Origin of the sequence: Foetidibacter luteolus (genome assembly GCF_009650435.1) — a bacterium.
GTDB classification, from domain to species: Bacteria; Bacteroidota; Bacteroidia; order Chitinophagales; family Chitinophagaceae; genus Foetidibacter; species Foetidibacter luteolus.
Window position 1 is genome coordinate 1 of sequence record NZ_VVIP01000008.1, and the last position, 57,671, is coordinate 57,671.

At 45.4% G+C, this 57,671-nt stretch carries 38 protein-coding genes (1 of these 38 running past the window's edge); 24 read left to right on the forward strand and 14 right to left on the reverse strand.

The window, feature by feature from the left end; all coding sequences use genetic code 11:
* Window positions 1-196: 196 nt before the first annotated feature.
* A complete protein-coding gene (locus F0364_RS01975) occupies window positions 197-484 on the reverse strand; it encodes a hypothetical protein (protein ID WP_153796074.1) in 288 nt (95 codons plus the stop codon).
* A 343-nt stretch (window positions 485-827) separates the two neighbouring features.
* Here F0364_RS01975 and F0364_RS01980 point away from each other — a divergent pair, with 343 nt between their 5' ends.
* From F0364_RS01980 to F0364_RS01990, 3 genes are all read left to right on the forward strand, one after another.
* Window positions 828-1,826, forward strand: coding sequence for a bifunctional heptose 7-phosphate kinase/heptose 1-phosphate adenyltransferase (locus tag F0364_RS01980; protein ID WP_153796075.1), 999 nt, complete (start codon window positions 828-830; stop codon window positions 1,824-1,826).
* Window positions 1,827-2,153: 327 nt separating this feature from the next.
* Window positions 2,154-3,413 carry a kynureninase gene (kynU, locus tag F0364_RS01985; RefSeq protein ID WP_153796076.1) on the forward strand — a complete coding sequence of 420 codons (1,260 nt, stop codon included), beginning with the start codon at window positions 2,154-2,156 and terminating at the stop codon, window positions 3,411-3,413.
* Between the two features lie 192 nt (window positions 3,414-3,605).
* Complete coding sequence (locus F0364_RS01990; protein WP_153796077.1) at window positions 3,606-4,223, forward strand: SGNH/GDSL hydrolase family protein; 618 nt, start codon at window positions 3,606-3,608, stop codon at window positions 4,221-4,223.
* A 293-nt stretch (window positions 4,224-4,516) separates the two neighbouring features.
* Here F0364_RS01990 and infC read toward each other — a convergent pair whose 3' ends face one another.
* Together infC and thrS are read right to left on the reverse strand one after the other, a co-directional pair.
* On the reverse strand, window positions 4,517-5,098 hold the full coding sequence (gene infC, locus F0364_RS01995) for a translation initiation factor IF-3 (RefSeq protein ID WP_235920990.1): 582 nt from the start codon (window positions 5,096-5,098) through the stop codon (window positions 4,517-4,519).
* Between the two features lie 96 nt (window positions 5,099-5,194).
* Window positions 5,195-7,138, reverse strand: coding sequence for a threonine--tRNA ligase (thrS, locus tag F0364_RS02000; RefSeq protein WP_153796078.1), 1,944 nt, complete (start codon window positions 7,136-7,138; stop codon window positions 5,195-5,197).
* 596 nt (window positions 7,139-7,734) lie between these two features.
* On the opposite strand from thrS, the gene F0364_RS02005 reads away from it, so the two are divergent.
* Window positions 7,735-8,904: a hypothetical protein gene (locus tag F0364_RS02005; RefSeq protein ID WP_153796079.1), complete on the forward strand. Its 1,170-nt coding sequence runs from the start codon at window positions 7,735-7,737 to the stop codon at window positions 8,902-8,904.
* Between the two features lie 84 nt (window positions 8,905-8,988).
* Here the strand turns inward: F0364_RS02005 and F0364_RS28810 are convergent, their stop codons facing one another.
* Entirely contained in the window at window positions 8,989-9,126 is a 138-nt protein-coding gene (locus tag F0364_RS28810; RefSeq protein ID WP_207632474.1) for a hypothetical protein, read from the reverse strand.
* 641 nt (window positions 9,127-9,767) lie between these two features.
* On the opposite strand from F0364_RS28810, the gene F0364_RS02010 reads away from it, so the two are divergent.
* The gene (locus F0364_RS02010) at window positions 9,768-10,184 is read left to right on the forward strand and encodes a DoxX family protein (protein ID WP_153796080.1); all 417 of its coding nucleotides are present in this window, start codon (window positions 9,768-9,770) and stop codon (window positions 10,182-10,184) included.
* Window positions 10,185-10,345: 161 nt separating this feature from the next.
* Entirely contained in the window at window positions 10,346-11,368 is a 1,023-nt protein-coding gene (locus F0364_RS02015; protein ID WP_153796081.1) for a hypothetical protein, read from the forward strand.
* A gap of 95 nt (window positions 11,369-11,463) precedes the next feature.
* Here the strand turns inward: F0364_RS02015 and F0364_RS02020 are convergent, their stop codons facing one another.
* Window positions 11,464-14,763, reverse strand: coding sequence for a TonB-dependent receptor (locus F0364_RS02020; protein WP_235920991.1), 3,300 nt, complete (start codon window positions 14,761-14,763; stop codon window positions 11,464-11,466).
* A 450-nt stretch (window positions 14,764-15,213) separates the two neighbouring features.
* Between F0364_RS02020 and F0364_RS02025 the strand changes: the two genes are divergently transcribed.
* The 11 genes from F0364_RS02025 to F0364_RS02075 all read left to right on the forward strand — a co-directional run bounded on the left by F0364_RS02025 (window position 15,214) and on the right by F0364_RS02075 (window position 30,693).
* Window positions 15,214-15,825, forward strand: coding sequence for an RNA polymerase sigma factor (locus F0364_RS02025; protein ID WP_153796082.1), 612 nt, complete (start codon window positions 15,214-15,216; stop codon window positions 15,823-15,825).
* Window positions 15,826-16,255: 430 nt separating this feature from the next.
* A complete protein-coding gene (locus F0364_RS02030) occupies window positions 16,256-17,314 on the forward strand; it encodes a FecR family protein (RefSeq protein ID WP_153796083.1) in 1,059 nt (352 codons plus the stop codon).
* A gap of 36 nt (window positions 17,315-17,350) precedes the next feature.
* Window positions 17,351-20,767 (forward strand): SusC/RagA family TonB-linked outer membrane protein, encoded by a 3,417-nt coding sequence (locus F0364_RS02035; RefSeq protein WP_153796084.1) that lies wholly within the window; start codon window positions 17,351-17,353, stop codon window positions 20,765-20,767.
* Between the two features lie 19 nt (window positions 20,768-20,786).
* Window positions 20,787-22,232, forward strand: coding sequence for a SusD/RagB family nutrient-binding outer membrane lipoprotein (locus F0364_RS02040; protein WP_153796085.1), 1,446 nt, complete (start codon window positions 20,787-20,789; stop codon window positions 22,230-22,232).
* A 429-nt stretch (window positions 22,233-22,661) separates the two neighbouring features.
* Window positions 22,662-23,939: an alkaline phosphatase family protein gene (locus F0364_RS02045; RefSeq protein ID WP_153796086.1), complete on the forward strand. Its 1,278-nt coding sequence runs from the start codon at window positions 22,662-22,664 to the stop codon at window positions 23,937-23,939.
* A 171-nt stretch (window positions 23,940-24,110) separates the two neighbouring features.
* Entirely contained in the window at window positions 24,111-25,058 is a 948-nt protein-coding gene (locus F0364_RS02050) for an isoaspartyl peptidase/L-asparaginase family protein (protein ID WP_153796087.1), read from the forward strand.
* A 171-nt stretch (window positions 25,059-25,229) separates the two neighbouring features.
* The gene (locus F0364_RS02055; protein ID WP_153796088.1) at window positions 25,230-26,072 is read left to right on the forward strand and encodes an N-acetylglucosamine kinase; all 843 of its coding nucleotides are present in this window, start codon (window positions 25,230-25,232) and stop codon (window positions 26,070-26,072) included.
* Window positions 26,073-26,163: 91 nt separating this feature from the next.
* Window positions 26,164-26,979 (forward strand): N-acetylmuramic acid 6-phosphate etherase, encoded by an 816-nt coding sequence (gene murQ / locus F0364_RS02060; protein ID WP_153796089.1) that lies wholly within the window; start codon window positions 26,164-26,166, stop codon window positions 26,977-26,979.
* 345 nt (window positions 26,980-27,324) lie between these two features.
* A complete protein-coding gene (locus F0364_RS02065) occupies window positions 27,325-28,560 on the forward strand; it encodes a T9SS type A sorting domain-containing protein (protein ID WP_153796090.1) in 1,236 nt (411 codons plus the stop codon).
* A gap of 246 nt (window positions 28,561-28,806) precedes the next feature.
* Window positions 28,807-29,805, forward strand: a complete 999-nt coding sequence (trpS, locus tag F0364_RS02070) for a tryptophan--tRNA ligase (RefSeq protein WP_153796091.1) — start codon at window positions 28,807-28,809, stop codon at window positions 29,803-29,805.
* Window positions 29,806-30,057: 252 nt separating this feature from the next.
* Entirely contained in the window at window positions 30,058-30,693 is a 636-nt protein-coding gene (locus F0364_RS02075; RefSeq protein ID WP_153796092.1) for a deoxynucleoside kinase, read from the forward strand.
* 285 nt (window positions 30,694-30,978) lie between these two features.
* Here F0364_RS02075 and cydB read toward each other — a convergent pair whose 3' ends face one another.
* The 3 genes from cydB to yidC all read right to left on the reverse strand — a co-directional run bounded on the left by cydB (window position 30,979) and on the right by yidC (window position 36,049).
* Window positions 30,979-32,013, reverse strand: a complete 1,035-nt coding sequence (gene cydB, locus F0364_RS02080; protein ID WP_153796093.1) for a cytochrome d ubiquinol oxidase subunit II — start codon at window positions 32,011-32,013, stop codon at window positions 30,979-30,981.
* A gap of 270 nt (window positions 32,014-32,283) precedes the next feature.
* Window positions 32,284-33,687: a cytochrome ubiquinol oxidase subunit I gene (locus F0364_RS02085; protein WP_153796094.1), complete on the reverse strand. Its 1,404-nt coding sequence runs from the start codon at window positions 33,685-33,687 to the stop codon at window positions 32,284-32,286.
* A 508-nt stretch (window positions 33,688-34,195) separates the two neighbouring features.
* Window positions 34,196-36,049 (reverse strand): membrane protein insertase YidC, encoded by a 1,854-nt coding sequence (gene yidC / locus F0364_RS02090; protein ID WP_235920992.1) that lies wholly within the window; start codon window positions 36,047-36,049, stop codon window positions 34,196-34,198.
* 500 nt (window positions 36,050-36,549) lie between these two features.
* Between yidC and F0364_RS02095 the strand changes: the two genes are divergently transcribed.
* The 3 genes from F0364_RS02095 to F0364_RS02105 all read left to right on the forward strand — a co-directional run bounded on the left by F0364_RS02095 (window position 36,550) and on the right by F0364_RS02105 (window position 38,684).
* A complete protein-coding gene (locus F0364_RS02095) occupies window positions 36,550-37,428 on the forward strand; it encodes a 4a-hydroxytetrahydrobiopterin dehydratase (RefSeq protein ID WP_153796096.1) in 879 nt (292 codons plus the stop codon).
* Between the two features lie 181 nt (window positions 37,429-37,609).
* A complete protein-coding gene (locus F0364_RS02100; protein WP_153796097.1) occupies window positions 37,610-38,218 on the forward strand; it encodes a hypothetical protein in 609 nt (202 codons plus the stop codon).
* 40 nt (window positions 38,219-38,258) lie between these two features.
* Window positions 38,259-38,684, forward strand: coding sequence for an energy transducer TonB (locus F0364_RS02105; protein WP_153796098.1), 426 nt, complete (start codon window positions 38,259-38,261; stop codon window positions 38,682-38,684).
* Between the two features lie 541 nt (window positions 38,685-39,225).
* On the opposite strand, the gene F0364_RS02110 is transcribed toward F0364_RS02105, so the two are convergent.
* Window positions 39,226-42,105 (reverse strand): ELWxxDGT repeat protein, encoded by a 2,880-nt coding sequence (locus F0364_RS02110; protein WP_153796099.1) that lies wholly within the window; start codon window positions 42,103-42,105, stop codon window positions 39,226-39,228.
* A gap of 289 nt (window positions 42,106-42,394) precedes the next feature.
* On the opposite strand from F0364_RS02110, the gene F0364_RS02115 reads away from it, so the two are divergent.
* Window positions 42,395-43,621: an exo-beta-N-acetylmuramidase NamZ family protein gene (locus F0364_RS02115; RefSeq protein ID WP_153796100.1), complete on the forward strand. Its 1,227-nt coding sequence runs from the start codon at window positions 42,395-42,397 to the stop codon at window positions 43,619-43,621.
* 198 nt (window positions 43,622-43,819) lie between these two features.
* Here the strand turns inward: F0364_RS02115 and F0364_RS02120 are convergent, their stop codons facing one another.
* Both F0364_RS02120 and F0364_RS02125 read right to left on the reverse strand, forming a co-directional pair.
* Window positions 43,820-45,625 (reverse strand): RagB/SusD family nutrient uptake outer membrane protein, encoded by a 1,806-nt coding sequence (locus F0364_RS02120; protein ID WP_153796101.1) that lies wholly within the window; start codon window positions 45,623-45,625, stop codon window positions 43,820-43,822.
* Between the two features lie 12 nt (window positions 45,626-45,637).
* Window positions 45,638-48,745, reverse strand: a complete 3,108-nt coding sequence (locus tag F0364_RS02125) for a SusC/RagA family TonB-linked outer membrane protein (RefSeq protein WP_153796102.1) — start codon at window positions 48,743-48,745, stop codon at window positions 45,638-45,640.
* A gap of 337 nt (window positions 48,746-49,082) precedes the next feature.
* On the opposite strand from F0364_RS02125, the gene F0364_RS02130 reads away from it, so the two are divergent.
* From F0364_RS02130 to F0364_RS02140, 3 genes are all read left to right on the forward strand, one after another.
* Window positions 49,083-50,120 carry a LacI family DNA-binding transcriptional regulator gene (locus F0364_RS02130; protein WP_153796103.1) on the forward strand — a complete coding sequence of 346 codons (1,038 nt, stop codon included), beginning with the start codon at window positions 49,083-49,085 and terminating at the stop codon, window positions 50,118-50,120.
* Window positions 50,121-50,918: 798 nt separating this feature from the next.
* Window positions 50,919-53,909, forward strand: coding sequence for a SusC/RagA family TonB-linked outer membrane protein (locus F0364_RS02135; protein ID WP_153796104.1), 2,991 nt, complete (start codon window positions 50,919-50,921; stop codon window positions 53,907-53,909).
* 12 nt (window positions 53,910-53,921) lie between these two features.
* Entirely contained in the window at window positions 53,922-55,598 is a 1,677-nt protein-coding gene (locus tag F0364_RS02140) for a RagB/SusD family nutrient uptake outer membrane protein (RefSeq protein WP_153796105.1), read from the forward strand.
* Between the two features lie 685 nt (window positions 55,599-56,283).
* On the opposite strand, the gene F0364_RS02145 is transcribed toward F0364_RS02140, so the two are convergent.
* The 3 genes in view from F0364_RS02145 to F0364_RS02155 are tightly spaced (at most 12 nt apart) and all read right to left on the reverse strand, a layout consistent with a single transcriptional unit that may run on beyond the window.
* Window positions 56,284-56,505, reverse strand: a complete 222-nt coding sequence (locus tag F0364_RS02145; protein WP_153796106.1) for an AtpZ/AtpI family protein — start codon at window positions 56,503-56,505, stop codon at window positions 56,284-56,286.
* 12 nt (window positions 56,506-56,517) lie between these two features.
* Window positions 56,518-57,315, reverse strand: a complete 798-nt coding sequence (locus F0364_RS02150; protein ID WP_207632475.1) for an anti-sigma factor — start codon at window positions 57,313-57,315, stop codon at window positions 56,518-56,520.
* Window positions 57,312-57,671, reverse strand: partial view of an RNA polymerase sigma factor gene (locus tag F0364_RS02155; protein ID WP_153796108.1) — the 3' portion only. Its footprint extends 141 nt past the window's final position; the window shows 360 of its 501 coding nt (coding positions 142-501); its start codon lies off the right edge, out of view; it ends in the stop codon at window positions 57,312-57,314. The genes F0364_RS02150 and F0364_RS02155 overlap by 4 nt, the downstream gene beginning before the upstream one ends.

Consider the following 57,671-nt stretch of genomic DNA (forward strand, 5'->3'; position numbering starts at 1 on the left):
TAAATCGTACTTGGGGGTGCCCCCAAGCTATCGCAAGGGGTCGGGCTTTCCGCTCATACTCCGCCACAAGGCCCTGCTGCAAAGGCTTCAGCGGGGTATCCGCTTCAATCCCTCACCCAAAGGTGCAACAGGCTGCACTTTGCGCAGGGTTGTCTAGTAACAAACTTCTTTAAAGCGATTGAACATCATTACCATATCACCGTACCGGGTGCATCAGGGGATTAAAGTCAAGGGTTTCTGTAACTGAAAAAATCTGCACAGAATCTTTCACCTGTATAACTTTCAGGGAGGGTTCCTTTAAAGTAGCGTGGTAATATACAGTCTTAATGCGTTGGCTTGTCTTAATATCCGTAACCGTAAAATCAAGAACCAACCTTCTCCTGGTATTTTCTTTCAAAAAAATACTATTCGAAACGTTCTGGTTGCCTTGCTCATGGCATGCGCATAGCATCCACATAATTAGTATCAGCAGTGGGTTCTTCAAAAAGGATATTTGCAGTAAAATTAGCCGCCTTTAAATAACAGCAAAATAAACCAGCTTGTTTTTAAGAAGCATATAAGCTCCTTCAGTTTTTTTCAATGTTTTCTGCTCATTTTTAAGAAATAATAAATCCATTCCTTCCGCATTCTATAACACAATTTGCTTACTGTGCAACACTATAAGGCGCATCGGCAGTATACTTATTGGTAAAGGGGAAATTGTCAATGCTTTAAACCCGCAAGTGGTTATTGCTGGCTTAAAGACTGATATCATAAAATTTTTTGTACAATATTGATTTTACAGGTTCATCTTTACATTTGTCCACTTTCCTGTAACGAGATTGTTTATGGCAGACTTTAAGAAAATATTCAGCGAATTTTCCACGGTTAAAGTGGCGGTTATCGGAGATATAATGCTGGACACCTATTGGTGGGGCAAGGTGGAGCGTATTTCGCCGGAAGCACCTGTGCCGGTAGTGGCGCTAAAAAGTAAGGAACTGAGGGTAGGCGGAGCCGCTAATGTGGCTTTTAACCTGGCTGCCCTGGAAGCCGAAACAACTGTTTTCTCTGTAATTGGCGATGATGCCGACGGGGAAACCCTGATTGGGCTTTTGCAGGATGCCCATATTGACACCAAATACATTGTGAAAAGCAGCGGCAGGATAACCACCAATAAAACACGCATTATGAGCCGTAACCAGCAAATGATGCGGCTGGATGCGGAAGTGACTGACGATATTGGCAAAGAAGATGAAGCTGCATTGTTGAACAGCTTCCAGAGTTTTGTAAAAAGGTACCAGCCGGCTGTAGTTATTTTCGAGGATTACAACAAGGGTGTTATCACCGAAAGCCTGATACAATCCGTAACCGCCATTTGCAAGGCTGCCGGCATTGTAGTGGCTGTTGACCCCAAGCGAAAGAACTTTTTCTCCTACAAATCCGTTGACATATTTAAGCCAAATCTTAAAGAGGTGAAAGAAGGGCTTAACCTGCTGAGTGACGAAGTAAGCCTTGACGCACTGAAGAACATTCATAACGAACTGCATAAAATACTGGAACATAAAATTTCCCTGATTACCCTATCTGAAAAAGGCGTGTTTTACCAGAAAGGTTCCGGGGCAAGAATTGTTCCTTCGCATATACGCAACATTGCTGATGTAAGTGGTGCAGGCGATACCGTGATAGCCGTAGCATCGCTGCTGTATGCGCTAACCAAAAATGTACGCCTGGCCGCTGAGGCAGCCAATATTGCCGGTGGCCTTGTTTGCGAAGAAGTAGGTACTGCAGCTATAAATAAACAGCGATTGCTGGAAGAGTGCGAAGAGTTGTTGAAAGAAGATAATTAGATACAACTTTTTGAGTGAAGGGGGCCTTGCATGTGCTCATATTACTTACATGGTTAAAATAAAATAGTTGCTGGCTCTAAGTAAAATACTACCTGGATTTGTGACTAGAATAGTTGCTATTGAGAGGATCTTACATGTGCTCACATGACTTACATGGTTAAAATAGAATAGTTACTGGCTCTAAGTAAAATATTACCTTGATTTGTCACTAAAAAAGTTGCTATTGAGAGGAGCTTACATGTGCTCACATGGCTTACATGGTTAAAATAAAATAGTTGCTATCCCTAAGTAAAATATACCTTGATTTGTCACTAAAAAAGTTGCTGTATGACGCCCTTTGAACCTATTATATCTTTTGCACAACAGATGGACAGCCTTGATGAACTGGCAGGTTTTAAAGAAGCCTTTCATTTCCCCCAACACGATGGCCGGGATGTAATTTATTTCTGTGGCAATTCGCTTGGCCTGCAGCCCAGGAATGTAGAAGCCGCCATTCAGCAGGAACTGGAATCATGGAAAACTTTAGGCGTGGAGGGCTATTTTCACGGCCCCAATCCCTGGTTATACTACCATGATTATGTTACGGAACCGTTAGCCAAACTGGTGGGCGCTCAAAAGCAGGAAGTAACGGTAATGAATACCCTTACGGTAAACCTGCACCTGCTGATGCTGAGCTTTTACAAACCTAGTGGTAAACGTTACAAGATTATGATGGAAGCCGGGGCTTTTCCATCTGACCAGTACGCCGTGGAAACCTTGCTGCTTCATTATGGCTATAACCCCGGTGAAGCTATTATTGAGGTAACGCCCCGGGAAAATGAAAAGCTATTGAGGGATGAAGACATTCTGCAAGCCATTGCAGAGCATGGGGAACATCTTGCCCTGGTATTGTTTGGCGGAATTAACTACTATACCGGGCAGTTGTTCAATATGGCGGCAATAACCGCCGCAGCCCACCAGGTCGGCGCTATTGCCGGGTTTGACCTGGCACATGTAACAGGCAATGTACCCGTACAACTGCATGACTGGAACGTAGATTTTGCCGTTTGGTGCAGTTACAAATACCTGAATGCCGGCCCTGGCGCCATCGGCGGCCTGTTTGTACATGAACGTCATGCCGTCAATACTGCCACACCAAGACTGGGTGGCTGGTGGGGCAATGATGAAAAAACACGCTTTAAAATGGAGAAAGGCTTTAGGCCAAAGGCTTCTGCCGGCGGCTGGAACATAAGTACGGCACAGGTTTTTAATACGGTGGCTTTAAAAGCCTCCCTGGAGCTTTTTGAGAAAGCTGGTATTGATAAACTAAGGAACAAAAGCATCAATCTTACGAAATATCTTTCTTTTCTTTTACAGCATTTGGCTAACCTGGATTTTGAAATTATTACACCGCCCGAACCTGGCAGGAGAGGGGCGCAGCTTTGCCTGTACTTTAAACAACAAGGAAGGGTTGTGCATGATAAATTAACGGCAAACGGCATAGTGGCAGATTACCGGGAACCGGGCGTAATCCGTGTAGCGCCGGCACCTTTGTACTGTTCCTTTGAAGATTGTTACAGGTTTTATGAAATAGTAAAAACCATATAACCGGATTTTTGCCGGAAGATGCGTTCATTTACAATTCGATGCTGTTTAGTTAAGCATGTCAGCCTGAGTTTAGAAACTTCGGAATCGAAGGCGGGTTCACGAAAGCAAGGTATATAAAAGTGGTTCGACAAGCTCAACCTGGCATTGGTTTCTTAACTAAATGGCATTGATTCACCATTCACCATTCACTACATGACCAAGCATTGCTTTTCTTACCTGGCCTTAGGAGATTCCTATACCGTGGGTGAAGGCGTAAGCCTGTTTGAAAATTTTCCATACCAGGCGGTACAAATGCTGCGGGGCAAGGGCCTGCATTTTCACGCACCGGAAATAGTGGCAAAAACAGGATGGACTACCAGCGAACTGGCTGAACACATATTGCATTCAAAACTAAACGAACAATACGATTTTGTGTCATTACTGGCGGGTGTAAATAACCAATACCGTGGGCTTAACATAGATGATTATGCAGCCGACTTTGAGTTTTTGTTGCGCAAGGCAATACACCTGGCAGGCGAAAATCCGCAACACGTAATAGTGTTGTCCATACCAGACTGGGGCATAACCCCTTTCGCCAAAAGCAAGAACCCACAAAAAATATCCCAGGAAATTGCCGGGTTTAACGCTGTTAACAGTAAACTGTCTGAGCAATATGAAACACAGTACGTAGATATTACCGGCAGTAGCCGCTCAGCAGGTAAAGATGATGAGAGGCTCGTCGCGGATAAACTTCATTATTCCGCGCTTGAGTATGCCCAGTGGGCACGGTTGATTGCTGGTATTATGCAAGAATGTGCCGGAAGAAAGTGAGATTGATCCATAAAGCACAATACAGGGAAAATTTTGCCATTGTTAAACTAACAGCCTGAATATGATAAATAAACAGGTTACACTACGGGTGAGGGATTGAAGCGGATACCCCGCTGAAGATATTGTGTGTTGGCTTTTGTGGCGGAGTAATAGCGAAAAGCCCGACCCCTTGCGATAGCTTGGGGGCACCCCCTATGCTTTAAAAATGGTATCGCTCAAAAACACACCACATCCTAAACAACAAAAGAGGTAAGCCTTCGCCACCTCTTTCCATTTTCGTATAACCGGTAATTTTATTTTTTCTTGTTGCCTTTGGGTGCAAACATAACAAGCATACGTTTACCCTCCATTTTGGGCAAGCCTTCAAGTACGCCTACTTCGCCCAAACGTTCTGCGAATTTCAGTAACAGCAACTGCCCCCTGTCCTGGAACATGATGGCACGGCCTTTAAACTGCACATAGGCTTTCACCTTGTTGCCGTCTTTCAAAAATTTTTCAGCATGTTTGGCTTTAAAATCGAAGTCGTGGTCATCGGTGCCGGGCGTGAAACGAATTTCCTTTACCTCGCTTTGCTTGGCATTGGCCTTCATTTCTTTTTCCTTACGCTTTTTCTCGTAAAGAAACTTTTTATAGTCAATCACCTTGCATACAGGAGGATCGGCATTTGGCGAAATTTCCACCAAATCCATTTCCTGTTGTTGTGCAATGCGCAAAGCTTCTTGCGTGGGGTAAATTCCAACTGTTACATTATCGCCTACCAATCTTACCTGCGGTACCCGTATTCTTTCGTTAATGCGGTGTTCCGGTTCCGGTTGCCTGTTAAATCTGGGGTTGAAGCGACCTCCACCCCCTCCCATTCTTTGTGGTAATGCCATTAAGTGTTGTTTTGTGAATAATTGTTTTTAAAGTTAAAAAGAACAGATTCAAGATTCTGTTATTCTGGCATATTAGTCCATTACGTAAAAATAATATTATTCGCCAGATTTTCGCTCCCTTATTTCATCTACAATTGTACCAATGAACTCGTCAACTGACAAACTGCCGGTATCGCCTTTGCCCTGCCTGCGCACAGAAAGCCTGCCTTCGGCTACCTCCTTTTCACCCAAAACCAGCATATATGGTACCTTACTTAGTTCGGCTTCACGAATTTTCTTGCCTATTTTCTCACTTCGGTCATCCATTTCTACCCTAACGCCAGCCTTGCGAAGTTTAGCTTTTACGTCGTGGGCATAGTCCAGGAATTTATCGCTGATAGGTAAAATCTTTACCTGCACCGGTGACAACCATACCGGTAGTTTGCCGGCATAGTGCTCCAGCAAAAAGCCGATAAAGCGTTCGTGGGTACCCAGCGGCGCACGGTGAATGATCAGCGGAGTGTCAGCCGAATTATCCGCCGTAGTGTACTGCAGTTTAAAGCTGCGGCCCTGCGAAAAATCCACCTGGTTGGTGGCCAGTGTAAATTCCCGGCCTATAACACTGTAAATCTGCACGTCTATTTTAGGCCCGTAAAAGGCCGCTTCGTCCTGCACTTCCACATAAGGAATGTTGGATTCTATCAGCACGTTGCGTACCATTTCTTCGGTTTCTTTCCATAGCTGCGGCTCATTTACGTATTTAACGCCCAGCTTCTCAGGAGAGTGCAGCGAAAGGCGCATCACATATTTGTCAACACCAAAAATCTTAAAGTACTTCAGGTACATTTCATTTACCGCCCTAAACTCGTCGTTAAACTGTTCTTTGGTACAGTAAATATGCGCATCGTTCATGTGCAGGCAACGTACACGCATCAGCCCGAATAATTCACCACTTTGCTCGTAACGGTATACAGTACCATACTCCGCAATCCTGTACGGTAAATCACGGTAACTTTTTGGCTCTGCCGCAAAAATTTTATGGTGGTGCGGGCAGTTCATGCTTTTCAGGTAGTATTTCTCGCCATCCAGTTCCATGGGCGGGTACATACTATCTGCATAGTAAGGCAGGTGGCCACTGGTAAGGTACATGCTTTCTTTGGCTATGTGCGGAGTTACCACACGCTTGTAGCCGCCATCTTCTTCAGTTTCCTTGGCCAGCTTTTCCAGTTCTTCAATAATAACCGTACCGTTGGGCAACCACATAATCAAACCCTGGCCCACATCATCATCCATGGTGTAAATGCCCAGTTCTTTGCCCAGTTTGCGGTGGTCTCTTTTCTTGGCTTCTTCCAGCAATGCCAGGTATTCATCCAGCTCTTTCTGGCTGGGGAAGGTAATACCGTACAGGCGGGTAAGCTGTTTGTTCTTTTCGTCGCCCTTCCAGTAAGCGCCGGCAATATTGGTAAGCTTTATAGCCTTTATAAAACCGGTATTGGGTATATGCGGCCCGCGGCATAAGTCAGTAAAGTTACCCTGGCTGTAAAAAGTAATCTTGCCATCTTCCAGGTTTTGCAGTAAGTCCAGTTTGTATTCATCGCCCTTGCCTGCAAAATATTCTACCGCCTCATTCTTCGGCATTTCCTTGCGCACATAAGCGTTGCTTTGTTTGGCAAGCTCATTCATTTTTTTCTCCAGCTTCGCCAGGTCTTCTTCGGTAAGTTTTTTATCGCCAAAGTCTATGTCGTAGTAAAAGCCGGGCGGGTTTACGGTAGCCGGGCCAACCCAGAATTTTACGCCGGGAAAAAGGCTCTCCACCGCTTCAGCCATCAGGTGCGCTGAAGAATGCCAGAATGTAGATTTACCCTCCGTATCGTTCCAGGTAAGCAGTTTAAGCGTTGCGTCTTCGTTCAGGGGGCGTGTTGCGTCCCAAACCTGTCCGTTAACGTTTGCCGCCAATACTTTTCTTGCCAATCCCTCGCTGATGGATTTGGCTACGTCAAGCGCAGTAACTCCTTTTTCAAACTGCTTAACCGCGCCATCGGGAAGTGTAATGTTAATCATACAATCAAATCCTTATCTTAGATTTTAGTAATGCTGCCCGCCAAACATTGGGGCGTTTTGCGGAACAGGGCTGCAAAAGTAGTAAATGCACCGCAGAGAACAGCAAAACATTCAATGCTGAAAATTTCATTTTTATATTTGAAATCAGGCGGACAAATGTGGTGGTCGGCGACATAGCCCTGTGGCGACTTCGTTGCGTCGCACTACTTTCATCGTTCTGTTTTTCATGGCATCTTTTCAGCCCGGGCGTAGAGATGCGACGCATCGCATCTCTACTGTAACCGCCTTGCAAAAAAAGCGTGCCGCACTTTCGGGTGAGGGATTGCAGCGGCTACCCCGGTGAGGCCATAGCAGCAGGGCTTTTGTGCCGGAGTAATAGCACAACCGAGGGAAAGCAACTAAATGTTGCTTTAACGAAGGTTGCGAACGCAGTTCTGCCCGGCCCGAGGTACGAGGGACACCCCAAAAAATTCTATTAAAGCAATGAAAGGTGATTGAGAACGACGGTATGTACGAAAAACATTAAACGACAATCTTCGTAAAACCTTAACTGTTTACGATTATTTTAAACTTTTACCATCAGCTACATTTGTACTATGAAGAGACTGGTATCCCTTATTATACTCTTTACTTTATCATTTAACCTTAATGCCCAGGAAATTACAGGCATCTGGCGGGGATATTTTATGTCGGGCCAGGGGTTATACCGGCAGAAATACAAATACGAAATACAGATTGAGCAATTGGAGAATAATGCACTTAATGGTGTAACCTATTCTTACCGTACTACCATTTTTTATGGCAAAGCCACCATGCGGGGCATTTACATGAAAACCGCAAAAAACATTTTAATACAGGAACTTAAACTGGTAGAACTTAAGATAGCTGACAAAAGCGAACCCTGTGTTATGACCTGTTACCTTGACTATGCCAGGGAGGGCGATTTGGAGATACTGGAAGGTACTTTTACCAGTGTAAATGCGAACACTAAAGCAGATTGTGGGGCAGGTACGGTATATCTTGAGAAGGTACCGGAATCTGATTTTCAGAAAGAAGACTTTTTGGTAAAGTATGAAAACAAGAAAAAGGAGGATGAGTTAGCTGCTAAAAAGAAGGCCGTTACGCCCAAAAGCAAAAAGCCTGCAGCAAGCGCCACCCTTGCCGGAAAAAGCAAGCCAAAAACCACGCAAAAACCTGTGGCAAAAGCCGGCAGTAATACCTCTACCCCTAAAAAACCGCCTGTAGCCAAAAGCAAAACAACACCAAAGAAACAGAGTACAACACCACCTGCAGGCCTGGCCAAAAAAGATACGGCGGCCCCGCTGGTAATAGTGCCGGAACAAAAGCAGCCTGAGCCGGAAGAGTTACCTAAACCTAAAATTAAAGTACCCGTACCGGCCATTATTAAAGAAAGGGAAAATACCCTGGTTAAAACTATAGCAACAACATCGGGCAACATTAAAATACAGTTGTATGATAACGGGGAAATAGATGGCGATACCATTACGGTGTATCATAATAACGAGGTAGTGGCATACAAAAAAGGCCTTAGTTACCAACCGGTAACGCTTAATATAAAAGCCACTGTTGACGACCCGGTACATGAATTTATCATGGTGGCCGATAACCTGGGAAAAATTCCCCCTAATACAGCGCTCATGGTAATAACCACCGGTGGCAAACGTTACGAACTCTTTATAACATCCACCGAACAAAAGAATGCCAAAGTAGTGATACAGTTTAAAGTACCGGGCAGCGATACATAACAGTCCACAAACAAGTTGTAAATACTCTACAATAAAAAAAGCCCTGTACGGGCTTTTTTTATTGTGTGTGGTTAACCGGTTTGCTTAAGATTTACAGATGCTTAAGTATTCCTTCATGGTTATCCTGCCACTAAGAAGATGCGTATATAAGATTGCCTGGTTAATTTCAGTTTCTTTCAGGGTGTTCACAACTTCTTTGTCATAAAATAGATCTTTAATCATTGCTTTCATAATTCATCATTTAAAATGTTACATGCATGTGTAAAGCCGTTACAGTGCGGCAATTACGTTTTGCTTAAATTTTTTGTAACAATCAATCGCGGAGATTCATATTGTGCAGGCCATCGGGTGGAATGTGTTCAGTTTGTCGGGCTGGCTGAATGTGTGCCTTTTACACTTTAATACCGGTTGTGAAGAAAGGTAACCTGCGTTAACAATTAATTATCAAACGAACGGGTATTAGTATAATAGTGAAGCTTGAATGTATTTTGCTTGAGGGTAGAATTGATTGCCAGGATTTGTGCATACAAAACCTGCATACAAAAATAGCGACGTGCAGCGCTTTTGGGTGAGGGATTGAAGCGGTTACCCCGGTGAAGCCATCGCAGCCCGGCTTTTGGGCCGCAGTAATAGCGCAAGTGAGGAAAAGCAACTGAATGTTGCTTTGCCGAGGGTTGCGAACAAAGTTCTGCCCGGCCCCAGGCACACCCCCTGAAAATGTAAGATGTTTCATGTGGGATATACGATGAAAAATCTACACACATGCCCCCAACGATACAAAACCTGTTTAGCTTTGAGCCAAACTTTTAAATGCTATATTTATATAGTATCTCTTTAACCAAAAAACAAATCTTTATCCTTTTATGAAAAAACTTGTTTCGCCGCATGGATTTTTTGAAAAAGAAGGCATAGCTGTTGTAAGAATTGTTACCGGCGTTTTTATGGCTTATCATGGTTTTGAAGTGTTTGACAGCACTAAAATGAATGATTACCGCCAATGGCTTACCGACCTTAAATTTCCGGCGCCCGTGTTTATGGCTTACCTGGGCAAGGGTACAGAGTTTGTGTGTGGCGTGTTGTTGGCTGTTGGACTGTTTACGAGGCTGGCAACCATACCGCTGATGATAACCATGTGCATCATAGCATTCGGTATGGGGCACGGTAAAATTTTTATGGAAGACCAGCATCCGTTTTTGTTTGTGCTGCTTTTAGCGGTTTTCTTTTTTGCGGGCCCGGGCAAATGGAGCATGGACCACTTATTCTTTAAATACAAAAGATAACACTACTGTGGTTAAACAGCCCAATAGATTTTCTGTGGAAAGCCATTAACTTCTGATTAAACCAGCTAACCATGTTACAACAATTTTGCCGGTTAATGGCAATTGCATCATTTTTGTTGGTGTATTCATGTTCATCAACCAAAAACCCAAATGATACAACTATGCAAATGAATGAAGAGCTGCATGTAATTGATTCGTTACTTAGAGACACGTCCTATGCCCTGGAAATAGCGAAAGCGCAGGAAGCATCTTATTATGAAGGCACAGGACAAACGGCGCCACCCTTTCTTGGTCCCGGCGAAGACACCGCGACAGTTACCAAAAGCGTAAAGGAGGAAAAAATAGCCATCAATCTTGCGGGCTTTTACGCATTGGAATGTGGTATTGGTATTTTAAGCGAACAGCAGAATACTACGCCTTATGCCATTCTTGACAAAATGGTTACAGGAAAAGCCGATAGCGGCGATGTATTCTTGCTTAACCGTTTTGCCAATGCTTCCTGGAAAGCCGGGCAGCCATTCCGCAGCCTGGAGCGGATACAGCGGCCCATTTTTATGGTTTTCAACTTTTTAAGCAAGCCTGAAGTTGACAAAGATTATAACCAGATAGTTACCGCGGGTAAAAAATTGCATGCAGCCATGCAGCCGGTAAGCAATGCCGGGTTAGAGGAGCAACTGCAATTACTTAAAAAACTTCTGCAGGATACAAGCTTCGCATTGTCTATGGCGGGTTATCTTGATTCATCCTACTACGTATCTCAAAACCAGCAGGCGCCGCCTTTTTTAACCCCGGAAGATGCAACAGCAACTGTTGCCAAGCCGGTTAAAGACCAAAAGATAGCTACTAATGTAGCCGGCTTTTATGCCTTGGAATGCGGGCTTAGTTTTTATGCGGCCAAAGAAAAGATATTGCCTTCGGTATTGCTGCAATCTATTCTCAAAGACAGCATCAGCAGTGATAAGAAACTTGTTTTCCTGCGCTTTGCCAACCTTACCTGGAAAGCGGGGCAGCCTTTCCGCGGCCTGGAAAGGATAACGAGGGACATTTTTATGCCCGCCCGGCTGCTGCCGGAAGATGAGGTGGAGAAGGATTGGGTACAGGTTAAAACGGCTGCCAAAATGTTATTGAATACCCTTAAAGCGGAAATGCAGGAGAAAGCGGTGGTTGAAGTTGCCACTAACTGATGTGGTATCAGCTTTTAGTATTGGCATACAACAAGTAAAGTAAATAAAAAAGTCACGGCCTAGGCCGTGACTTTTTTATTGTAAGAATGACGCTGTTAGTTAAAAAGATAACGTAGGCCTATCTGCATTTGCCAGCGGGAAAGGATGCCTGTATCATCCCTGAAACTGTTTACATAAGGAATTTGGTTGGTAGCATCCGCGTAAGGGAAAGAGTAGCGGGGTTTGCCTGCATTATCCTGTCCGGCAGGTACGATGCCTTCATACTTAAGAAAGCTGGCCGACTGAGAGCTGATATTGTATGGCGTATTCCAGGTTTTGTACACGCCCCAGTTTTTGTTGAGCAGGTTGCCCACATTAACAATATCCACAGACAGGCGCAAGGTGTGCTTTGTTTTTTCCTTTCCTGAAGTAAAGTAGAAATCCTGTGTAACATTCAGGTCAAGCCTTTTGTACCAGGGCATTACTACGCCGTTACGCTCTACGATTTTGCCTTTGTTGGCGCTCAGGTACGGATCCTGGTTAATAAAGTTGTTCAGTTGCGCCCATATCTGTGCGGCTGTCCTGGTATCGGTAATAGTGCCGCCACCCGTGTTAACCGGTACAAGTACAATGTCATCCTGGGCTTTGGGAATGTAGATAAGGTCGTTATTGCCACCGGTGCCGTCATTGTTAATATCGCCATTGTAGGTGTAAGAACCAACCCCTGCAGGCGCTGCTTCATAAATAAGGCCAATAGAAGTAGCGAAATGCTTGGCATATTCAAACCTGTAAGAAGCTGAAGCTATTACACGGTGTGGCAGGTAAAAGTTGGCATAACCAAGGTCTTCAGCATTGGGGTCGCCGGAAACTGGCCTGTCACGCCACATGCTGGCAGCGATAGAACCACCGTCATTCAGTGATTTTGATTTACTGTAAGTGTAAGCAGCGCTCAGGTACAGGTTGCGCATGCTTTTTTGCAACTGCAATGTTACATTATAAGCGTAACCCTTGTTGGAGTTGGTCATTAAGATGGCATTGCTGATGTTGGGGTTAGTAACAGTCGCTACCGGTTTGCCGCCCCATATTCTCGTGCTGTCATAACGGACCCTGGTATCAGAACCGGCGAATGCAACGCCAGTAGAGGGCAGGTTAACGTTTTGGAAGTAAACAGCATTGATATCTTTTGAATAGGTAAATTCCAAAGTGCCCACAATATCTCCCGGCAGCTTTTTATCTATCGCCAGGCTGGCTTTTAACACCTGGGGAAATTTAAAGTCTTTATCTGTAAATACCAGGTTGTAAGAAGTATTGGGTGCGGTTGCGGCAGGGCGGTAAGCGTCCATATCCGGGTTAAACGCCACGCCGGATGTGGTTGTAAAAGAACCAAACTGCACGCCGTTATTGCTGGCCTGGTTGCTTATCCATACAAAAGGAGGGGGGCCTGCAAATAGGCCAAGGCCACCACGTACCTGGGTTGATTTATCCCCGGTAACATCCCAGTTAAAACCAACACGGGGAGAGAACAGCAGGTTAGTGCCGGGTTTGGCGCCAACATCATACTTCTGCCCAAACCTGAAAGCAAGGTCCTTGGAATATTCGTTGCTCTCGAATTTGTTGTCAAAAATCGGAACATCTATACGTATGCCGTAAGTAAGGGTGAAGTTGTTCCTGATCCTCCATTTGTCCTGTGCAAAAACACCCAGCTCTTTAGAGCCCACATTGGCAAAAGGAAAAGAACCATCCTTGGTTACCGCGTATTGCAGGGTATAGCTAACAGCATTGGCAGCACCATTGATTGCACTGTTGTAAAAGTCTGCCAGCGTGTTAAAGCGGTACATGCCTACATAGTTAGGTGCAAAACCGTTCTTAAAGGTCTTAATGTAGTTCTGTGTACCGAAAGTTAACTCGTGAGCGCCTTTGAACAGCGTTACAATATCTGATACCTGGAAGATATTGGTGTTAAGCAGGTTGTTATAAGTAAAAGGCTCATAACCAAACGAAGTGTAAGTCTGGCCGATGCCGTTCATGATGTCTACCAGCGGAAAATTGCCGCCGGCCAGGCTTGAGCGGTAATCTCTCAAAGCTGTATAACCTACCTGGAACTTGTTGGATACCCTATTGCTGAACCTTGTGTTAAGTTCCGCTATAAAAATGTTGAAGTTGTTGTTGATGGTATAGCCATTACCGCTAAAACCCAGGCCGGTAGCGCTGCCACCACGCCCGTTGGTAGGTGCGCCGCTGGAACTGGCCGACTGATCCCTGAATGATTTAAGGTAGTTGTACTTAATGGTAAAAGTGTTGCTGTTATTAATATTCCAGTCAAGCTTAACGGTAACCTTATCGCTTTGTGTGCGGTAAGTGTAATCCTGGTATTGGCCGGGGTCGTAGCCGTATTTATCCACCAGGAACTGTCTTAGCGAATCCAGTGAACTGGCAGTAGCCTGCGATACGGTTATGCCATTGGCCTGCATATTGGGTGTTGCGGCCAGCCATGGTGTTGCCGGCTGCTTAAGCCTTTCCTGCTCGGCGCTTACAAAGAAGAATAGTTTGTTTTTAATGATGGGGCCGCCCAGGGAAAAGCCGCGGAGGTTATAGCTGAAATCCTGTTTGGGTACTTCAACGGTTCTTATTTTGTAACCCTGGGTACCAGGTCCTTTAAGATAGGTGTAAACAGATCCTTTAAACTGGTTGGTACCGCTGCGGGTAACAGAGTTGATACCGGTGCCTGAGAAACCGCCCTGGCGAACATCATAAGGAGAAATGTTTACCTGTATCTGCTCAATGGCGTCAAGGCTTATTGGTTGAGAGTTGGTTTGTCCACCCAATGTTGAAGAAAGCCCAAACGCATTGTTGAAGTTGGCGCCATCAACCGTAACATTGTTGTATAGGTTGTTACGGCCGCCAAAGCTTAAACCGTTGGCCGAAGGTGTAAGTTTGGTAAAGTCTTGTAAAGAGCGGTTGATGGTAGGCAGACGCTCAATTTGAGAACGGTTGATGATTTCCTGGCTGCCGGTGCGGTTGTTGTTAAAAACTTTGTCCTGCCGGTTAGCCCTAACTACCAGTTCAGTAAGGGTTGCTGTTTCCGCGTTAAGAGAAAAATCGGCCTTGAATTCCTGTCCCAGTATCAGGAAAACGCCTTCCTGTTTTTCCTCTTTAAATCCCACAAAAGATGCGGTAATAATGTAGGGGCCGCCTACACGCAGGTTGGGAAGGTTGTAACGGCCATCTTTACGGCTGCTGGTTACATACTTGGTACCTGTGGGCGTATGCACCGCGGTAATGCTGGCGCCGGCTACAGGCTCGTTGTTGTTAGAGATGACGCCGGTAATTTCGGAGGTGGTTTCCTGGGCCTTAATGCCGGCAATAGAAAATAAGCTCAGCATAAAGCCAAGAAGCAGTTTGATCGGTTTGCTCATGTGTTGCTTGTCTTTGGTTTTGCTGCAAAAGTGATAAATAATCGCCGATATGTTATTTGTACATATTATGAAATTATTAATAGACGTAAATATGATACTTATTACTATGTGATGATTTTTTATGTAACGAGGGTTTTATTTAACGATATCTAAAACGAGTTTTGAAAAAATGAATGTTTTCTCTCAATTACTGGCAGTTGATTAAGTAATAATTATTTTTTCCTGTCGCTAAAAAAAATTCATTGTGCAGTCATTATCTTGTAGTGCCCATGGTGTAGCCCGGTTTACACATAACAATCACTTAATCCCGTTTCAAGTTTTCTTACAAGGGCATGCAGTTATTTTGGGCCATGAATTTGGTAAGCGTTACAACTGCTTTTTCACGCAAGCGTTTGCATGATATGGATTCTATGGAATTGCTAACTTTAATAACCGCATATACCAGCCGCCATGAAAGAGTTGATTGCTGATAACGAAAACCACCTTGGTGAACACCAGTTGCTGAAACAGCTTCATTCAGGCAATGAAAATGCCCTTTTTAGCCTGATGATGCTTTACTATGCCGACCTTTTTAAGTATGCCGTAAAATTCTTGCGTAACCCCGATACGGCGAAAGATATTATCAACCAGTTTTTTGTTCATGTTTGGGATAGAAGAGAAAAGCTGGCTGAAGTAGTAAGCGTTAAGAATTACCTCGTTGTTTCGTTCAGGCATTTTTTACTGAAGCATTTGGAAATGATGAAGCGGGAAAAAGAATCCGGCTATAATTACCTGCAAACAGAAGCGTTGGCAGAACAGTCTTTTGAAGAATATGCGGGCCTTCATCAAAAAGATGCCGCATTATCCCATGCCTTGCAGCAAGCCATTAGTGCCTTGCCGGAGCGGCAAAAACAATTGGTGCAGCTAAGATTTTACGAGCAGCTTAGCTGCGATGAAATAGCGGAAAAAACATCCCTTAACATACGCACGGTTTATAATAAACTGCACGAAGCCATTAGCAGGCTGCGCAGCCCTGAGTTGGTAAGCAAGCTGAAAAAAATCATGTTCTCCGCTCTTTGGTAATTTTTTAAAGACCGTTTTCATTGTCCAGGCTGCATAGCTGCTATGAGGCTTTGGTTGTGTCACTCACTTGTACTGTACCGCTTTACTGAACAGCAAAGGCAGCATCCCGCAGCATTGCAAACAGTCATTAATCTGCTTCTCAAATGCCTGTCGTCTTAATACTTGCCACTGTGATGGATCGCCCCAGCCTGTAAATTTATCTACCTGCCATACAACAGGGTAATACGATTGTTCAAAAGTCGCCATAAAAATAAATCTTACCAGGTAATGCTGCGGGATGCGGAATATGCAGCCGCCAATAGCGGTGCAGTACAAGTGAGTGACACAACGAAGCTTGCCATGAAAAACTAAAGTTGGTGCCCAAAAAAAAATTTTGTTTTAAGCGGGTAAAAAATAAAGGCATCCGTATCATTTATAAAAACAAGGGTTCATGCAAGGCAAAATTTACACGGTGGAAGAGTTAATGTGCGATGAAAGCTTTGTAAACTTTTGTCTTAACGCGGCTGGCGAAGAAACGCTGCAGTGGAAAATGGTTATGGATGCATTGCCCGAGCAAAAAGAAGTGTTTGAGCAGGCGGCTAAAATGGTATGGCTGCTGCATGGCAAGCTGTCAAAAGAAGATGTGGAACAACAGGTACGCCAGGTGCAGGGCATGTTGCTTTTAAGAAAAACTTTTGAGCAAAAGGAAATTACAGGACAGGAAGAGGATAGCAAAACAGCGCCGGTTAAAAGTTTGTATAGAAGATTTTTGCCGCTTACGGCAGTAGCAGCCGCTGTAATAATTGTTTTTACCCTGTTTTTTTTTAATGGCGGAAAAGGTGAGGCTTCAGTAACAAAGCCATTGGCAGTAACAAAAGAGCAGAGTTCTTTTGGCCAGCGCCGAAAGCTGCAACTTCCGGATGGTACAACAGTAACCTTAAACTCCCTGGCCAGCATTACCTGGGATGAAAATTATAATAAGCAGGACAGGCGGGTAAGCCTTAGTGGCTCCGCCTTTTTTGAAGTGGCCAAAAACCCGGCGAAACCTTTTACAGTAACCAGCGGACAGCTTGCCACTACCGCCTTGGGTACATCGTTCTATGTGCACACAGCACCGGCCGCCACGAATACAACTGTGTCTTTGCTGGAAGGTAAAATACAGGTAGCGCCATCGGATAGTAAAAGCTTTGTAAAACCTGTTATTGTAATCCCGGGTGAAGAGGCTGCATGGAGCAAAGCTGGAATACGCAAACAATCATTTGATGCATCAGGAGTGCAGGAGTGGCTATCCAATAAAATAGTGTTTAATAAAACCCCGTTGCAGCAAGCGGTTAAAAAGCTTTCTGAATGGTATAATGTTGAAATAATCCTGCAGGATAAAAGCCTGGCTAAGCAAACAGTAACGGCAACATACGAAAACCAATCATTGCAGGATGTATTGAGTGTAATATGCTTTAGCTTAAACAGCAACTATAAAATTCAGGAACAACATACAATAGTTATATACTAACCTTTTTGTTAACCGAAACAATCTAAAACTGCGTATATGAAAAGTATCCCCATTGCAGGGTATTGCAGGCAAATGGCCGCATGGTTTTTTTGCGCTGTACTCCTTCTAAACACCATTTATGTGCATGCTTCTCCGGCTTCAAGTCAAAGAAAGATGCTTGGCTTTGAAAGTACCACGGCTGAAAAAGTAATACTTCATTTAGAAGCGGCCTTTTCTGTAAAGTTTACTTACAATCCTTCGCTAAGCAACCTTCAAAAAAAGATTACACTGGTTAAAAAAGAAAGAACGCTGGATGAAACGCTGGATGAAGTAGCTGAAAAAGCGATGCTGAAATTTGTAAAAGTAGGTAACCTTATTGGCGTGCAGGCCGCGCAGGTGTACAAGGCCAGTTACATGGCGGCGTATATGCCGGCCTTTACTGTAAAAGGTATTGTGGTAGATGATAAGCAAAGCCCCGTTGTTGGCGCATCTGTAGTAAACAAAAGAACCAACAGCGGAACCGCTACGGATGAAAAAGGCGCCTTTAGCATTAGTGCGGAAAAAGGAGATGTACTCGCTGTGTCCTACGTTGGGTTTTCCACACAGGAAATAACCATTAACGAAGACAAGTTGTACTCGGTTATATTACAGGCAGATGTAAGTGCCGTTAACGAAGTAGTGGTTACAGCGCTGGGCATTAAAAAGGAAAAAGCCAGGCTGGGCTATGCTGTACAGGAAGTAAAAGGTGAAAACCTGGTTAAAGCGCCTGAGCCTAATATGATCAATTCTCTTACCGGCAGGGTAGCGGGTTTGCAGGTATATAACTCTACTGACCTGTTTCAAAACCCCTCTATTTACCTAAGGGGCAGGCAGCCGTTGATTGTTATTGACGGGGTGCCCGACCAATCTGCAGATTTTTGGAAAATCAACTCCAACGATGTAGAAAACATCAGTGTGCTTAAAGGCGCCACCGCTTCTGCATTGTACGGTTCTATCGGCCAGAATGGTGCCATTATGATTACTACAAAAAGAGGTAAAGGAAAAGACCTGGTGGTAGATTTTAATTCATCTACCATGTTCCAGCCCAGCTTTATACGCATACCAGATGTGCAAACGCAATATGGCAACGGCTATAAAGGCCAGTACGCATTTGTAGATGGTTCCGGTGGCGGCACAGAAGGCGCCGGCTGGATATGGGGCCCAAAACTTGACCAGCGGGATGCTAATACCCCCAGCGGTTATTGGGAAACCACACAATACGACAGCCCTATTGACCCGAACACCGGTGAAAGGGTGCCTACAGCTTTCTTATCAAGGGGTAAAGACAATGTAAAAAACTTTTTCAGAACGGGTATTGTAAGCAGCAACAGCATCAGTATTTCCAAGGGTAACGAAAAAGGAAGTTTCCGTACTTCCGCGTCGCACATATACCAATTGGGTATCGTGCCTAATACGCAGTTGAACAACAGTTCTTTCAGTGTGGCAGGTAACTACAACCTGACAGAAAAACTGAATGTAGATGCACGCCTTACCTATAACCGCCAGTACACACCCAATTTTCCTGAAACTGGTTACGGCCCTACCAATTACCTGTACAACCTGGTATTGTGGACAGGCCCTGATGTTGACGTAAAAACCCTGCGCAATTACTGGGCGCCGGGGCAGGAGGGTATCCAGCAATACCACTATAATAATTCCTGGTACAACAACCCTTACTTCCAGGCGTATGAATACCTGCGTTCTTATTATAAAGACAATACGTTTGGCTCGCTTACCTTGTCGTATAAGATCAATAATGATTTCAGCGCCAAGTTCAGGACAGGCGCCAACATTTACGGCCTTAACCGGGATATAAAGGAACCTAAGAGTTATGTAGGTTACAGCAATAAATCATTGGGTAATTATTATGTTACAGATGAAAGCTATTTTGACATAGTTAACGACCTGATGCTGGAATACGAACACCAGTTTACCGGCAATTTTAAGTTGCATGCATTGGCCGGTGGCTCTAACTACTACCGCAACTTTAAAGGCCGTTACAGCAATACGGATGGCCTAACTATTCCAGGCTTTTATAACCTGGCCAATTCCATTAATCCAACAAAATCCACCAACAATTTTGAGGAAAGAAGAACCGCCAGTTTGTACGGCTATGTTGACCTGGAGTTCCTGAATTCAATTTATGTTTCAGCCACAGCCAGGCAGGATAAAATATCAACGCTGCCAATAGCCAACAATACCTATTTCTATCCTTCGTATTCGGCTTCGGTAGTTATATCACAACTTGCCAGGTTACCAAAAGTAATTTCGTATCTTAAAGCAAGAGCATCTTGGTCAACAGTCTCAAGCGGCACATTGCTGGATGACGATTACACATATAGCTATATACCAGCTTATAACAATGGCACTATATGGAATGGGACTCCATCATTGGTGTATGGACCTGAACAGATAAGCAGCGATCTTAAACCACAAACATCACATTCCTGGGAAGGTGGCCTGGAAATAAGGCTGTTCAACAGCAGGCTGTCGTTTGATGTTACGTATTTCCAAACAAGAGACGCAAATAATATAAGTAAAATACCGGTATCCAATACCAGTGGTTATAGTTCTTTCCTGGTTAATGGGCATATTTTTCAACGTAGGGGGCTTGAAATTATAGCTTCTGGAACACCTGTTAAATCGGCAAACTTCCGTTGGGATGTTACTGCCAACTTCAGCACCTACCGCCGCTACCTGAAAGAAATTTATAACAACGAGGAAAGGTTGGATAATTTGCGTGTAGGCGATAATACCGACAAAATTTTCGACTGGACTTACGCCACAGATCCATCAGGCAATATCATCTATGAAAACAATGGTTTCCCGTTGTGGAACAGTTTTGTAAGCTATCGCGGTAACTCTGATCCTAAATGGACTTACGGCCTTGAAAACTCGTTCAATTACAAAAACTATTCACTCAAAATTTTGGTGGATGGAAGAATTGGCGGGTTAATGTACTCTACCACCAACCAAAAAATGTGGTGGGGCGGTACGCACCCTGGCACTGTTAACCAGTTTAGGGATGATGCCAATGCAGGCAATGCAACTTATGTTGGTCAGGGTGTGGTAGTGGTATCAGGCGAAGTGCAGTACGATGCCAATGGCAATATAACCAGCGATACAAGAAAGTTTGCCCCTAACACAACAGCCGTTAACTATATAGATTATATGGTTAATACCAGTAACGCGGCTTATGTAAACTATAACTATTATTCTCAAACTTTCTTAAAGCTAAGGGAGGTTACTTTCTCCTGGCAACTGCCGGCAGCATGGTTAAGCAACAGCTTCTTTAAAAGTGCAAGCTTTGGTCTTGTAGGCCGTAACCTGTTGCTGTTTTCTAAATTGCCTAATGTAGATCCGGACCCACGTAGCGATAACCTGCAAACACCGGCTACACGTAACATTGGCTTCAACGTAAACCTTAAGTTTTAATCAACCAAGCAAGAATAATATGAAACATATACATATAGCGGCTTTTATACTGTTAACCGGTATATGCTGCAGTTGCAAAAAGTTCAGCGATTTCCAGGTTGACCCTAACCGCACAACACAGGCTACCCCCAACCTGTTACTTACTTCTATTGAAATAACAGCTTTTAACGAAGTGTCACTGGCATCATCGCTGGCCAGCAGGTACATTGTATATACAGATGGTGTTAACAATAACCAGTATTATGGCTGGCAGCGTGGCGGCTTTGGCGATTATGATAACCTGCGCCAGGTAATGAAAATGGAAAATGAAGCAATGCGTGTAAACAAGCCTGCTTACATGGCCATAGCCAAGTTTTTTAAATCCTATTACATCATCCGGCTAACACAAACTTTTGGTGATGTACCTTATACCAACGCATTACAGGGGGATTCTTCCAATTTCAAACCTGTTTATGATAAGCAACAGGACATCTATGTTAAAGTGCTGGATGAGTTGAAAGCAGCCAATGCCATGCTCACTGATGAGTCTGAAGCTTTGCAGGGGGATGTAGTATATGCCGGCGATATCAGGAAATGGAAAAGGCTCATCAATTCTTTCTCACTGCGTGTCTTAATGAGCCTGTCTCGAAAAGAAAGCGATGCGGCAGTGCAGGTAAAGCAACGGTTTACTGAAATTGTTTCCAATACGTCGCAGTACCCGCTTATAGAAAGCAATGCGGATAATGCCAAGCTTACTTTCCATGACCTCGCAGGCAACAGGTACCCAACGTTCAATAACAACGATATGCAAACAGCTTACTACATGGAAGCTTCTTTTGTTAATCTGTTGAAAGGCCTGAAAGACCCACGCCTCTTCTCCTTTGCTGAGAAAGCGGCCAAATTTAGCAACCTGCCCGATGGCGATTTTACGGCCTATGCCGGTGTGCCTGCCAGCGCCCCTGTAAACGATAATACAGCGCAAACAACGCAGGGCATCATTTCAAAAATCAACCAGCGTTATTACAAGAGTGCGGTTAACGAGGCATGCCTGGTGTTAAGCTACGCCGAATTGCAGTTTATACTTGCTGAAGCCGCTGCAAGGGGATGGATAAGTGGTAACGCTGCCACCTGGTATAAAAACGGCATAGAGGCATCTTTCGATTTCTATGGTATAGATGCGGATGATTATGTTGCCCAGCCTGCTGTGCAATTGCAGCCCGGTAAAGAAATACAGGGCATCATTACCCAAAAGTATATTTCTACTTTTATGAATTCCGGTTGGTTGCCTTTTTACGAGCAACGCAGAACTGGTTTCCCGGCATTTGATGTTTCCGGCGATGGTATGTTGAACAACAAAAGAATTCCTGCCAGGTGGATGTATCCTGAAAATGAGCTTAAGTATAACCAGGAAAATGTTACGTCTGCCATATCCGGCCAATACAGTGGCGATGATGATATCAATGGCCAAATGTGGTTGCTGAAGTAGCAGTGTGCCGTACGCAGCTAAAAGTGAAGAAATTTTTTAGGGGGTGTCCCTCGTGCCTCGGGCCGGGCTTTCCGCTCATACTCCGGCACAAGGCCCATGCACAGGGGCCTTCACCGGGGTATCCGCTGCAATCCCTCACCCAAAGTGTAACCTGTTGGTTTTTTGTATAAAGGTTGCTGTTTTAAAACAAAAGGCCGGTTTGCTTTAGCATAGCAACAGCATAAGTGGTGGTGGTTGTAAAGTTGTATTGTTTAAAAAATTTTAAAAATAGATAGTGTTAACAGCCGTTTGGCCTAACAGCGTATATTGCTTCCGGTAATTCTATAGCGCATGGATGTTGAATACCATCCATGCGCCGCCGGAATCCTGTAGCAGGCCGCAAGTAAATAACACAAATCGCTAACCATACTTAAAGCACCGTAAATACAAATGTTTAAAAAAAATAGCGCTGTTTTTTTTGCAGTAGGCTTTATCGCTTGTATGCTGTTTGTCCCTGCCACGCAGGCGCAAAAAGTTCGTAAAACTGTTTTTATTATAGTTGATGGTATTCCCGCCGATGTTATGGAAAAGCTTAACCCGCCCAACCTGGCTGCCCTTGGCCAAAATGGCGGTTACAGCCGTGCTTACGTGGGTGGCGTAAGGGGCACGTATTCAGAAACACCCACCATTTCAGCCGTAGGTTATAACAGTGTCCTAACCGGCACCTGGGTAAACAAACACAACGTATGGGATAATGATATCGCAGAACCTAACTACAACTACCATACAATCTTCCGTTATCTTAAAGAACAATATCCGCAAAAGAAAACCGCAGTTTTTTCTTCATGGCTGGATAATCGTACCAAACTGGTGGGCGATAATTTTGAGGCCACAGGCAACATACCGGTGGATTATCATTTTGACAGCCTGGAGCACGACAAAGTAAAATACCCGCATGACAAAGCCCGTGAATTTATGAGCCGCATTGATGAGGATGTGGCTGCGCATGCCAGCCAGGCCATCCTGCAACAGGCCCCTGATTTAACCTGGGTATATCTTGAATATACAGATGACATGGGCCACATGTACGGGGACAGCCCTCAGTTTCACAAAGGCATCAGCCTGGCAGATAAGCGTGTGGGTTACATAATGAACGCTGTTAAAGAGCGTGAGCAAAAGTTTAATGAAGAATGGCTGGTTATCGTTACCACCGATCATGGCCGCGGTGCTAAAACAGGCAAAGACCATGGCGGCCAGAGCGACAGGGAGCGCAGCGGCTGGATTTATACCAATGCCAAAGGACTGAATGAGCAGTTTAAGCAACCACAACTTTCCATAGTGGATATTATGCCCACCATTGCCAGGTTTATGGATATTACCGTTCCACGCAATAATGCGCTTGAAGTGGACGGGATACCATTTACAGGTGCTATTTCTTTTGTACAGCCAACAGTGCAACTGGCCGCTAATAAGTTAACTATTTCCTGGAAGGCCTTAGCCCCGAACGGCGATGTTAAACTATGGGTATCATCATCCAACAACTTTAAAAGCGGTGGTAATGATGATTATGCCCCTGCTGGTTCCGTTGCATTGGCTGCGCAGCAGGCTGAAATAGATTTTTCCGCTAAGGCGCCCGGCCTGTATAAAATAGTGCTGGAAGCCCCTGCCAATACTGCCAATACCTGGGTGCAGAAAAAAGAAGATGGCAGCCTCGTGACAAAATTTTAATCCCCGTCCGTGACCAGGATATAATTTAGCAGCTCACCTAAAAGGTGGCTGCTAAATCATTTTCAACAAAAGTTGCAATCTGTTAGCCGCCATTTAATATCTCTTCAATAAAATTGGAAAATCTCCGTTACGTTATTACCTAATTTCGGCGGCGTTAATAGAAAAACGCTGATGCAAACAATAACCCTCGCAGTACATGGCGGCGCCGGCACCATTCTTAAAGAGGACATGACGCCCGAGCTTGAACAGGCGTATTATGATGGCCTCAACGAAGCGCTTAATGCCGGTTATGCCGTTCTGGAAGAAGGGGGGTCTGCTGTTAATGCCATCAAAGCGGCCATAGTAATACTGGAAGACAATGTGCTCTTCAATGCCGGCCGCGGTTCCGTATTCACCAAAAAAGGATTGCAGGAAATGGATGCTGCCGTTATGGACGGCAGTACGCTTAATGCCGGAGCTGTAACAGGTGTTCGCAATGTGCGCAACCCTATTGAGCTGGCTATGGAAGTGATGCGTAACAGCAACCATGTTTTTCTAAGTGGCAAAGGCGCTACTGACTTTGCCATTAAACAGGGCATTAAGCTGGAACCGGATGAATATTTTTTTTCCCAGTTTCGCTACGACCAGTGGAAGGCTATACGGGATAGCGACACTTATTCACTGGACCACACCCACCAGCAACTGGAAGAGCTGATGAAAGACAAAAAGTTTGGTACGGTTGGGGCTGTGGCCTGTGATGGGGATGGCAACATTGCCGCTGCCACCAGCACCGGCGGCATGACGAACAAAAAGTACGGCCGCATTGGCGATAGCCCGGTTATTGGCTGCGGCACCTATGCCAACAACAATACCTGCGCTATAAGCTGCACAGGGCATGGCGAGATGTTCATACGCAGTGTAGCCGCTTACGATGTAAGTTGTTTGATGCAATACAAAGGCCTTAGCCTGCAGGAAGCGATGAATACGGTTGTAAACGAAAAATTAATGAGCATTGGCGGTGAAGGGGGAATGATTGGTGTGGATGCAAACGGTAACGCTGCAATGGTGTTTAACAGTGCCGGCATGTACCGCGCCGGCCGCAGCAGCAACGGATGGAATGAACTCTCTATTTATAAGTAGAAGCCGAAAGGTCAGTCACATGAGAAAAGGCCCCGCTGGTTTACAAGGCGGGGTTTTTTATTTTGCTGCAATAAATTTATGCCATCTTTGAAGGTGAAAAGCCGGTGCGTAACAGGATAATAGCAGGGTACAACGTAACAGGCACATAACAGGGTTCAAAAAAATAAACCTATGTCCATCAAATTAATTGCCGACAGTGGCTCTACCAAATGTGAATGGAGTCTGTTAAACGGTACAAAAAAGAAATATGTAACCACACAGGGCATAAGCCCATACTTTTTAAGCGCCGTACAAATTGAAGAAGTGCTGAAGGCTGAATTGTGGCCCGTTGTAAAAAAGGCGGAGATAAGCGAAGTGCACTATTACGGTACAGGCCTCAGCAACCCCGAAAATGTGAAAATAATAAAGAAGGTTTGCAAAAAAATGTTTCCGGCCGCACAGGTGAATGCCGAAACGGATTTGCTGGCCGCGGCCAGGGCGCTTTGCGGCGATAGCAAAGGCATTGCCTGCATACTGGGTACCGGCAGCAACTCTTGTTACTACAATGGCAAAAAGATTATCAAGAACAGCCCCGGCCTGGGTTATGTACTGGGCGATGAAGGCAGCGGCGCCTACCTTGGAAAAAAGGTAGTGCAGCATTTTCTCTACCATACTTTTGATGATGACCTGAATGCAAGGTTCGTAGCAAAATTTCAAACAAACCCATCCGAAATATTACACAACGTGTATAAAGAGCCAAGGCCCAACCGTTACCTGGCATCGTTCGCTATTTTTTTAGCGGAAAACCGCGGCCATTACATGATTGAAAATATCATAGAAGACGGGCTGAATGATTTTTTCTTTACGCACCTGTATAAATACCGTGAAACTTGGACACAGCCCATCCATTTTGCAGGCAGCATAGCATACGGCTTTAAAGACATACTGAAAGAATTATGCGCCAGCTACGAGCTGGAGCTGGGCAAGGTATTAAAAACACCTATGCAAGGGTTAATTGAATACCACAACAGGTAATTAGCTACAACCCAAACTTTTTCAGTTTTAATTCTATCACATCCGGTTAGGTCGCTTGCAGCGGCTGACATGATTATAACTAAACACCTATATGGCATTTACTAAAGTAACCGAGCAACCTTCCAAATACCGGCACCTGGAAAAAATGACGGTAAAGGAATTGGTAACCAACCTTAACAATGAAGATAAAACCGTACCCCTGGCGGTTGAAAAAGCTTTGCCGCAAATTGAAAAGCTCATTATAGCCATTAGCGACAAGATGCTGGCCGGTGGCAGGTTGTTTTACGTTGGCGCAGGTACCAGTGGCCGCCTGGGCATACTGGATGCCAGCGAATGCCCGCCTACCTATGGCGTACCGTACGAACTGGTGCAGGGTGTAATAGCAGGTGGAAAAGATGCCATTATAAAATCCGTAGAGGATGCCGAAGACGATATGCAACAGGGCTGGAAAGACCTGCAGCAACGCGGTATTACAAGTAGTGATTTTGTAGTAGGCATTGCCGCCAGCGGTACAACGCCGTACGTTATCGGTTGCCTGGAAGATGCCAGGCGTAACGGCGTGCTTACGGGCTGTATAGCCTGTAACCTGGGCAGTCCGCTTGCTGCCGCGGCAGATTATCCCGTAGAGGTGGAAGTAGGCCCTGAATTTGTTACCGGCAGCACACGCATGAAAAGCGGAACAGCGCAAAAGCTAATACTGAACATGATATCTACCTCGGTAATGATACAACTGGGCAGGGTAGAAGACAACCGTATGGTGAACATGCAGCTAACCAACGAAAAACTGGTTGACCGCGGTACTAAAATGGTAATGGAAAAACTGGGTATAGAGTATGAAGCGGCCAAAGCCCTTTTGCTAAAGCACCATAGCGTAAAAAAAGCTGTGGATGCCCATGGCGCTTACTGATAAACTATTCCTTGCACTATGTCACTAAGTTAAGTAAACGAATGTCAGGTTGAGCTTGTCGAAACCGGGTTATGCCGGCCGCTTTTTCACCAATCCGCCTTCGATTCCGAAGTATCGGAACTCAGGCTGACAGCTTAAATTAATGACATTGGCCTGCCGCACCACGGCGAATAGAATTACAGAACGTACAAGAGTGCGACGCAACGGAAGCTTCATGGTAGTTCCTGCTGCCGGGCCCATAATAACTTTCCTTCAGCATGAAGGGGTTCCTCTATTACATTCGGCCTAAATTTAATTGAGCGGCACAAAAAGTATGGGTAAATTAGGGTATTAAAAAGCCCTGCCATGAAAATTAAACTTTTACTCAGCCTGCTGCTTTTATCTTCTTTTGCAACTGCTCAAAACAAACGTGCATTTGCTGTAACCGGCGAAACAAAGGGAAGCTTTAACTGGACTGTAATACGCGAAATAGACCTGGCTTCCGGGGCGGTATTGCGCAATATTTATGTGCCCTCTGTAACAAAGGCAAACGCTTATGATGCTGCCAGCGGAAAAGCTATTAGCGATGATTATACACCCACCACTTCCATCGTTAACAACGGCCAGCAAACAGTATCCCGGCACATGGTAGCTGCCGCCGCCTATGACGCAAAGAATAACCGGCTTTTCTTTACGCCCATGCAAAGCGCCGAGCTGCGTTATATAGATTTAAATAGTGCAGAGCCCAAAGTGTTCTGCATAAAAACACAGGCGCTTAAACAGTTTGTATCCAAAGCCGGTGAAGAAGATGTTATTACCCGCATGGCTTTTGCCTCAGATGGTTTTGGCTATGCGCTTACCAATAATGGCAGGCACCTCATTCGTTTTTCCAGCGGCAAAAAAGTAGTTATACAAGATCTTGGCGCCTTGAAAGATGGCGCAGCCAACGGAAAAATTTCTGTGCATACGCCCACATCAAGCTGGGGTGGAGACATGATTGCCGACGCCTTTGGCAACCTGTATTTAATATCTGTAAAGGGACATGTGTTTAAGATAAACACCGGTAAAAAAGTGGCCGATTATGTTGGCCTTATTAAAAGCCTGCCCAATGATTTTTCTGTTAATGGCGCCGCTGTTGATGATGACAATAATTTTATTGTAAGCAGTGCGGTAAATACCAGCGCTTACTACCGCGTTAACCTGGGCACGCTGCAAGCTACGGCTGTTATAACCGGCAACCAGGTGGTGTTTAATGCGTCAGACCTTGCCAACGAAAAATTTGCTTTTGAAAGCCTGGCAGGCACTAAAACAAACCTGCTGCCTGTATCGCTGCGCAGCAACAGGGCCATTACCGTGCTGCCAAACCCTGTAGTAAACCGCGCCGTAACAGTGTATTTTAACGGAGAGCTTAAAGGCCGCCACGATATAACGCTGGTAGATATGCAGGGCCGTAACCTTATGGTAAAAAATGTTAACCTGCAGGGTAAACAAACTGAGCGCCTTAACCTTTCTTCCTCATTTTTGCCGGGCATGTACATGATTAAGGTTTCTGGTGGGGAAGGCAAAAAAGTATTTGCAGAGAGGCTGGTAGTAGCGGATTAGCGCCGCCCTGCGGGCCGTATTTTTTATGGGCCCGGCAGATGGAACAAGTATGAGGCTTCCGTTGCGTCGCACTCTTGTGCGGTTGGATTCGTTATTCAGCTTTTCAGCCCAAATAGGCCAGGAATATTCATCATTTTCCTGGCTTTTTTTATGCAGTATCCACCGTTTATCATTCATTTACAGGAATAGGCCTGCAGTTAAAAATCCCCTTTTGCGCACCATGGCCATTCATTATCTTCGCCGCTTATGAAAAAGGAGATTGTTGTAAGCGGTATTAGGCCCACCGGCCTTTTGCACCTGGGAAATTATTTTGGCGCCATACGCAACTATGTGCGTATGCAGGATGAGTATGATTGCTATTTTTTTGTAGCCAACTGGCATAGCCTTACCACCCACCCGGATACCAAAGAACTGAAGGAAAATGTACACCGTGTGCTTGCCGAAAATATCGCCTGCGGCCTTGACCCTGAAAAGGTGGCACTGTATGTGCAGAGTGATGTACCGGAAATAGCGGAGTTGTACCTGTATCTGAATATGCTATCTTACACCGGCGAGCTTGAGCGGACAACCACTTTTAAAGATAAGGTACGCCTGCAACCGCAAAACGTAAATGCCGGTCTGCTTACTTACCCGGTATTGCAGGCCGCGGATATTTTAATTCAGCGTGCCTTGTATGTGCCTGTAGGTAAAGACCAGGAGCAACACCTGGAAATGACACGCAATTTTGCCGACAGGTTTAATTACCGCTATGGCGAAGTTTTTCCACTGCCGAAAGCCTTTAATTTTAATAGCGAGCTGATTAAGATTATGAGCCTGGATGGTGCTGGTAAGATGAGCAAGAGTGAAAACCAGATGGTAACACTGTACCTGGCCGATGAAGATGATTTGATAAGGAAAAAAATAATGAAAGCCAAAACAGATGCGGGCCCAACAGAAAGCAACAGCGTAAAACCGGATTATATAGAAAACCTGTTTACCATGATGCGGTTGGTAAGCACAGCCGATACGGTAGAAAAATTTGAAACCGATTACAACAACTGCAACGTACGCTATGGCGATTTGAAAAAGCAGTTGGCTGAAGATATGGCGAGGTTTATTGCGCCTGTGAGGGAGAAAGCGGCGGCCATACAAAATGATAAGGCCTATCTTTCAAAGATTATAAAGCAGGGTGCGGATAAGGCAAGGGCCGGTGCAGTGGAAACACTTTCACTGGTGCGCAAAGCAGTGGGGATGAATTATTCCTGATAATGAGTGGCGAATACTAAGTGGTGAGTGGGGAACATCAAAAAGTTGTTTTGGGATTTTTATTTACCGTGAATGCCGTTGAGTTAATAATGTCAGCCTGAGCCTGTCGGAGGCGTATTTGTGAAAAAGATTGGATTACATAATCGGTTTCGACAACCTCAACCTGACATTGATTCCTTTGCCAAGCACATTGATTAACCAATCACCCATAAAATCCATTATCTTACAATATTCTATATAAACGTACTTCGGATGGCCAAAACGAAAAAGCCCAAGCATGTGGCAATTGCCGGCAACATCGGCGCAGGTAAAACAACTTTAACCGAGTTGCTGAGCAAACATTACAAGTGGATTCCGCAGTTTGAGGATGTTGACCATAATCCCTACCTGATGGATTTTTATGAAGACATGCCCCGCTGGAGCTTTAACCTGCAAATTTACTTTTTAAACAGCCGCCTTAACCAGTTGCTGGATATACAGCGTGGTACCGAAACCATTATACAGGACCGGACCATTTACGAAGACGCCCATATTTTCGCCCCCAACCTGCACGACATGGGCCTGATGAGCAAACGCGACTTTGACAACTACTTCCAGTTTTTTGAAACGCTGAAAAGTATGGTGCAGCCACCGGACCTGCTTATTTATCTGAAAGCATCCGTGCCAACGCTGGTAGGCCAAATTCAAAAACGTGGCCGGGAATACGAAGAAAACATACGCCTTGATTACCTGAAGAAGCTGAACGAACTATACAACAAATGGATAAGCGGTTATAAAGAAGGCCAGCTTCTGGTAATTGATGTTGACAAAAACAACTTTGCCGATAAAGAAGAAGATTTTGGTGAGATTATCAACAAGGTGGATGGTATGTTGTTTGGGCTGTTTTAGTGAGAAGGGGAGTGGTGGGTGGTGAATGGTGAATAGGATTTAAACTAAACATTAGCCAGAATGAATAAAAGTACTTTGTAACTCGTACTTGTTTATATCGTACATCCCACAACATACATCTAACATAGAAAAGTATCTCGTAACTCGTGCTTGTTTACATCGTACATCCCACAACATACATCTAACATAGAAAAGTACTTCGTAACTCGTACATGTTTACATCGTACATCCCACATCATACATCTAACATAGAAAAGGTACTTCGTACTTCAAACTTCGTACTTGCTAATAACTCATTTCATCCAGCTTTACTTTTCCTTTAAATGTCCAGAACACGAAAGTGGTGTAGATAGCCACCAATGGTACGCCGATGGCTGCTACGGTTAGCATAATGCCCAGGCTTTTGTTGGACGAAGACGCATTTTGTACAGTAAGGTTGTAAGCTTCATCGTTGCTGGATAGTACCAGGTTAGGGTACAATTCCACCGCCACGATTATCAGCAGTAAACTTATTACCAGGCAGGAGTGCAAGAAGGCCCTTTTATACCGCCTTTGAGAGATGCGGCGTGCTATATTGGCAATGGAAAACACCATGGTTACCGGAACAAAAAACAACCAGGGATTCTCTTTAATACGGTGCGACAGGTGTGGTACGTACAGCAATGTATAAAAGCTTAACAGCAATGCTGAAATAACAAAAAAGATAGTGGCGTTTTTTACGATAACGGTAAGCTTGGCATATAACCGGTCTTCCGTTTTCATTACCAGGTAAATGGCGCCATGCATCATAAACAGGGCCAGCGTGGTAATACTTACCATAATGGAGTACACGTTTAAAAAGCTCCAGGCACTGCCGGTAAAGTTGCCGGCTTTATCAATGGGTATGCCGATAAGGATGTTGCCCAACACCAAGCCCAGGGATAGCGCCACCAGGCTGCTGGAAACACAGTAGCTTATATCCCACCACTTGCGCCACCAAAGCATAGGTTCCTTACTACGGAACTCAATGGAAATGGCCCTGAAAATCAGCGCGGTTAAAAACAGCATGAAGGGTATATAAAAAGCCGAGAACACCGCGGCGTATACTTTAGGAAAACCAGCAAACAAAGCCCCGCCCCCGATAACCAGCCATACTTCATTACCATCCCACACAGGGCCAATGGCATTAAGCACAATGCGCCGGCTCTGCTCTTTGTTAAAGAATAGGTGAATGGCGCCGGCGCCAAGGTCGAACCCATCCAGTATGGCGTAACCGGTAAAGGTGGCGCCCACTACCAGGAACCACCAGGTTGCATAGTCAAGTCCAAGAAAAGTATCCATAAGTTATTGTTCAATGTTTTGTTGTTCAATGTTCTTTTGTTCAACGTTTAATGTCAGCGGCTGCGGGGCCGGTAACCGGCAACGAGTTTTCGGGTGAGGGATTGAAGCGGTTACCCCGGCGAGGCCATCGCAGCGCAGCTTTTGTGCCGGAGTAATAGCACAACCGAGGAAAAGCAACTTAATGTTGCTTTATCGAAGATTGCGAACGCAGTTCTGCCCGGCCCCTTGCGACAGCTTGGGGACACCCCCTGAATGAGCTTTTGTTTTACTTTATAACGGCTCTGCTCTTTCCCTGCCAAAATTTTCTGCCATCTCTTCCAGCCTTGGGCTGTGTATTTCATCTTCTTCCTGCCCGGCATAAGCGGGCCCATGCTGTATTTTTCTGTTTAGCAGAAAAACAAACAAAGCAAACAACACCGTATAAACAAAAGTGAACAGTATAAGCGAAAACCAAACCTGCTCTGCCGTTACCGCCTGGGACAGTGCTTCGCTGGTTCTTAGCAGGCCGTACACCACCCAGGGCTGGCGGCCGGTTTCAGCCGTAAACCAGCCCACCTGGTTGGCTATTTGCGGCAGCAGCACACTCCAGGTGAAAATGAGCAGCAACCAGCGTTTATCAAAGAGTTTTTTCTTCCACCACATGTAAGCGCCGAAAGTGGTTAACGCTATCAGGAACATGCCTATGGCAATCATGATATGGTAAGACTGGAACACGATGTTTAATGACTGCGGCCTGTCCTCCGGTTTAAACGCCTTAAGCCCGGTAACAGGTGCCTTAAAATCACCGTGGGTTAAAAAGCTTAGTCCGCCCGGTATCGCGATGCCGTTGGTCTTTTCTTTTTCTTTGTCAACCCAGCCAAAAAGATACATGTCTGCCGCGGCGCTGCTGTCAAAATGCCCCTCCATAGCGGCAAGCTTCGCAGGCTGGTATTCCGCCACTACATCCGCGGCTTTATGACCGCTGAACAACTGCGCATAAGCTGACACCAGCGCTACAACCAGACCTACCCCAAAAGCTTTTTGCGCAAACTCGATATGCTTCTTTTTAAGCAAATAGTAAGATGCGATGCTGATAACAAGAAAGGAGCCCGCCAGGAAGGCCCCGAGCCATACATGCATAATACGTTCAACAGAAGATGGGTTAAATACCATGGCCCAGAAATCTGTTATTTCGGCCCTGGCTTCCAGGCCTTCTCCAACAACATGGTAACCGGCGGGTGTTTGCTGCCAGCTATTGGCTACCACTATCCAGATGGCGGAGAACATGGAGCCCAGGGTAACCATAACAGTGGATATAAAATGCACCACAGGGCTAACACGTTTCCACCCGAAAAGCAAAACACCCAAAAAGCCACTTTCCAGCGCAAAAGCGAAGATGCCTTCCGCCGCCAGTGCACTGCCAAACACATCGCCCACGTACTTGGAATAGGTGGCCCAGTTGGTGCCGAATTCAAACTCCATAACAATGCCGGTAGCTACGCCGATGCCGAAGATTAGAGCAAAGATTTTGGTGAAGAATTTCGTCATGTCTTCATAAAGCTTCAGTTTTGTTTTAAGGTATGCCCCCTCCATGATAACCATGCAAAGCCCCAGGCCAATGCTAAGCGGCGGGTAGATATAATGAAAGGCAATGGTAAATGCAAACTGTATGCGGGCCAGTATTTCTACATCCATAGCAAAAAAGTTTAAGCATAAAAAAAGCGGGATGAAGGCCCCGCTTTTTTAATAAAGTATATTGGTGGTATGGTGTTCAAGATTCATGCTGCAAAGGTAGGGGCGGATGAAATAACTGGTGCATGAAAATTAAAATAAGCTGCGGCCAGGGGTTACCGATTGCAGGATACAGGTTGCTGGTTTGTTGTTGGGGCAATGCTTGATAACGTTATGAGTTGTTGAAGTACAAGGTAAATAATTTGCTGCAAGCTGTACTGGGGGATTCTTCAACACAATCATCAACATTAAATTTAGAACAAGAGAACATTGAGCATACTAACATTCAACACCACAAACCTATCCTGCGGGCAAAGCTGCATAGCGGATCCAACCGTACAAGAGTGCGACGCAACGATGCCTCATAGTAGTTCCTGCTGCCGGGCCCATAAATATTCTCGCTTGTATATATAAAAAAGCCGCCAGGCTTTTAAACCCGGCGGCCAGTGTATTCACTTGTTATCTTTATAGCTTACTTTTTCTTCTGTTTCATTTCCTGCAGTTTTTTCTGCGCTTCCATGGTTTGTTCAAAGCGTTCCTGCCATTTGCTCTTGGGTTTGTCTTTCTTGGGTTGCTTACGCTTTTCTTCAATCTTAGCCAGTATTTTATCGTGGTTAATAATGTAGTTCTGGATAACAAACTGCAGGCCCAGCGTTATAAGGTTTGACACGGTATAGTACCAGGTTAACGCTGATGGCAACCTGTTGAACACAAAGAACAGGATGAAGGGGAAAATATAAGGCATGTACTTTAATGCAGGGTTATCCTGCGTGGGCGTCATGGCCATATTGTAAATAGAAATAAGGAAGCTGGTAAGCACCGCGGTTATGGTAAACAGGCTTAAATGGTTGCCCAGGCCCCATACTTCAAACGGAAAAGTTACAATAGAATCGTAGGCGGATAAATCTTTGCTCCACAAAAAGCTTTCACCACGCAGCTCTATGTTAGAGTTAAAAAAGCTATACAGCGCAAAGAAAATGGGTATTTGCAGCAGTGCAGGTATGCAACCGCCTAAAGGGTTTACACCCGCTTCGCGAAAAAGCTTCATTTGCTCCATGGCATAACCCTGCTGGTCATCGCCAAATTTCTTTTTCAGCGCATCCATTTCGGGGCGCAGCACTTTCATTTTAGCGCCGCTTAAATAGCTGGTGTACGTAAGGGGAGAAGTTACCAGGCGTATAAACAAAGTAAGTAATAAAATAACCCAGCCGTAATTACTAACTATGCTGGCAAACAGGTTAAACACCGGCATAATGATGTACTTGTTAATAGGGCGTACAAAAGAGTACATGTCACGCCCCAGGTTCACCATTTTATCCATGTCCTCGGCCTGTGTTTTAAGCACCTTATAATCGTTGGGGCCAAAGTACAGTTGAAGAGGTACGGTTACCGTGCTGCCCTGCAGCTTTTTTTGCAGGGTTACATCCACATCGCTCAAAATATTGCTGCTGTCTGTTTTGCGGCCCCAGCGTACTTCACCGGCGCTGTTAAAACCATCTTTTGCAATAAGGGTGCTGTTGAAAAACTGTTGTACCACGCCTACCCACTGTACGGGCTTTTCAAATTTCTTTTCAGTTTTGGCGGATATATAATCAAAATCGTTGCCTTCGCTAAAGCAAATGTTCGTCTGCTCACGTTCGTACTTTACATTCTTTTCGTGCTGCTCGGGGTGTACCTGCCATTTAAAGTTAAGCAGGCCGTTGCTCAGCATCTGGTCGGCGCCGTTTAATACAATATTCCAGTCAACCGCGTAGTTGTTGGGTTTTACAATGTACTGGTGGGTTATGCTTTGGCCATTGGCGGCTGTAATGTTAAAACTTAATGTTTGAGAGCCGTCAGCATTTTTGGTAACTGTAGAGGGGGTAAAATAAAGGTTCTCTGTTTCGGCAGAAGTAGTGTTGGATGTATTAATACGATAGCCGATAACATCATCTTTGCCACCGCCGAGTATTACATGTTGGTTATTGGCGGATGAGGCATAGTTTTTAAGTTCAACCTGTTTCAGTTTGCCGCCCTTACTGCTAAAGGTGGCTTTCATCAGTTCATTTTCTATAGTAACCAGTTGTTCGGTGCCAAAAGCCGCACCAGCAAAGGTACCGGCGGCATTCTTTTTAATAAGGGTATCATTTTTTTCAGCTTCCAGTCTTGCGGCTGTAGTATCCAGTGGATTTTTTTTTGCAGCCTCTACTTTTGCTATAGAATCCTTAATTCTTTCGTTCTCGGCATTTAGAGCTTGTTGAGCTGCATGCTCTTTATTGGTGTACCAGAAAAACACAAAAAACAAAACAGCCAGCAGCACCATGCCAATGACCGTATTCTTATCCATTTTCATAATCTTCCGTAAAATTGAGCGGCAAAGGTAGGGAACGGCGCCGAAAAAGGTATTTTAAGTTGCAGCGGCGGCGCAAACACGTTATAACCCAATGCTGTAGTTGCCCTGTTGGTTTTAAGGTATGTCAGGACAAGACATCCGCGTCGTACATCCCACATCAAACATCTTACATAAAAAAGTACTTCGTACTTCGTAAATCGTACTTGGGGGTGCCCCCAAGCTATCGCAAGGGGTCGGGCTTTCCGCTCATACTCCGGCACAGAAGCCCGGCTGCGATGGCTTCACCGGGGTAACCGCTTCAATCCCTCACCCGCCGGTGTAACATGCCGCTACATTTGCAGGCAGCTTCAATTATAAATGAGAATGCAACAGTCCAGCAATTGAAAGAGGCCATGTAACAGACCGGTAGGAATTTACAAAGCGGTTTTGTATTTTTCGGCCAGCCGCCAGCCGCCCTATTTTATGTAGCGTGCCTGGTTGCTTTAACTCAAGCGATGAAAAAGCCATTTACCTTATTTATCAGTTACCGCCGTAACGATACCGGCGCTGTTGCTTTACTGTTGAAACAGGAAATAGAGAGCCGGCTTAAATTTGTACGGGTGATAATAGATGTGGAAGAAATGAGGTTAGGCCAACCTTTTCCGGCACAGTTGAAAGAGGCTATTGAAAATGCTTATGCCACTATTGTGTTAATTGGCAAAAACTGGATGCCGGCTAACAGCAGCCCCGTGCAGGATTGGGTAGTGGAAGAACTTAAGTACTCCAGGCTGCCGTTTACAGATGCTGTTGTAAGCAGCTTGCAGAATGATGGCATCAGCCTTGCGGAAAGGCATATTATTCCTGTTTGCGTTGATTGCGATATGACGGCTGTAAGCAATCTTGCTTTGCCGGAAGATGCCAGGTTTATAACTGAGCGGGAAACGGCCGTAATCAGGTACAGCAACTGGCCGCGGGAAATCGGGCCGCTGGTGGAGCGTATTGCCGGCATTCTGAAACTGGAAAAGCGGCAGGAAACCAGGTACCCTGCCCCGGACAGAACTAAGGCCCGTACCCAGCCTGTTGCCGATGAAGAACTGGCCAAAACGCTTGGCTACCAGGACTATGACGGCTGGTACATTGACAATTACGGCAGTGCGGATAAACAATACCTGGTGCGGGAATTTGAATTTGCCGGCTTTGACAAGGCTGCTGAATTCATCAACATCGTATCTGCTTATTGCAGTGTACTTAACCATCACCCTGACTGGCGCAATGTATATGGAACCGTATTTGTATCCCTTACCACCTGGGATGCAAGGAACAGGATTACCATTTACGACCTTAACCTTGCCCTGTACATGAACAAAGTAGCAGATATGCTGAAGAACAGGTAAAGGAAAAGCGCAGGGTTCTTGCACAAAAATTACCGTTAGTATACAGCAATTATAGAGGGGACTGGTCGGTAAACAAAGAAAGACTTGAAATAAGGCAAGCCGGTAATTTGATTAAAAAATATACATTCACCCCTTACTTTTGCAAAGTTCCGTGTTTAACATTATCAACCCTTCTTACAAAATGACCCAACAACTGTTTTCTATCAATGGCCATAAGATAAATTGCTTTTTAACTGCGGATGACGCCCTTCTGTTTTCAAGCCGCAACTGTAGTTCAGTGGAAGAGTTTACTGAAGCCTGGTCAAAAAAGCTATCCATAGCCACAAAACTTAAAATAACATACCAGTCAATCAGGTCTGTTAAAAAAGAGGAGGGGAGCAGCAAAGTTATCATCCGGTATAAAAGCTTCGCAGGATTTCCGGCCACTTGCGAGTTTAACTTTGCACAGCCTTATGAGCAGGATGCATTTTTCGATTTTTTAGAAAAAGAAAGGTATTTTTCACGTACGCATGAGCAGCCCACTGCTTTAAAAGCTATTACATATCCTATTGTGGAGCTGCTGTTTGTTGACGCCCTCCTGGCATTCTCCTATTATCAGGCAATACAGGTTTCCAACGGAACTGCTGAAGCCACCAATGCCAAGGGGAGGGCTTTCAATTATCTTGTAGGACTGGCAGGCCCCCAAGGCGTACTTGCAATAGCGTTTTTGGCGAATGGATACCTGCTGTACAAAATATGGCGGCGGTTTAAAAACCCTCCGGCATTGGTAAAGTTTTATCCACCAGGATAGTTATTCCGGTTGGCATTTAATTCAATAATCTTACATCAATATGAAAAATTTTCTGCTTGGTTTCATTTTTTTCTGCAGTGCCCAAAGCCTTATAGCGCAAACCGACACTGCTAAGCAAACTACCGCTGCAGATAGTGTGTCAACGGTGTTTTACAATGTGGATATACAGGCAAAATTTCCCGGCGGGCCAGAGGCGTGGAGTGAATTCCTGTCAAAGAACCTTAAGACGAATACTCCTATCAAAAAGAAAGCGCCGCCCGGCAACTACACTGTGCAGGTAAGTTTTATGGTAGATACTACAGGCAAAGTATCAGATGTGCGCATTGATAAAGATCCCGGTTATGGCTGCGGAGACGATGTGTACCGGATATTTACCAAAAAAACACCGCACTGGTTACCTGCTGTAAAAGACGGCCGTAAAGTGATATACCGGCAGAGGCAAGTAATTACGTATGTAGTGGATTAAGACCGGCAAAAACCGCCAAGCTACATATGGCCATCAATTGCAGAAAGAACACGTTGCAACAGCTAACAGCTTTCAATCAGCCCCTGACTTTAGTTTTAATAAAGAAAAGCTTAACTTCTTAAACAGGGCTTTAAAAACGTACAAATAACAATTAATAACCACCTGGTCATTTGTTGTTTTAAAATAAGCAGTGCATTTTTGTGGTATCAAAACAGGCGGACATCCAATATCCAAAGCCATAACATACAAAGCCGCCGGTTAACCCCTTTTTTGACTCTACCAGTTCTATGAAAAGCCGGATTTCTGTTCGGCTTTTTTGTTTTTTTCAGGTATAAGCAGCCGTTGCAAGACTGCGATCCCGGATTGTTCCTCTGGGGGCATACGTAAGTAAAGCTTAAGAGTATTTTTCAGCCGGTCTACCAAAGAACGGCTGTCGGACATCAGCAATCCGAGTCATTTTTGCGGATGAAAGCTTTTCTCTATAGACCATTCACTACAAAACCCGCCTTATTTTTCACTTTTTTGTATTTGCAGTAACGGCTTATTGAATTCTTAAATAGCCAGGCACTACCAGCCTCGCATCTTTAGCAATGGTAAGTTTACCCCCTTTAATGTTCAACGGCTGGGTTAGTATGCACCGGCCATTAACAGGTTGCAGCCGCACTTCCATGCCATTCAAAATATCTACCGGTGGTACTTGCCCTTCCAGCCAGTTGGCAGGGTTATCAAAAGCGCCATTGCCGGTAAATGTATAAAGAGGGAGAGGTGTAGTGGACATTTCGCCGGTGAATAGCTCATTGCCGTAACGATAGCTGGAGCCGATAAGCCAAAGGCTGTTACCTTTTGCCGCAATATGCGTTAAGCGAGACATGTCATTCAATAAAGGGTCATCTACCTTATGTGTGCCCGTGTCTGTACCATCAGAAACCCAGAGTTGATTTTTGAGTATAAGGTAAATTTTGCCAGCGGCAACAACAACTTGCGAGCTGTTAGCCGAATTTGCCGGCGGGTAAGAAGTACTAAGTGGCAACTCGGCTTTCACCATTACAGTGCCTTCATACGTACCATCGGTTTTCCATAGTTCAAAGACGCCTCTATATAAATCGTTGGCGCAGAAAAAAAGCGTATTGCCCAGGGCAATCAGCGGTTGTGGGTTAGAGGTGATGATTCCCGGCCTGATATCCTTTACACGTTTTATGTTGGTGCTTGTGCCGTCGGTCACCCATAATTCAATATCTCCGTTTATGTTTGATGCCGTAAAAAAAATGTAATCTCCCGCAACGGTTAATTTTCGCGGGTGACCATAGCTTCCTGCAAGCCTCTTTGTTCCGGATATGGTACCGTTAGAATAAAAAATGTTTTTCCCCTTGCTGTCTGAACCTGCAAAAAAGGCTTTGTTTTTAAAAGGTACGAGATTATAATAGTAGGCATCAGGATAAGTTGAATCACTTATTATACTGAATGTTCCTGAAGCAGTACCGTCTGTTCTCCAAATAGAAGAAGCAAAATTTTTATCCCTGTTTTGAAAAAAAAGATAGTCTCCTGCAAATGCAATATCGTCACCTCGTCCAACTTCATTGTCGCCCTGTCTTATTCTTGATAAGCCTTCTGTAGTACCATCGGTACGCCATAAAGACTCTGGCCCCGGATAACGTTGAGCCGTAGTAAAATATACCAGATCCCCACCATCAATCGGTCGCCCGGGATATTCACCTATCGAATCACTGTTAAGAATAAAGCGAAAATTGTTTGTTATGGTATTCAGGGTAAATATGCCGCGGGTTGCGGTTGAGTCTTGCTGCCCCGTAAAGTAGATATCGTTTTCTTTTGTCACGGCAGAGCTATACCATTGAAATAGTTCAGGAGAATACCCGGGTACAACAACAGTTCCTTCGCTGCTGCCATCGCTGCTATACCATTGAGGACTGTCTTGTGCTGCATTCCTTGCCGCGAAATACATTTTACTTCCCGCTGGAGTGAGGTGGAAAATATTTGCGTCTCCCGAAGCGGATTTGTTAATGTCTTTCAATAACACCGTACCTGCTTCGGTACCATCGGTACACCACAATTCGTTACCCGATGTATTGGTTGCAGCAAATACAATTTTGTTGCCCACCGGGGTAAAAGAAGTGCGCTGCCCGGCCATAGAAGATAAAGGGCCGGGATTAATATCTTTCACGAGTGTAGTACCACTACTTGTTCCATCTGTTTTCCACAGCTCCTCTCCATGTGCATCATCACTTGCCGTAAAATAAAGCATACCGTTTATGTATGACATATACGATATATGGGAACTGCTTTTGATTAACCGGGTAGCGCCAGCCGCCATTTGCACAACCCAAAATTTGTAATAGTTGTTATCAGTGGCAGTATCCCTGTGTGATGTTACTATGTATAAACTATCGCCGGCCTGAAATATTTTGCTAATATCAGAAGAACCGCCTTGTAAAGAGAAACTGTCCACGATGCTTACCATATCCGAATTCCGCCAATATCTGTACAAAGCCATGCGGCTCCCCTGGTTGGCACGGGCGATAAAGTAGATCAGGTTTTCCGGGGCATAAAAAGTAATGGGTGCATAGCCGATATCCAGATCTGCGGTGCCGGTTACCCGAGTTGTGCCCTCAGGGGTGCCATCGCTCACAAACAAAGATCTTGTCGTTTTATCGTTTGTGCTGGCAGTAAAATATACCTGGCCATCCGGCGCTATATTAAACTGTTCCGGCCGGTAGGCATCATAACTTAACACTTTAGTGCCGGCTTCGGTGCCATCTGTTGTCCATACACGCGATAAATACTGTCCAGTCACCGGATCTGTGTGCGACGCCACAAAATAGAATTTGCCTTTTGCTGAAAAAAAATTTGTAGCAAAGCTACCATGCGCTGCCCGGTAATCATAAAATAGAACGGTGCCTTGCTTTGTGCCGTCTGTTCTGTAAATTTTACTGCCGGAAACCACAAAATATACCTCATTGCCAACAACTGTAATGGGAAAAAGATCTTCGTACCGCCCTATTGCTTTTGTACCTGCGGATGTGCCATCCGAAACCCACAATGCTTTACCAAGGGAATCATCACCACTAAAAAAAATTTTGTTGTTGCAGTAAGTTATCAACGATGGGTTGCCGGACGCTTTTCCTTTCCAGCAATCCCTTACAATGCGTGTGCCCTGTGCGGTACCATCTGTACGCCATAGTTCCGAGCCATGTATGCCATCATCGGCACTAAAATAAGCTACGCCATCCATGCGGGTTAATTGATCTGCGTTCTGATAGTTGAGAATGATGTTGAGTCCTGCGGGATTTGAATTTGTCTGGGTATTAATATCCTTCACCAGGTGAAAAGATTGTGCATTTGCAGTAGATAAAAACATGGCGAACATCATCAACAAGGTTGCGGAAAGGGACAAAGGTTGTTTCATTTTTTGGGTATTATATCGCTAAAATATCAAAAGATATTGACATGCCAGGTGTGTATAAGGATATCCCCGGCCACACGCTACCCGGGACTGAAAAGCCGCATAGCGAATAAACCGTACAAGAGTGCGACGCAACGATGCTCAATACCCGTTCCTGCTGCCGGGCTCAAAAAAAATCCCGTTACTAATGAACGGATTTACCCCAGGCGCTACAGTTCCTCATTCCTTGTTTAATGTTCCTTGTTCGTTATTCATCCCATCTGCCCCGTATATTGCAACCAGAAAAACACGTATGAAACTGATTGTAGTAACCTGTTTACTGTTGTTAAGTACCGGCTGTGCGGCGCATAAGCCCGGCGGCGACAGTTTAACCGCCGCTGCGCATAACGATACCGCCATTATTACCGGCGCCAACCAAACCGAAAAATACATAGGCCTGCTGCAACACAAGAGGGTAGGTGTGCTGGCCAACCCTACCACCATTATCGGCGGGCGGCACCTGGTGGATAGCCTGCTGCAACGCGGCGTGAACATTGTAAAAGCCTTTGGGCCAGAACATGGCTTTAGGGGCAACGCTTCCAACGGCGCCAAAGTAGGCGATGAAACAGACGCCGCCACCGGCATAAAAATCATTTCGCTATACGGTAAAAAACGCAAGCCCAGCGCCGCAGACCTTGCCGATATAGACATCATGGTGTTCGACATACAGGATGTGGGCTGCCGTTTTTATACCTACATAAACGTGCTGCGGGATGTAATGGAAGCCTGCGCCGAAAACAATAAACCCCTGCTGGTGCTTGACAGGCCTAACCCCAACGGTTACCTGGTTGACGGGCCTATACTGGACATGAACCTTAAATCGGGCATCGGCCAGTTTCCTGTACCTATTGCGCATGGCATGACGATAGGCGAGTTTGCCCGCATGATAAACGGAGAGGGCTGGCTGCCCAACGGCCTGCAGTGCAACATAACGGTAATACCGGTAAAGCATTACCGGCACGATATGCCCTACGAGCTGCCTGTAAAACCATCGCCCAACCTTAACACCCCGCAAAGCATATTGCTCTACCCATCCACCTGTTTGTTTGAAGGCACTATTTTAAACCATGGCCGCGGCACCCAATACCCCTTTACGGTGCTGGGCAGCCCGCTGTTAAAGGGTAAATACAGTTTTCATTACACACCGGTAAGCATACCGGGCATGAGCGAATCGCCACTGCACATGAACGAAGTTTGTTATGGCCTTGACCTGCGCAGTTACGATACAAACCTGTTGCGCCGCCAAAAGCGCATTAACCTGCAATGGCTGCTGGAGCTATACCAGGCTTACCCGCAGAAAGACAAATTCTTCGACAGGTCTCAAAGCAAGCAAATGGGCAATATTGATTTTCTTGCAGGCGTGGCAGCCTTTCGCCAGCAGGTGATAGAAGGCAAGTCAGCTAAAGAGATACAGGATTCCTGGGAGCCCGGTCTTTCGGCCTATAAGCAAATGCGGAAGAAGTATTTGCTGTACGAATAGGGAGGTGCTGTAAGAACGGAGAAAGTAACCCCCTCGGTACTGAATTACTTTGCAATACTTTGTAATGTGATCAACTATGGGTTTAAAGCAAAGTACGAAGTGCTTTAGCTAGAAACTTTTTAAAGTAAGCTGTTGCTAACAGTAAAGCGCCTAAGCCTCAGTACTTCGTACTTTATCGCCTTTATTTAGAGTAACAAATTACCATCCGGTATTCTGTACCATTTCAGGGTTGTTGTTTACATCTTCCTCGGGAATTGGGAAGAAGTAATGGCGTTTGTTGAATACCCTTGTTTCAAAAGCTTTTTCGTTGTAGAAGCCTGGCAGTGGGGAGTCAATGTCCATACCAATGGCCGGGCCGTTGTCGGTTGTTTCGGCAATCTTCCAGCGCCGGGTATCGAAGTACCGCACGTTCTCGTAGCTCAGCTCCACCTGGCGTTCGTGGCGTATGGCCTGGCGCATGGCTTCCTTACCTGAGGGGACATCGAGGCCACCCTGCCCATAGCCCGGTATGCCCGCCCTTTCGCGTATCATGTTCAGGTATAACAGGATGTCGCTGTTATTGGGGTCGTATTCGTTGAGCGCTTCTATATAATCCAGGAAAAGATTGGCCAGCCGGTACTCCACGATAACACCGATACCGTTATGCCAGTCATTCAGGCGGGCGCCCTTGCGTACTACGTAACCGGTGGGGCTATAATCATTGCTGATGCCCTTGCCGGAATTGCCCCTGTAATAGAAACGTGTTACCACTTCGCCGGTATTGGTATTGAGCCATTTGCGGTTGTCGTAGGTAATGTTTACGTAAAAGCGTGGTTCGCGGTTAGTCCATTGGTTCAGTACTTCACGTTGTTGGTCATCATCCGGCGCCTGGAATTGGCTGGTGCCTGTGCGTACAAAACCGGAAGTGGGGTCTGATATCGGCTTGCCGTTGGCCATGAAATAAGCATCCACCTGCCTTTGTGTGGCGCCAAGGCCACCGCTGCCACGCACTTCTGAAGCATAACCATCGTGAAAGGGCGTTGTTTCGTAGTTGCGGGCATTTTCGTCGTCTGTACGTCCAAAAATTACTTCGGGGTTCCAGTTATCGAGCATTACGTCGCGGCATGATAAGAAGGCGCTGTAATTACCATTGCCATCATTTTTACGGTAGAGCGAGTAGGTGGAAGGAACAAATTCTGTAATAAAAGCTTTGTATGCGTCGGCAGCGAGTTTCCATTTGTTCTCGTCATAGGTTTGTGAAATCAACTGTTTGCCATCACTGTTTTTTAGATTGGCATAGTCGGCATTGCCGTTATATAAAGGACTGGCAGCCTGCAGGTAAGTTCTGCCCACATAAGCAAGTGCGATGCCTTTGGTAAGGCGTGCTATATTGGCATCGTTAATAGGGCGTGCAGGCAGATCAGCGGAAGCCGACTGCAGTTCAGATACGATAAACGCAACACACTCATCCATCGAACTTCTGGGAATGTTAATTTGCTCAATGGGGGCATCCACCGGTATTACATCTTCGCCAAGCAACACCACTGGCCCGTAAATGCGTGTAAGATAAAAATAGAAAATAGCACGCAGGGCCCTTGCTTCTGCTTTATAGCGCCTTTTTTGTTCGTCTGTCATATCAATGCTTACCTTATCTACATTGGCAATAAAAATGGTGGCCGAACGTATAGCACGGTAGTAGTTACGCCAGTAATCCTTACTGAAGCCGGAGCCGGCATCCCAGCTACCAATGTTCATAGGATTAGAGTTAACAAAGCCCCAGAGGTATTCACCTTCATCAGCGGCGCCTGTCCACACACCGGCATTGCCGCCACCGGCAAACCGTTGAGACCACTCCCTTGGTATAGCATAATAAATATTGGCCAGGAATTTTTCCGCTGAGGCCCTGGTAGTAAATACTTCTTCCTCGGTAAGGATATCGTTAGGCACCTGTTCAAGATACTTGGAGCAGCCTGCCAACATCACTAAGCTGAAAAGTATGCCTGTATATAAATTGTTTTTGTTCATTGCTGTTGAGATTTAGAAATTAAACATTACGCCGAGATTATAGCTTTTAACGTTGGGGTACTTGGCGCCATTACCGCTGTTGATGGTGCTTTCCACATCCCACAGGTCAAACTTGCTGAACGTGATGGGATTGAACGCCTGGGCATACACACTTACGCCTTTGAATGCATTGCGGAAAACAGTCTTGGGCAGCCGGTAACTAATTTCCAGCGTTTTCATGCGCAGGAAGTTGGCTTTGCGCAACCACCAGCTACTGTACTGCGTGTTATTGCGGTTTTTATCTTCTCCGTTGGCAAGGCGGGGATAAAAAACATTTTGGTTCGTTTTACCTTCCTGCCAACGGTCGGTAATATTACTGTACACATTAGAGAGGCCCGCGCCATTGGCAAACGGCAGGATGCCATCACCGGAAAGCATCACATCAGCACCGCTTTGGCCGGAGAAGAAAGCGCCAATGCTGAAGCCTTTCCAGGAAATATTAAAACCGAAGCCGTAGACCAGCGAAGGCACGTCGCCATAGCCAATCCAGGTTTGGTCGTAGCTGTTAATCAAGCCGTCCTGGTTAAGGTCTTTATATTTAATGTCACCGGGTAATACGGCTGATTTATCGCCCGGTACAGGGCTGTTATTAATTTCCTCCAGCGACTGGAACAAACCGTCGGCCACATAGCCAAAACGTGAGAGAATGTTATGGCCTGTCCTGTTCATCCACTCGTATTTCTGGGGAGGCAGGTCGTTATTAAGCAGTTTGTCTCTGTTGTAAGTAAGGTTGCCGCGTACGCTTACATCAACATTGCCGATCTTGCCATTGTATTCAATTGTTCCGTCAATACCTTTATTCTCCACTACACCCAGGTTACCGTAAGGGCTGTTGGTAAGGCCCATGTAAATGGGTATTGACTGGCGCTGCAGAAATATGCCGGTTCTTTTTTCCCTGAAAACATCAACTATCACGGAAAGATGATCGTTGAGGGTTTTGATTTCCATACCAAGATCCTGCTTGCGGGACTCTGCCCAAACCACAGCAGAACCATAGTCCGTTACATTGGTTCCCGGGAGATAGTTGAAATCCCGGCCAAAGCGGTAACCGTCTACATTGTCGTTGAGGAGGGTAAGGAAGGCAAACCTTCTGCCACCGTCAATACGGCCTATGCCGGTAACACCATCTGAATAACGGAATTTGAGATAGGTAATAGCACGGTTGAGTGGTTTAAAGAACTGCTCGTTAGATACCACCCAGCCCACACCGATGGCGGGAAATATACCGTACCTGTTATCAGGCGTAAAAAGTTCGGAGCCGTTGTAGCCCATATTGCCCTCAATAAAATAGCGGTCATCATAAGAGTAGGTAACCCTGCCCGCAAGACCCAGGTAGCGCTCTGGTATGGATGCGGAAAAGCTGCTCGCAAACTGGTCCTGGTAGTCATCAGTATACAGCAGTGCCAGTCCACCTACGCGGTGCTTGCCAAAGCTGTTATCGTAGTTTAAAGAAGTTTGCGTGTAAAATCTCCTGTTGCCTGAGTTAGCCCTTCCAAAGCTTAGGTAATTCCCTTCGCCCTGGTAGGTCATGTTCAGGTTAAGAGAGCCATCATCATTCCTGGGATTATTTGCATCAGGAAAATAAGTTGGTTCCCTTTTGCCACGGGCGGTAGTAAGCGAATTGTTGGCATCAAAAGCAAAGCTGGTGCTGGCGCTGAGGCCTTTGGTAAGAAAAGACAGATCCTGTGTTAGCTGCAGGTTGGAATTAAGAGAGTTGTTAAACTCCGTAGTGTAACCCCTTCTTGTAAGATCGGCCCAGGGATTGCGGAAACCGCCATTAGGGTTTTTGCCCGGTATGTATCCACCGGTATATTCAAGCGGGTATTCGGTAGGCGGTGTGGTCATGGCCGAACCGAAGATGTCCTGGGTTTCTATGAATGGCCGGTTGTTGTTGCTGAAGAAACCACGGATACCAATATCCAGCTTTGTTGTTTTGGTAATATTCATGGATACATTGGTGGTAACGGCCACCCGTTTAAAACGCAGGTCAACATTGTAGTTTTCCAGACCGCTGGTTTTTAGTAAACCACCTTCGTCGTAATAACTTACAGAGCCGTAATAACGCAGAAAATCTGAACCGCCGCTTACGTTCATATTAGCCCGGCGTACATGGCCAAATTTCTTATACAGGGCATCAAACCAGTCAACATTAGGGTATAACTCGGGGTCTGTGCCGTTCAGTGTATTTTGTATGTACTGGTCAGAGTATTTGGCTGGCAAGCCCCTGGTGGTAAAGGATTCGTTAGCAGCCTCCATGTAAGTACGGGCATCAGCCATTTGGGGTATCTTAACAAAGGTGCTCAGCCCTTCACTATAATCAAGCGATACAGCCGGTTTACCTACACGGCCGGTTTTGGTTGTTACCAATACCACGCCGTTAGCGCCCCGTACACCATACACGGCGGTACCGGCAGCATCTTTCAATATGGTAAAGGATGCTATATCCTGCGGGTCAATATTATTGAGGGAGCGTTCAACGCCATCCACCAATACCAGGGGCGATGAAGAGCCCCCGCCGAAAGTGGAAATACCACGTATCCATATATCGGCGCTGTTTCTGCCGGGCTGGCCGGAACGCTGTACGCCTACCACGCCGGATACACGGCCGGCAAGCAACGTATTTACATTGGCAACCGGCATTTTAAGTTCTTCTGGTTTTATGGTTGACTGGGCGCCTACCACACTTATGCGGCGCTGGCGGCCAAAGCCTACCACCACTACATCATTAAGCGTGCCTTCCCTTGCATCTAAAGTAATGTAAACCATTCGGTTATCTGCTACTGCAATAACCTGGGAAACATAGCCCACGGCTGTAAAAGCCAGGCTGTCTGTTTTGGAGGCACGAATGTTAAACTCGCCTTTGGCGTTGGTTACAGTGCCGCGGCTGGTACCGTTTACCGTAACAGAAATGTTAACGAGGAAGGATCCAGCCCTGTCCCGTACAACACCGGAAATACTTTGTTCTTCATTGGCAGCCTGTGAAAAGCCGGGCAGGCGCATCACAAGGCAGGCAACCAGCAGAAGGCAACGCAAAAACCTTTTAGCGTTGCGTCCGCGGACGTACTCATAAACGTTAATCATAGTTATGCTTTGATTTGGTGAGAAAATAAAAGGCCCTTATCCTCCGTGGAGAATTGAATAAAGCAGTTGATATACAGTTTTATACTTGCAGGAAAAGCAGCAATCCTGTTTTGGTGTTGTTTTTCATATTACAGCAGTTCTTAGTTTAGCAATCAATAAATAAGCAATCTTGGTGGCAGTTCTGCTGAACTCCACTACTTAAACGTTTAACTAAAATATTACATTAATCTTAATGGCCAAATTTTTTTACATTAAATTGCAAAATATTCTAACCACAGCAGGGTAAACCTGCCTTGTTTCCCGAATGCAGAACAATCATTACCCCCCATGATTTGCCATGAAAAAAAAAGCATCTATTAAAGACATTGCCCATTTGGTAGGCGTGTCAATAGCCTCGGTATCGTATGTTTTGAATGGAAAAGAAAAAGAAGCAAAAATTGGTGCTGAAGTGGCCGACAGAATTCGTGCAGCAGCCATACAATTGAATTATCAGCCTAACTTTTTAGCACGCAGCCTGCAATCGGGCACCACACGCACCATAGGGCTGGTGATGGAAGACATTTCCAATCCCTTTTTTTCCAGCCTGGCAAGTATCATTGAAAAAAAAGCACAGGAAAACGGTTATACAGTTATTATCGGCTGCCACTATGAAAACATTGAGAAATGCGGCAAGCTCTTAGATACTTTGTTGCTACGGCAGGTGGATGGCATTATTATCAGCCCTGCAGACGGCACAGAGAGCCAGGTAAAAAAGCTGCAACAGGCGGGTATGCCTTATGTGCTTGTTGACAGGTATTTTTCGGCAATTCCCTCTAATTCTGTCACCATTAATAATTTCGAAATATCCCGCCAGGCTGTAAATCATCTTGCTGAAGAGGGTTATCACAACATAGCCATGATTGCTTTTGATTCAGGCTTTGAGCACATGAACGACCGTGTGGCTGGCTTTCTGCAGGCTATGAAAGATAAAGGGTTGCCGGTAGGGCCCGCATCTATCGTAAAGGTTACCTTCAGTGACATGCAGTCTGGCGAAGACAATGCCATTTTTAAGCTGCTCAACAAAAAGAACCGGCCCGATGGCTTGTTCTTTGCCAACAACGTTATTGGCAGCAAGGCGCTGAATATTATTAACCAGTTGAAAATAAGTATACCTTCTGAAATAGGATTGGTTTGCTTTGACGAACGTGAAGCTTTTGATTACTTCTATGCGCCATTAAGCTATATACAGCAAGACCTGAAAGAGATGGGCGAAAAATCGCTGGACTTGCTATTTACACAGCTTAAAGGTAATGTTAGCCAGCCCGCCAGCATTGTGGTTGGTGCAAAATTGGTTATAAGGCAAAGCAGTGTGTTGCAGGGCGCCCTGGCTGATTAACGCTGCATTCGGCTGCGGGGCCGTTATGCTCTGTTGCGATAAGATTTTTTGGGGGTGTCCCTCGTGCCTCGGGCCGGGCTTTCCGCTATTACTCCGGCACATAAGCCCTGCTGCCATGGCCTCACCGGGGTAACCGCTTCAATCCCTCACCCACAGGTGCAACACGCTGCTGCTTTTGAAGGCATTTTTATATACATCAAATAAAAGCAAACAGCCCTGCATACGGCTATAATTTTTTTATTCCTTTGATAAAAAGACCACTCTTAAACACCCAGTTGATTGCACTTTTTTTTCATACCCATATGTGGATAGTGTCTAACGTGTACTGTTTGGCAATGTACCGCTCCAACAGATATTTTAACCTGTGATTTTAAGCGACCAGTAACCAGCAACTTGTAACCGGTATCGGGCTTTCGGGTGAGGGATTGAAGCGGTTACCCCGCTGAAGCTTTGCGGCCCGGCCCTGTGGCGGAGTAATAGCGGAAAGCCCGGCCCCTTGCGATAGCTTGGGGACACCCCCAATTTTTCCTCTTTGAAAATTTAAATCATCAGTTACATTTGTTTATATCAATTGCTTTTGGCCATATCCTGTTGCAAAAGAGCTAGCCGGTAACAGAAACGTAATACAAGGTTAATTTGAAGATTGCTTTCCAGATATCCTGAACTGATACTTTTGCCGGGCAAATTTTTACAGCATCAGTTAGCTGCCTGTTGCACCTATGATGGGCCGTTCTTACAGTTGATGTATAAGAGCATTGCGTTTTAATTTGTCTTAATACACCAAATCAATTACCGCTTATGAAGAAAATCATGGCTGCAACGCTATTGCTCCTGTGCAGTTGCTTTGCCTTTTCGCAACGTGCAGTAAGCTCAATATCCGGTTCCGTTACCAATGAAAGGGGAGAACCGGTGGAAGCTGTTACCGTAAGGGCGGAGAATGTAACTTCCCGCGCCAATGTTACCAGTGTTACAGATAGTAAAGGACAGTTTAGTTTTTCGGGGCTGTCCGCGGCAACCTACAAGCTCTATTTCTCCCACATTAGTTACAAAGAGAAGACTTATGAAGATGTTGTGTACGACGGCATTAATGGCCGGCAACTGTCTATAGTACTGGAAGGCACACAAGCCATGAGTGCCGATGAAGTAGTAGTTGTGGGTTATGGCCGGGCTGCAAAACGGGATGTAACCGGTGCAGTAAAATCAGTAAAGAGCGCAGACTTTAACCGGGGCATTATTAATACACCGGAAGAACTGCTGCAGGGGAAAATTGCCGGTGTTAATGTAACATCTGCCAGTGGTGAGCCGGGCGGTGTGCAAAGTATAACAGTAAGAGGCCCCGGCGGCGTACGTACGGGCAGTACCCCGCTTTTTGTGGTGGATGGACTGGCGCTTGACAATGCTACGCCAGGCGGCGCTACCAACCCGCTTAGCTTTCTTAACCCGCAGGATATAGAAAGCATTGACGTTTTAAAGGATGCCTCTGCAACGGCCATATATGGGGCACGTGGCGCTAACGGCGTAATATTAATTACCACTAAAAAAGGCAAGGCTGGCGTAAGCAGGCTGGATTATACTTTTAGCGGTGGCATAAGTAAAATAGCCCGCGCTTTGCCTGTTTTTAGCGCGGAAGAATACAAGAAGCAGGTAGTAGCCTTAGGTGGAACGCTGGAAGACTTTAACGGCGCTACAGACTGGCAGAAGGAAATAACAAGAACAGCTTTTACGCAGAACCATAACCTGTCCCTTTCAGGCGGGGCGGATAAGCTTACTTACTATGCTTCGCTGGGGATGCAGTTGCAGGAAGGCATTTTGAAGGGCAACCAGATGAAGCGTTATAACGGCAGGATTAATGTAAACCAGAAACTGCTGGACGACAGGCTGGTGATTGACCTTAACCTTAGTGCCAACAATACGGTTAACCAGCGGCCCGATATAGGCGGCCTTATTGGCGGCTCGCTTTCTACAAACCCCACCATTCCTGCTTATGGCGCCGATGGTAAGCCTTTCCAGTTTGAAAATGGCATAAACCCGCTTACCGTACTGGCCCTGGAAAAAGACCTTACCACCATTAACAGGGTGATAGGCAACATAAGCGGCTCTCTTACCCTGGTAAAAGGGCTGGTGTACAAACTTAATTTTGGCATAGACAATTCTACTGCCGCAAGGGATATACAATCCCTGCCCAACGCAGTGCCACAAAGGCTTGGCAGGCTGGTTACGTTAAATAACTATAACCGCAACTACCTTGTAGAGAATTACCTTACATATAGCGCTACCCGCGGCAATCATAACTATACATTACTTGCCGGGCACTCTTACCAGAAAATATACCTGCAGGGAAGAACCACCAGTATTGATAATTTCCCCATTTCTGGTGTAGAGCCCATTTACAACCCGGGTATAGGGCAGGAGCTTACCCTTGCCAATAACCGGCCTACCGGCTATGCCCTTACCAATGAGTTGCAGTCATTCTTTTCCCGCTTAAACTACCAGTTTGCCAATAAATATTTGTTTACCGCTACCGTAAGGGGCGATGGTTCATCTAAGTTTGGTGAGAACAACAAATATGGCATCTTCCCTTCCTTCTCCGCGGCATGGGTGCTGTCAAAAGAACCGTTCCTGGAGAATGCCGGTTTCAGCAACCTGAAACTCAGGGCCGGATGGGGCAAGACCGGTAACCAGGAAATTCCTTCCAAGATTACCCAGCCATTGTTTACTTCTTCTGTATCGGCGGGTACAAGCTATCCGCTGGATGGTTCCGGCGTATTTCCACCTGGCACATCTTATTCCCGCCTGGCCAACCCAAACATACAATGGGAGGTTTCTACCCAAACGGATATAGGTTTGGACTTCGACATACTGAAGGGCAGGTTAAGTGGAACAATTGATTATTTTAGAAAACAAACCAACAACATACTGCTGGAAGTAATACCTGCCGATCCTGTACAACCTGCATCAACCGTATGGACAAACGTAAAGAACATGACCATTACCAACCAGGGCCTGGAATTCGATTTGGCTTACCGCGATAAAATTGGCAAGGACTTTATCTACAGCATCGGTGGTAACATTACCTTCATCAAGAACGTGGTTAAAAACTCGCCCTATTCTGTAATACAGTCGGGCTCCGCTTCAGGCTCAGGATTAACTTCCGCCACCATTAACGGCTATATCAATAATGAGCCTATCGGTACATTCTTCCTGCAAAAATTTATTGGGTTTGATGAAAACGGCCTTAGCATTTACGAGGATGTAAATAAAGACGGTATTGTGAATGATAAAGACCGTGTGCCGCTTGGCTCCGCCTTGCCCACCCGCACCTTTAACCTGTACTTTACGCTGGCATATAAGGGCTTTGACCTTTCTGCCAACTTCAACGGCATATCCGGCAACAAAGTGTACGATAACACGGCCAATTCCAGTTTCTATAAGCTGCTGTTGTCAAAAGGGGTAAATACCACGCCGGAAGCCATTGAATACCCGCAGGAAGCAGTTAACAACGCGGCGCCGGTATCGTCCCGGTTTTTAAAAGAGGGCAAATACTTCCGGTTTAATAACCTAACCATCGGTTACAGTTTCAATACCCGTGCATTGGGTCTTTCAAAATGGGTTAACAGCATGCGCCTATCTTTTACAGGCCAAAACCTGTTTGTAATTACACCGTATAACGGGTACGATCCGGAGGTTAATACAGACCGCACTATCAACGGCGTATTGTCGTACGGTATTGATTACCTGAGTTACCCCAAGGCAAGAAGTTTTCTGCTTGGCTTTAATCTTTCTTTTTAAAAACAGTGGAATATGAAAAAGAACCTATTAATAAAATTAACCGCTATAACTGTGCTGTTTATTTCAGGGTGTACCAAATTAAATGAGGTGGTGCTGGATGAATCTTCCGGCGGAGAGCTAACCGCAGAGGGCATCATTGCGCCGGTGTATGCCCTGCTGCCCAACATTTTCCTGCATACCAACTACTTTGCTCTGCAGGAAATTTCTACTGATGAAGCCATACTGCCTTACCGTGGCGGAACAGACTGGGGCGATAACGGCATTTACATAGCCATGCACACCCACAACTTTACTACTACAGATCCTAACCTGCGCAATACTTGGAACCTGCTGGTGCAGGCCATATCAAGGTCTGTAACAGCGCTTAACACATTGCCCGGGTTAAACAGCCCTTCCTCCGGCCTTTTTATGGCAGAAGCCAGGGCCATGAGGGCTTATTACTCCATGGTGATGCTTGATTTATACGGGTTAATATTTGTAAAAGAAAACCCCAACGACCTTTCCACTATCCTGCGTGGCGCCGATGCGGTGGAGTACATCAAAAGTGAGTTTCTGGCTGCCGAGCCCAACCTTGCAACAGATGTTACGCATGGCCGCATGTCTAAGCAGGCGGTATGGGGCCTGCTGGCCAGGCTGCACCTGAACAGTGCCGTGTATAAAGACAGGTATGCAACACAGTTTAATTTTGCTGCGGAAGATATGGACAAGGTTACCGAGTACTGCGATAAAATCATCAACTCCGGCCGCTACCAGTTTTCTGAAGAATATTTCGCCATATTCGACGATGAAAACAGCAGTAATAAAGAAATAGTTTTTGCAGTAGACCAACGGGCAGAACTAAACGGGCATAACCGCATGGCTTATTTTTCTCTTTCCGGAGACCAGTTTCCTTTGCCGGAATATGTAAATGCCAATGGTACAGATGGCCCCGCCATAACCCCTGATTTTTACGAAACATGGGCTAACGCTTATGCGCCTGCAGACCCCGCCGCAGACCCGCGTTTTTACAAAGAAAACCTCTCCATCTACTCCAATGCAGATGATACCTGCGTACCTGCCGCAGATTTTCATATTAATCGTGGCATATTGCGGGGGCAGCAATACGGCCTTATACGCCGCAACGGTGTTTTTCTTAAATGCGCCAACGGAGATATGCTGGTGCAAAAACTCTATCACGATACACGTAACAGGCCAACACTTCCCGTTGATTTTACAGAGCAGGTAGATTATACTACGGCAGGCAGCAATTATCCTTCCGGCTACCGCGTTTCGAAATATGAATTCAGCCGCAAATCTGTTAGCGGCAGAAATTTTGGAGAAGCCAATATTGTCATAATCCGGCTGGCCGATGTGTACCTGATGCGGGCCGAAGCAAAGCTGAGGCGCAATAACGATGCCGCCGGCGCTTTAACCGATGTAAACGCCATAAGGGCTTCCCGTACTGCAAGGCTGCCGGCGCCTGCTGCGCTTACAGGTATGAACCTGGATATGCTTTTTAGGGAAAGAGGCTTTGAATTGTATTGGGAAATGCTGCGCAGGACAGATATGATACGTTTTGGCAAATACGAAGGTACATGGACAGAAAAGACAGATGCTAACCCTCAAAAAAGGATATTCCCCATTCCGCAATCTGCTATAGATGGGGCCAGCAACCTGCCGGGTTACCTGCAACAGAACGATGGGTATTAGCACCGAGTTTACGGCATTGTACCTGGGCGGGTATTTTAGGGGGTGCCCCCAAGCTATCGCAAGGGGTCGGGCTTTCCGCTATTACTCCGGCACAAGAGCAGCGCTGCCATGGCCTCACCGGGGTAACCGCTTCAATCCCTCACCCGCAGGTGCAACACGCTGCTGCTTTTGTGGGCTGGCTGCATAGTAAAAGGAAACGGTAGCAACCCTTTTAGCAGGCTGTAAAATTTACGCCGCTATGGTTAATTATAATAGGCCGGGGCCTTGTAGCTATTTAACGTGAGTTGGGGTCTTCTACACTGATATTCAGATATAAACAAACAAAAATCAGATAGGATCATTCATTTTAACTGCATCATTAAGATTAATATGCCTTGTACAAGAACATTCTACTGCTGAAATCAGAGTAGTACAAAGCTTAATCAGGGCGCAAGGAAGAAACGTGCTGTATATCGTTTCTTCCTTGACTTTTTTTTACTTTTTTGTGTCAAGACAAAAAAGTAAAGTAAGGTTATTCAATACAGGTGTCTGCGACACCCAAAACTTGCGTTATTTATTCTTGATAGCTACAAGGCCCCGGTTTTTTGTTGTATCTCCGCTATAAGAAAACAGAAGCAGAAACTGCAAAGAATTACTAAAAGCCCCAGGCCTTAACTTAAATGTAAGCAGCAGTAGTACCAGGTGGCTATTTTTTTGAAGAAGTGTCTTTTACCAGTTTATAAAGTGTGGAGAAAATAACCAGCAGCGGTAAAATCCAAACCAGCAGGGGAGTGGTAAGGCTGAGTTTTTTATCAAGCCATAAACCGCCATATACTGTTACCGCAAGGCTTACCATTAGCTGTGTGCCAAGGGCAGCGTACCTAAGTAATGTATGCCTGTTATTTTGACTGGAGTTACCGGGCTGCATGTACTACCGGTATTACAAATTTGTTTTGCCCATTGACTGCATTTTTTCCAGGGTGGGAGATTTGTTGCCGCCCTTCTGTTCAATGGTTATGGCAAAGGCATCTGCCTTTTGGGTATTGTTCATTTTAAGGATAACCTTATCATCGCTGGCGTCAAATACACCCAGGTCCTTGGGTTTGCCATCAATCAGCGCCCAAAGCTGGTACTGTTGTTCATTGGGCAGTTTAGGCATGTTTTTTACCACCAGGAAAACGTTGGTGGAAGTAGAATCCCAATAAATATTGGCAGAGGAACGGGGTGCAGCCTGGGTGCCAACCATGTTAACAACCGTAATGTTGGAATCGCGGATAACTTTCTGTTCGTCAATTATTTTATTCAGTATGCTGTCTGTTGATTTATAACGGGCCTGCAGGTCCTGGTTTTCATTCAGCAACTGGCTGTTGGTACTGCGTAGCTGGTAAATCAGGTAACCACAAACCAGCAGAACAATTACAGAAGCTGCTGCCAGGTAAGGCTGCCAGTTGGTTTTACGTGCCTGCATATTTCCGTTTTGCATGGTAATCACTTTAGGTGATGCTATAGGGGTAGGTTGTTGTAAAGATGCAAGGATGCTTGCTTTCAAATGTTCCGGGGGGTGTACAGCATGTTGCAATGCACTGGCTTCCAGCGATTGCTCAAACTTATTTCGGGCAAGTACCAACTCAGGATATTGAGTGCACAGTTGTTCAAATTCGCCCCGGTCATTTTCATCTGCAATGCCAAGCACGTAGCTTTCAACTATTCCGCTTAATATGTACTCCTGTATGTTCACTTTAAAATGTCTCTCAGTTGTATTAATGCTTTACTCAATTGCTGTTTTACTGCCTGGGCAGTTTGCTTATGCCTGTCTGCCACTTCCTGGTAACTGTAGCCTTTATAATAAACCAACTCAAATATATGCCTGCTTTCCGGTGTTAATTGCTGCAATGCCTTATATAGCCCATAGCCATTTGAATCGCCATCTAATACATGTTGCTCAAGTCCATCCACTTCGGCTTTTATTACGCGTAAAGAGAGTTTGCGGGCTATACTGAACATCCAGGTAAAAAGGCTGCCTTTCTCTATACTGTAGTGCTGTATGTTAAGCATAATATACACAAATGTTTCCAGTAAAACCTGGTTAGCTTT

Coding starts and splice junctions, on each gene's coding strand:
- F0364_RS01980 (WP_153796075.1), top strand. CDS start 828: ATGGCAGACTTTAAGAAAATATTCAGCGAATTTTCCACGGTTAAAGTG.
- F0364_RS02040 (WP_153796085.1), top strand. CDS start 20,787: ATGAAACATATACATATAGCGGCTTTTATACTGTTAACCGGTATATGC.
- F0364_RS02010 (WP_153796080.1), top strand. CDS start 9,768: ATGAAAAAACTTGTTTCGCCGCATGGATTTTTTGAAAAAGAAGGCATA.
- F0364_RS02025 (WP_153796082.1), top strand. CDS start 15,214: ATGAAAGAGTTGATTGCTGATAACGAAAACCACCTTGGTGAACACCAG.
- F0364_RS02075 (WP_153796092.1), top strand. CDS start 30,058: ATGGCCAAAACGAAAAAGCCCAAGCATGTGGCAATTGCCGGCAACATC.
- F0364_RS02055 (WP_153796088.1), top strand. CDS start 25,230: ATGTCCATCAAATTAATTGCCGACAGTGGCTCTACCAAATGTGAATGG.
- F0364_RS02050 (WP_153796087.1), top strand. CDS start 24,111: ATGCAAACAATAACCCTCGCAGTACATGGCGGCGCCGGCACCATTCTT.
- F0364_RS02140 (WP_153796105.1), top strand. CDS start 53,922: ATGAAAAAGAACCTATTAATAAAATTAACCGCTATAACTGTGCTGTTT.
- kynU (WP_153796076.1), top strand. CDS start 2,154: ATGACGCCCTTTGAACCTATTATATCTTTTGCACAACAGATGGACAGC.
- F0364_RS28810 (WP_207632474.1), bottom strand. CDS start 9,126: ATGATTAAAGATCTATTTTATGACAAAGAAGTTGTGAACACCCTGAAA.
- F0364_RS02135 (WP_153796104.1), top strand. CDS start 50,919: ATGAAGAAAATCATGGCTGCAACGCTATTGCTCCTGTGCAGTTGCTTT.
- cydB (WP_153796093.1), bottom strand. CDS start 32,013: ATGGATACTTTTCTTGGACTTGACTATGCAACCTGGTGGTTCCTGGTA.
- F0364_RS02120 (WP_153796101.1), bottom strand. CDS start 45,625: ATGAACAAAAACAATTTATATACAGGCATACTTTTCAGCTTAGTGATG.
- F0364_RS02100 (WP_153796097.1), top strand. CDS start 37,610: ATGACCCAACAACTGTTTTCTATCAATGGCCATAAGATAAATTGCTTT.
- murQ (WP_153796089.1), top strand. CDS start 26,164: ATGGCATTTACTAAAGTAACCGAGCAACCTTCCAAATACCGGCACCTG.
- F0364_RS02105 (WP_153796098.1), top strand. CDS start 38,259: ATGAAAAATTTTCTGCTTGGTTTCATTTTTTTCTGCAGTGCCCAAAGC.
- F0364_RS02095 (WP_153796096.1), top strand. CDS start 36,550: ATGAAAAAGCCATTTACCTTATTTATCAGTTACCGCCGTAACGATACC.
- F0364_RS02115 (WP_153796100.1), top strand. CDS start 42,395: ATGAAACTGATTGTAGTAACCTGTTTACTGTTGTTAAGTACCGGCTGT.
- F0364_RS02035 (WP_153796084.1), top strand. CDS start 17,351: ATGAAAAGTATCCCCATTGCAGGGTATTGCAGGCAAATGGCCGCATGG.
- F0364_RS02145 (WP_153796106.1), bottom strand. CDS start 56,505: ATGCAGCCCGGTAACTCCAGTCAAAATAACAGGCATACATTACTTAGG.
- F0364_RS02065 (WP_153796090.1), top strand. CDS start 27,325: ATGAAAATTAAACTTTTACTCAGCCTGCTGCTTTTATCTTCTTTTGCA.
- F0364_RS02005 (WP_153796079.1), top strand. CDS start 7,735: ATGAAGAGACTGGTATCCCTTATTATACTCTTTACTTTATCATTTAAC.
- F0364_RS02020 (WP_235920991.1), bottom strand. CDS start 14,763: ATGAGCAAACCGATCAAACTGCTTCTTGGCTTTATGCTGAGCTTATTT.
- F0364_RS02015 (WP_153796081.1), top strand. CDS start 10,346: ATGCAAATGAATGAAGAGCTGCATGTAATTGATTCGTTACTTAGAGAC.
- thrS (WP_153796078.1), bottom strand. CDS start 7,138: ATGATTAACATTACACTTCCCGATGGCGCGGTTAAGCAGTTTGAAAAA.
- F0364_RS01990 (WP_153796077.1), top strand. CDS start 3,606: ATGACCAAGCATTGCTTTTCTTACCTGGCCTTAGGAGATTCCTATACC.
- F0364_RS02125 (WP_153796102.1), bottom strand. CDS start 48,745: ATGATTAACGTTTATGAGTACGTCCGCGGACGCAACGCTAAAAGGTTT.
- infC (WP_235920990.1), bottom strand. CDS start 5,098: ATGGCATTACCACAAAGAATGGGAGGGGGTGGAGGTCGCTTCAACCCC.
- F0364_RS02045 (WP_153796086.1), top strand. CDS start 22,662: ATGTTTAAAAAAAATAGCGCTGTTTTTTTTGCAGTAGGCTTTATCGCT.
- trpS (WP_153796091.1), top strand. CDS start 28,807: ATGAAAAAGGAGATTGTTGTAAGCGGTATTAGGCCCACCGGCCTTTTG.
- yidC (WP_235920992.1), bottom strand. CDS start 36,049: ATGGATAAGAATACGGTCATTGGCATGGTGCTGCTGGCTGTTTTGTTT.
- F0364_RS02110 (WP_153796099.1), bottom strand. CDS start 42,105: ATGAAACAACCTTTGTCCCTTTCCGCAACCTTGTTGATGATGTTCGCC.
- F0364_RS02030 (WP_153796083.1), top strand. CDS start 16,256: ATGCAAGGCAAAATTTACACGGTGGAAGAGTTAATGTGCGATGAAAGC.
- F0364_RS02085 (WP_153796094.1), bottom strand. CDS start 33,687: ATGGATGTAGAAATACTGGCCCGCATACAGTTTGCATTTACCATTGCC.
- F0364_RS02130 (WP_153796103.1), top strand. CDS start 49,083: ATGAAAAAAAAAGCATCTATTAAAGACATTGCCCATTTGGTAGGCGTG.